65 protein-coding genes (1 of these 65 running past the window's edge) are annotated in these 56,342 nt (G+C 36.6%); 31 read left to right on the top strand and 34 right to left on the bottom strand.

Annotation, left to right across the window (positions count from 1 at the left end; genetic code table 11):
- Positions 1–117: 117 nt before the first annotated feature.
- Both IQ237_RS11705 and IQ237_RS11710 read left to right on the top strand, forming a co-directional pair.
- A complete protein-coding gene (locus IQ237_RS11705; RefSeq protein WP_194055295.1) occupies positions 118–843 on the top strand; it encodes an ABC transporter ATP-binding protein in 726 nt (241 codons plus the stop codon).
- A 165-nt stretch (positions 844–1,008) separates the two neighbouring features.
- Positions 1,009–1,749, top strand: coding sequence for a carbonic anhydrase (locus IQ237_RS11710; protein ID WP_194055297.1), 741 nt, complete (start codon positions 1,009–1,011; stop codon positions 1,747–1,749).
- Positions 1,750–1,758: 9 nt separating this feature from the next.
- Here IQ237_RS11710 and IQ237_RS11715 read toward each other — a convergent pair whose 3' ends face one another.
- Positions 1,759–2,589 (bottom strand): hypothetical protein, encoded by an 831-nt coding sequence (locus IQ237_RS11715; RefSeq protein ID WP_228020077.1) that lies wholly within the window; start codon positions 2,587–2,589, stop codon positions 1,759–1,761.
- 412 nt (positions 2,590–3,001) lie between these two features.
- On the opposite strand from IQ237_RS11715, the gene IQ237_RS11720 reads away from it, so the two are divergent.
- Positions 3,002–3,472 (top strand): Mov34/MPN/PAD-1 family protein, encoded by a 471-nt coding sequence (locus IQ237_RS11720; protein ID WP_194055299.1) that lies wholly within the window; start codon positions 3,002–3,004, stop codon positions 3,470–3,472.
- 112 nt (positions 3,473–3,584) lie between these two features.
- Here the strand turns inward: IQ237_RS11720 and IQ237_RS11725 are convergent, their stop codons facing one another.
- Positions 3,585–4,394 (bottom strand): serine/threonine-protein kinase, encoded by an 810-nt coding sequence (locus IQ237_RS11725; RefSeq protein WP_194055300.1) that lies wholly within the window; start codon positions 4,392–4,394, stop codon positions 3,585–3,587.
- 494 nt (positions 4,395–4,888) lie between these two features.
- Here IQ237_RS11725 and moeB point away from each other — a divergent pair, with 494 nt between their 5' ends.
- On the top strand, positions 4,889–6,061 hold the full coding sequence (moeB, locus tag IQ237_RS11730) for a molybdopterin-synthase adenylyltransferase MoeB (protein WP_194055301.1): 1,173 nt from the start codon (positions 4,889–4,891) through the stop codon (positions 6,059–6,061).
- 260 nt (positions 6,062–6,321) lie between these two features.
- The gene (gene recA, locus IQ237_RS11735; RefSeq protein WP_194055302.1) at positions 6,322–7,398 is read left to right on the top strand and encodes a recombinase RecA; all 1,077 of its coding nucleotides are present in this window, start codon (positions 6,322–6,324) and stop codon (positions 7,396–7,398) included.
- Between the two features lie 202 nt (positions 7,399–7,600).
- Here the strand turns inward: recA and IQ237_RS11740 are convergent, their stop codons facing one another.
- Positions 7,601–8,131 (bottom strand): hypothetical protein, encoded by a 531-nt coding sequence (locus IQ237_RS11740; RefSeq protein WP_194055303.1) that lies wholly within the window; start codon positions 8,129–8,131, stop codon positions 7,601–7,603.
- Between the two features lie 463 nt (positions 8,132–8,594).
- Between IQ237_RS11740 and IQ237_RS11745 the strand changes: the two genes are divergently transcribed.
- Together IQ237_RS11745 and IQ237_RS11750 are read left to right on the top strand one after the other, a co-directional pair.
- Positions 8,595–8,912: a response regulator transcription factor gene (locus IQ237_RS11745; protein WP_194055304.1), complete on the top strand. Its 318-nt coding sequence runs from the start codon at positions 8,595–8,597 to the stop codon at positions 8,910–8,912.
- A gap of 33 nt (positions 8,913–8,945) precedes the next feature.
- On the top strand, positions 8,946–10,031 hold the full coding sequence (locus IQ237_RS11750; protein WP_194055305.1) for a response regulator: 1,086 nt from the start codon (positions 8,946–8,948) through the stop codon (positions 10,029–10,031).
- Positions 10,032–10,274: 243 nt separating this feature from the next.
- Here the strand turns inward: IQ237_RS11750 and IQ237_RS26910 are convergent, their stop codons facing one another.
- On the bottom strand, positions 10,275–11,489 hold the full coding sequence (locus IQ237_RS26910; RefSeq protein WP_194055306.1) for a hybrid sensor histidine kinase/response regulator: 1,215 nt from the start codon (positions 11,487–11,489) through the stop codon (positions 10,275–10,277).
- Between the two features lie 502 nt (positions 11,490–11,991).
- Here IQ237_RS26910 and IQ237_RS11760 point away from each other — a divergent pair.
- A complete protein-coding gene (locus IQ237_RS11760; protein WP_194055308.1) occupies positions 11,992–12,708 on the top strand; it encodes a response regulator in 717 nt (238 codons plus the stop codon).
- Positions 12,709–12,886: 178 nt separating this feature from the next.
- On the opposite strand, the gene IQ237_RS11765 is transcribed toward IQ237_RS11760, so the two are convergent.
- Positions 12,887–13,978 (bottom strand): response regulator, encoded by a 1,092-nt coding sequence (locus IQ237_RS11765; RefSeq protein WP_194055310.1) that lies wholly within the window; start codon positions 13,976–13,978, stop codon positions 12,887–12,889.
- A gap of 58 nt (positions 13,979–14,036) precedes the next feature.
- Positions 14,037–14,198: an EAL domain-containing protein gene (locus IQ237_RS27030; protein ID WP_194055488.1), complete on the bottom strand. Its 162-nt coding sequence runs from the start codon at positions 14,196–14,198 to the stop codon at positions 14,037–14,039.
- A gap of 560 nt (positions 14,199–14,758) precedes the next feature.
- On the opposite strand from IQ237_RS27030, the gene IQ237_RS11775 reads away from it, so the two are divergent.
- Complete coding sequence (locus IQ237_RS11775) at positions 14,759–16,861, top strand: hydantoinase/oxoprolinase family protein (protein WP_194055312.1); 2,103 nt, start codon at positions 14,759–14,761, stop codon at positions 16,859–16,861.
- 138 nt (positions 16,862–16,999) lie between these two features.
- Here IQ237_RS11775 and IQ237_RS11780 read toward each other — a convergent pair whose 3' ends face one another.
- Positions 17,000–18,409 (bottom strand): amidohydrolase, encoded by a 1,410-nt coding sequence (locus IQ237_RS11780; protein WP_194055314.1) that lies wholly within the window; start codon positions 18,407–18,409, stop codon positions 17,000–17,002.
- A 92-nt stretch (positions 18,410–18,501) separates the two neighbouring features.
- Between IQ237_RS11780 and IQ237_RS11785 the strand changes: the two genes are divergently transcribed.
- Positions 18,502–19,290 (top strand): cysteine hydrolase family protein, encoded by a 789-nt coding sequence (locus tag IQ237_RS11785; protein ID WP_194055316.1) that lies wholly within the window; start codon positions 18,502–18,504, stop codon positions 19,288–19,290.
- A 125-nt stretch (positions 19,291–19,415) separates the two neighbouring features.
- Positions 19,416–19,877 carry a cupin domain-containing protein gene (locus tag IQ237_RS11790; protein ID WP_194055318.1) on the top strand — a complete coding sequence of 154 codons (462 nt, stop codon included), beginning with the start codon at positions 19,416–19,418 and terminating at the stop codon, positions 19,875–19,877.
- Positions 19,878–20,239: 362 nt separating this feature from the next.
- Here IQ237_RS11790 and IQ237_RS11795 read toward each other — a convergent pair whose 3' ends face one another.
- The 3 genes from IQ237_RS11795 to IQ237_RS11805 form a co-directional block, all read right to left on the bottom strand.
- Positions 20,240–21,070 carry an SDR family oxidoreductase gene (locus IQ237_RS11795; protein ID WP_194055320.1) on the bottom strand — a complete coding sequence of 277 codons (831 nt, stop codon included), beginning with the start codon at positions 21,068–21,070 and terminating at the stop codon, positions 20,240–20,242.
- A gap of 111 nt (positions 21,071–21,181) precedes the next feature.
- Positions 21,182–21,325, bottom strand: coding sequence for a hypothetical protein (locus tag IQ237_RS11800; protein WP_194055322.1), 144 nt, complete (start codon positions 21,323–21,325; stop codon positions 21,182–21,184).
- A 50-nt stretch (positions 21,326–21,375) separates the two neighbouring features.
- Entirely contained in the window at positions 21,376–21,531 is a 156-nt protein-coding gene (locus IQ237_RS11805) for a hypothetical protein (RefSeq protein WP_194055324.1), read from the bottom strand.
- 319 nt (positions 21,532–21,850) lie between these two features.
- On the opposite strand from IQ237_RS11805, the gene IQ237_RS11810 reads away from it, so the two are divergent.
- Positions 21,851–22,270 (top strand): NUDIX hydrolase, encoded by a 420-nt coding sequence (locus IQ237_RS11810; protein ID WP_194055326.1) that lies wholly within the window; start codon positions 21,851–21,853, stop codon positions 22,268–22,270.
- Between the two features lie 364 nt (positions 22,271–22,634).
- Here IQ237_RS11810 and IQ237_RS11815 read toward each other — a convergent pair whose 3' ends face one another.
- Positions 22,635–25,586: a DUF4114 domain-containing protein gene (locus IQ237_RS11815; protein ID WP_194055328.1), complete on the bottom strand. Its 2,952-nt coding sequence runs from the start codon at positions 25,584–25,586 to the stop codon at positions 22,635–22,637.
- A gap of 786 nt (positions 25,587–26,372) precedes the next feature.
- Between IQ237_RS11815 and IQ237_RS11820 the strand changes: the two genes are divergently transcribed.
- Positions 26,373–27,146, top strand: coding sequence for a hypothetical protein (locus tag IQ237_RS11820; RefSeq protein ID WP_194055330.1), 774 nt, complete (start codon positions 26,373–26,375; stop codon positions 27,144–27,146).
- Between the two features lie 119 nt (positions 27,147–27,265).
- Here IQ237_RS11820 and IQ237_RS11825 read toward each other — a convergent pair whose 3' ends face one another.
- Positions 27,266–28,576, bottom strand: coding sequence for a hypothetical protein (locus tag IQ237_RS11825; protein WP_194055332.1), 1,311 nt, complete (start codon positions 28,574–28,576; stop codon positions 27,266–27,268).
- Positions 28,577–29,612: 1,036 nt separating this feature from the next.
- Between IQ237_RS11825 and IQ237_RS11830 the strand changes: the two genes are divergently transcribed.
- A complete protein-coding gene (locus IQ237_RS11830) occupies positions 29,613–29,753 on the top strand; it encodes a hypothetical protein (RefSeq protein ID WP_194055334.1) in 141 nt (46 codons plus the stop codon).
- Between the two features lie 322 nt (positions 29,754–30,075).
- Positions 30,076–31,083 (top strand): methionyl-tRNA formyltransferase, encoded by a 1,008-nt coding sequence (gene fmt, locus IQ237_RS11835; protein ID WP_194055336.1) that lies wholly within the window; start codon positions 30,076–30,078, stop codon positions 31,081–31,083.
- A 320-nt stretch (positions 31,084–31,403) separates the two neighbouring features.
- Here fmt and IQ237_RS11840 read toward each other — a convergent pair whose 3' ends face one another.
- Positions 31,404–31,766, bottom strand: a complete 363-nt coding sequence (locus tag IQ237_RS11840) for a DUF6464 family protein (RefSeq protein WP_194055338.1) — start codon at positions 31,764–31,766, stop codon at positions 31,404–31,406.
- Positions 31,767–32,450: 684 nt separating this feature from the next.
- On the opposite strand from IQ237_RS11840, the gene psaC reads away from it, so the two are divergent.
- Together psaC and glmS are read left to right on the top strand one after the other, a co-directional pair.
- Positions 32,451–32,696, top strand: coding sequence for a photosystem I iron-sulfur center protein PsaC (gene psaC / locus IQ237_RS11845; RefSeq protein ID WP_010997613.1), 246 nt, complete (start codon positions 32,451–32,453; stop codon positions 32,694–32,696).
- Positions 32,697–33,062: 366 nt separating this feature from the next.
- A complete protein-coding gene (gene glmS / locus IQ237_RS11850; RefSeq protein WP_194055340.1) occupies positions 33,063–34,940 on the top strand; it encodes a glutamine--fructose-6-phosphate transaminase (isomerizing) in 1,878 nt (625 codons plus the stop codon).
- Positions 34,941–35,058: 118 nt separating this feature from the next.
- Here glmS and IQ237_RS11855 read toward each other — a convergent pair whose 3' ends face one another.
- On the bottom strand, positions 35,059–35,316 hold the full coding sequence (locus IQ237_RS11855; RefSeq protein WP_194055342.1) for a hypothetical protein: 258 nt from the start codon (positions 35,314–35,316) through the stop codon (positions 35,059–35,061).
- 351 nt (positions 35,317–35,667) lie between these two features.
- Complete coding sequence (locus IQ237_RS26810; protein ID WP_194055344.1) at positions 35,668–35,778, bottom strand: DNA cytosine methyltransferase; 111 nt, start codon at positions 35,776–35,778, stop codon at positions 35,668–35,670.
- A gap of 96 nt (positions 35,779–35,874) precedes the next feature.
- Between IQ237_RS26810 and IQ237_RS11865 the strand changes: the two genes are divergently transcribed.
- Together IQ237_RS11865 and IQ237_RS11870 are read left to right on the top strand one after the other, a co-directional pair.
- On the top strand, positions 35,875–36,075 hold the full coding sequence (locus tag IQ237_RS11865) for a hypothetical protein (protein ID WP_194055346.1): 201 nt from the start codon (positions 35,875–35,877) through the stop codon (positions 36,073–36,075).
- Positions 36,076–36,128: 53 nt separating this feature from the next.
- Positions 36,129–36,926, top strand: a complete 798-nt coding sequence (locus IQ237_RS11870) for a hypothetical protein (protein WP_194055348.1) — start codon at positions 36,129–36,131, stop codon at positions 36,924–36,926.
- Between the two features lie 18 nt (positions 36,927–36,944).
- Here IQ237_RS11870 and IQ237_RS11875 read toward each other — a convergent pair whose 3' ends face one another.
- From IQ237_RS11875 to IQ237_RS11905, 7 genes are all read right to left on the bottom strand, one after another.
- Positions 36,945–38,114 (bottom strand): DNA cytosine methyltransferase, encoded by a 1,170-nt coding sequence (locus IQ237_RS11875; protein WP_194055490.1) that lies wholly within the window; start codon positions 38,112–38,114, stop codon positions 36,945–36,947.
- Positions 38,115–38,257: 143 nt separating this feature from the next.
- Positions 38,258–38,833 (bottom strand): Uma2 family endonuclease, encoded by a 576-nt coding sequence (locus IQ237_RS11880; RefSeq protein WP_194055350.1) that lies wholly within the window; start codon positions 38,831–38,833, stop codon positions 38,258–38,260.
- A 49-nt stretch (positions 38,834–38,882) separates the two neighbouring features.
- Positions 38,883–39,218: a XisI protein gene (locus tag IQ237_RS11885; RefSeq protein ID WP_194055352.1), complete on the bottom strand. Its 336-nt coding sequence runs from the start codon at positions 39,216–39,218 to the stop codon at positions 38,883–38,885.
- A complete protein-coding gene (locus IQ237_RS11890) occupies positions 39,206–39,625 on the bottom strand; it encodes a XisH family protein (RefSeq protein WP_194055354.1) in 420 nt (139 codons plus the stop codon). Before IQ237_RS11890 ends, IQ237_RS11885 begins: the two co-directional genes overlap by 13 nt.
- A 243-nt stretch (positions 39,626–39,868) precedes the next feature.
- Positions 39,869–40,504, bottom strand: a complete 636-nt coding sequence (locus IQ237_RS11895; protein ID WP_194055356.1) for a hypothetical protein — start codon at positions 40,502–40,504, stop codon at positions 39,869–39,871.
- An 80-nt stretch (positions 40,505–40,584) separates the two neighbouring features.
- Positions 40,585–40,923: a type II toxin-antitoxin system HicB family antitoxin gene (locus IQ237_RS11900; RefSeq protein ID WP_194055358.1), complete on the bottom strand. Its 339-nt coding sequence runs from the start codon at positions 40,921–40,923 to the stop codon at positions 40,585–40,587.
- Between the two features lie 93 nt (positions 40,924–41,016).
- Positions 41,017–41,277: a type II toxin-antitoxin system HicA family toxin gene (locus IQ237_RS11905; RefSeq protein WP_194055360.1), complete on the bottom strand. Its 261-nt coding sequence runs from the start codon at positions 41,275–41,277 to the stop codon at positions 41,017–41,019.
- Between the two features lie 217 nt (positions 41,278–41,494).
- Here IQ237_RS11905 and IQ237_RS11910 point away from each other — a divergent pair, with 217 nt between their 5' ends.
- Both IQ237_RS11910 and IQ237_RS11915 read left to right on the top strand, forming a co-directional pair.
- Positions 41,495–41,746 carry a type II toxin-antitoxin system ParD family antitoxin gene (locus IQ237_RS11910; protein ID WP_194055362.1) on the top strand — a complete coding sequence of 84 codons (252 nt, stop codon included), beginning with the start codon at positions 41,495–41,497 and terminating at the stop codon, positions 41,744–41,746.
- Between the two features lie 2 nt (positions 41,747–41,748).
- Entirely contained in the window at positions 41,749–42,069 is a 321-nt protein-coding gene (locus IQ237_RS11915; protein ID WP_194055364.1) for a type II toxin-antitoxin system RelE/ParE family toxin, read from the top strand.
- A 9-nt stretch (positions 42,070–42,078) separates the two neighbouring features.
- Here IQ237_RS11915 and IQ237_RS26685 read toward each other — a convergent pair whose 3' ends face one another.
- Positions 42,079–42,213 carry a hypothetical protein gene (locus IQ237_RS26685; RefSeq protein WP_255512650.1) on the bottom strand — a complete coding sequence of 45 codons (135 nt, stop codon included), beginning with the start codon at positions 42,211–42,213 and terminating at the stop codon, positions 42,079–42,081.
- 99 nt (positions 42,214–42,312) lie between these two features.
- Positions 42,313–42,498 carry a hypothetical protein gene (locus IQ237_RS11920; protein WP_194055366.1) on the bottom strand — a complete coding sequence of 62 codons (186 nt, stop codon included), beginning with the start codon at positions 42,496–42,498 and terminating at the stop codon, positions 42,313–42,315.
- A 38-nt stretch (positions 42,499–42,536) separates the two neighbouring features.
- On the opposite strand from IQ237_RS11920, the gene IQ237_RS11925 reads away from it, so the two are divergent.
- From IQ237_RS11925 to IQ237_RS11935, 3 genes are all read left to right on the top strand, one after another.
- Positions 42,537–42,674 carry a hypothetical protein gene (locus tag IQ237_RS11925; protein ID WP_194055368.1) on the top strand — a complete coding sequence of 46 codons (138 nt, stop codon included), beginning with the start codon at positions 42,537–42,539 and terminating at the stop codon, positions 42,672–42,674.
- A 68-nt stretch (positions 42,675–42,742) separates the two neighbouring features.
- A complete protein-coding gene (locus tag IQ237_RS11930) occupies positions 42,743–42,973 on the top strand; it encodes a hypothetical protein (RefSeq protein ID WP_194055370.1) in 231 nt (76 codons plus the stop codon).
- Positions 42,974–42,982: 9 nt separating this feature from the next.
- Complete coding sequence (locus tag IQ237_RS11935; RefSeq protein WP_194055371.1) at positions 42,983–43,381, top strand: type II toxin-antitoxin system VapC family toxin; 399 nt, start codon at positions 42,983–42,985, stop codon at positions 43,379–43,381.
- Between the two features lie 124 nt (positions 43,382–43,505).
- On the opposite strand, the gene IQ237_RS11940 is transcribed toward IQ237_RS11935, so the two are convergent.
- The 3 genes from IQ237_RS11940 to IQ237_RS11950 all read right to left on the bottom strand — a co-directional run bounded on the left by IQ237_RS11940 (position 43,506) and on the right by IQ237_RS11950 (position 44,346).
- Positions 43,506–43,670, bottom strand: a complete 165-nt coding sequence (locus IQ237_RS11940) for a Uma2 family endonuclease (RefSeq protein WP_194055373.1) — start codon at positions 43,668–43,670, stop codon at positions 43,506–43,508.
- Positions 43,671–43,677: 7 nt separating this feature from the next.
- Positions 43,678–43,989 (bottom strand): HigA family addiction module antitoxin, encoded by a 312-nt coding sequence (locus tag IQ237_RS11945; protein ID WP_194055375.1) that lies wholly within the window; start codon positions 43,987–43,989, stop codon positions 43,678–43,680.
- 78 nt (positions 43,990–44,067) lie between these two features.
- Positions 44,068–44,346: a type II toxin-antitoxin system RelE/ParE family toxin gene (locus IQ237_RS11950; protein ID WP_194055377.1), complete on the bottom strand. Its 279-nt coding sequence runs from the start codon at positions 44,344–44,346 to the stop codon at positions 44,068–44,070.
- 222 nt (positions 44,347–44,568) lie between these two features.
- Here IQ237_RS11950 and IQ237_RS11955 point away from each other — a divergent pair, with 222 nt between their 5' ends.
- The 4 genes from IQ237_RS11955 (at position 44,569) to IQ237_RS11970 (ending at position 45,878) form a co-directional block, all read left to right on the top strand.
- Entirely contained in the window at positions 44,569–44,859 is a 291-nt protein-coding gene (locus tag IQ237_RS11955; protein WP_228020082.1) for a type II toxin-antitoxin system Phd/YefM family antitoxin, read from the top strand.
- Positions 44,843–45,181 carry a type II toxin-antitoxin system RelE/ParE family toxin gene (locus IQ237_RS11960; RefSeq protein WP_194055379.1) on the top strand — a complete coding sequence of 113 codons (339 nt, stop codon included), beginning with the start codon at positions 44,843–44,845 and terminating at the stop codon, positions 45,179–45,181. Before IQ237_RS11955 ends, IQ237_RS11960 begins: the two co-directional genes overlap by 17 nt.
- Before the next feature lie 223 nt (positions 45,182–45,404).
- Positions 45,405–45,620, top strand: coding sequence for a hypothetical protein (locus tag IQ237_RS11965; RefSeq protein ID WP_194055381.1), 216 nt, complete (start codon positions 45,405–45,407; stop codon positions 45,618–45,620).
- Positions 45,621–45,878, top strand: coding sequence for a type II toxin-antitoxin system RelE/ParE family toxin (locus IQ237_RS11970; RefSeq protein ID WP_194055383.1), 258 nt, complete (start codon positions 45,621–45,623; stop codon positions 45,876–45,878).
- Here the strand turns inward: IQ237_RS11970 and IQ237_RS11975 are convergent.
- Entirely contained in the window at positions 45,875–46,018 is a 144-nt protein-coding gene (locus IQ237_RS11975) for a hypothetical protein (RefSeq protein WP_194055385.1), read from the bottom strand. The two genes, IQ237_RS11970 and IQ237_RS11975, sit on opposite strands and share 4 nt — an antisense overlap.
- Positions 46,019–46,138: 120 nt before the next feature.
- Between IQ237_RS11975 and IQ237_RS11980 the strand changes: the two genes are divergently transcribed.
- Positions 46,139–47,083 (top strand): DUF1848 domain-containing protein, encoded by a 945-nt coding sequence (locus tag IQ237_RS11980; protein ID WP_194055387.1) that lies wholly within the window; start codon positions 46,139–46,141, stop codon positions 47,081–47,083.
- 25 nt (positions 47,084–47,108) lie between these two features.
- Here the strand turns inward: IQ237_RS11980 and IQ237_RS11985 are convergent, their stop codons facing one another.
- From IQ237_RS11985 to IQ237_RS12010, 6 genes are all read right to left on the bottom strand, one after another.
- On the bottom strand, positions 47,109–48,020 hold the full coding sequence (locus IQ237_RS11985) for a hypothetical protein (protein WP_194055389.1): 912 nt from the start codon (positions 48,018–48,020) through the stop codon (positions 47,109–47,111).
- 24 nt (positions 48,021–48,044) lie between these two features.
- A complete protein-coding gene (locus IQ237_RS11990) occupies positions 48,045–48,695 on the bottom strand; it encodes an alpha-ketoglutarate-dependent dioxygenase AlkB (protein ID WP_194055391.1) in 651 nt (216 codons plus the stop codon).
- A gap of 262 nt (positions 48,696–48,957) precedes the next feature.
- On the bottom strand, positions 48,958–49,488 hold the full coding sequence (locus IQ237_RS11995) for a hypothetical protein (RefSeq protein WP_194055393.1): 531 nt from the start codon (positions 49,486–49,488) through the stop codon (positions 48,958–48,960).
- Positions 49,485–50,294 carry a ParA family protein gene (locus IQ237_RS12000; RefSeq protein ID WP_194055395.1) on the bottom strand — a complete coding sequence of 270 codons (810 nt, stop codon included), beginning with the start codon at positions 50,292–50,294 and terminating at the stop codon, positions 49,485–49,487. The genes IQ237_RS11995 and IQ237_RS12000 overlap by 4 nt, the downstream gene beginning before the upstream one ends.
- A gap of 53 nt (positions 50,295–50,347) precedes the next feature.
- Positions 50,348–50,923, bottom strand: a complete 576-nt coding sequence (locus tag IQ237_RS12005) for a Uma2 family endonuclease (protein ID WP_194055397.1) — start codon at positions 50,921–50,923, stop codon at positions 50,348–50,350.
- Positions 50,924–51,063: 140 nt separating this feature from the next.
- Positions 51,064–55,050: a magnesium chelatase subunit H gene (locus IQ237_RS12010; RefSeq protein ID WP_194055399.1), complete on the bottom strand. Its 3,987-nt coding sequence runs from the start codon at positions 55,048–55,050 to the stop codon at positions 51,064–51,066.
- Between the two features lie 452 nt (positions 55,051–55,502).
- On the opposite strand from IQ237_RS12010, the gene IQ237_RS12015 reads away from it, so the two are divergent.
- Complete coding sequence (locus IQ237_RS12015) at positions 55,503–56,105, top strand: hypothetical protein (protein WP_194055401.1); 603 nt, start codon at positions 55,503–55,505, stop codon at positions 56,103–56,105.
- A gap of 149 nt (positions 56,106–56,254) precedes the next feature.
- Positions 56,255–56,342, top strand: partial view of a hypothetical protein gene (locus tag IQ237_RS12020; RefSeq protein WP_194055403.1) — the beginning only. It continues 320 nt past the right edge of the window; 88 of the gene's 408 nt are visible here — the first part of the coding sequence; the start codon lies at positions 56,255–56,257; its stop codon lies off the right edge, out of view.

A 56,342-nucleotide genomic window follows, 5' to 3' on the forward strand; every position in this document is an offset into this window, starting at 1 on the left:
GAGCAGGGGGAGGTGGGGAGATGGGGAGATTAATAAACCAATGCCCAATGCCCCATGCCCAATGCCCAATGCCCCATGCCCAATAACTAATAACTAATAACTAATAACTAATAACTAATGACTAATAACTATTTATTAGAAGTTGAAAATGTCCATGCTGGATATATTAAAGATGTCGATATATTGCAAGGTATTAATTTTCGAGTTGAACGAGGAGAATTAGTAACTGTAATTGGTCCTAATGGTGCGGGTAAATCTACCTTAGCAAAAACAATTTTTGGATTGTTGACACCCCACACAGGTACGATTACCTTTAAAGGGGAAAAAATTAATGGTTTAAAATCCGATCAAATTGTGAAAAAGGGAATGTGTTATGTTCCGCAAATTGCTAACGTTTTTCCATCATTAACAATAGAAGAAAACTTAGAAATGGGGGCTTTTGTGCGGAATATTCCCCTGAAACCATTGAAAGATAATATATTTGCAATGTTTCCGAGATTGAGCGATCGCCGTCGTCAACGTGCAGGAACTTTATCAGGTGGAGAAAGACAAATGTTAGCGATGGGTAAAGCTTTGATGTTAGAACCTAGTTTATTATTATTAGATGAACCTTCTGCGGCTTTATCTCCTATTTTGGTAACACAAGTATTTGAACAGATTAAACAAATTAATCAAGCGGGAACTGCGATAGTTTTAGTAGAACAAAATGCGAGAAAAGCGTTAGAAATGGCTGATACAGGATATGTGTTAGAATCTGGACGTGATGCAATGTCTGGACCTGGGAGAGAATTATTGAATGATCCAAAAGTAGGAGAATTATATTTAGGTGCGGGAGGACATTAAAAGCAAGGAGTCAGGAGTCAGGAGTCAGAATTTATTATCAATGTGTAACATGAGGTATTTAAGCAAAAGATTAAATAACCCTTAAACCGTGTAATTAGGTACTCTACCATCATTATTAAATCTGATATCTTCTTGAAAACCATGCAGAAGTTTTCAGGGATACTTATGAGTAGAATTAACGGTTTTGTAGGTCGTCGTCACTTCTTAAAAATCGCAGGTTTAACTACATTAAGTATTGGTAGTCTGACTGCTTGTAATGAAATAATTACTAACCGTTCAGAGATAATTATTCCTGAAACTAATCCTAATCCTAACCCAGTTAGTGCCAATGAAGCTCAACGCAGATTAGTAGAAGGAAATAGAAGATTTATCAATCAAAGTCGTCGATATCCGAACCAATCAAAAAGACGCTTACAATCAGTTTCTAAAACCCAATATCCCTATGCAGCAATATTAGGATGTGCAGATTCTCGTGTACCACCAGAATTAACTTTTGATCAAGGATTAGGTGATTTATTTGTTGTGCGAGTTGCTGGAAATATCGCTAGTGATGAAGCTATTGGTAGTTTAGAATATTCTACCACTGCTTTAGGTACAGAACTAATTGTAGTTTTGGGTCATGAAAGATGTGGTGCGGTGAAAGCAGCTATCAAAAATCAACCAGTTCCTGGAAAAGTTGGTTCTATTGTTGATGAAATTAGACCAGCTTTACCTCAAATTCAACAAAGAACAAATGATATTAATGATAGTAATTATGAACAGAATGCTATCATTAATAATATTCAATACCAAGTTGAAAGATTGCAGAATAATTCAGCAGTGTTAGCTAAATTAATTCGCGCAGGTAGATTAAACGTTGTCGGTGCTTTTTACGATCTTGACACTGGTAAAGTCAATTTTATTTAAGTATTCAGCTTACTGGGGAATAGCGGAAGGATAAACATCAGTAGCTACTAAAACAGGTTTATCACGATATTCCGCTTCTAGCTTTCTTTGTAAATCTAAATCCCAGGTAATATCATAATCTCTTTCTAAGTCTGCCACTACAAATGGACGCAAAACACCTGTTACAGCTACCTTTTCTCCTTCTCTGACTACGGGTTCAGATTTGGTGTGTAATACTAATAAATCTTGTGTTCCTAATAGTTTATCCTCATTTAAAGTAAATGCAACTGGACTGTCTATATTTTCAACTTCACCTGTTACTGCTAATGTTTTACCATAGTAAACATTAGGGTTAGTTGTGAGTTCTCCTGGTGTGGGTGATAGTGCTAAAGATTGGGCAATAATTACAGGTTGATTTTCATATTCTTGATATAAGTCTGGCTGCAAATTTAATTTGTAATCTTGATTAATTTTGTCCAAATTAAATCTTTCTACCTGTCCTGTAACTTGAATTTCTGTATCTGTTGTTTCCGGTAGCTGAAAAGGTTCTTCAGTGGAATTAATCACTAAAAGGTTTTGTGTACCAAACATCTTTTCATCTATGACTGTAAAAGCGGAAGGGCTAATTTTTCTAATAGGTTGACTTCTAATTGTGACAGTTTTACCAATTAGTTGATCTGTTTGATCTGTAACTGTTTCAGTGACAACATTTCCTGGTGGTACAGGTTCAAATGCTTCTCTTCTGTCGTCAACTTCACAACCTGGGAGCATGAATGCCATTACAGATAAACTAATAATTACTGGAAATTTACCCAGTTTATGAGTTAATTTAAAATTATTTTTTTCAACCTTGTTTAACATTAAATTACCCTCATTTTTGTTGATAGTTTTGATTCATTTACACATAAGAATCCGAGCAAGTAATACAGCAGTTTCGAGGTAAATGAGGTACAAAGCTAACAGGCAGTATGCCTGTTCCACAAGGGTTTTATGATTTGAGTTTGTACCTCACTGGTATGAAATATGCTGTAACTACAAGTAATAGCTAAAAGTGATGTTATGTACAGGAAAATATAAATGAATAAATGAATTGATATTTATAACACCAGTTTATAAACTATATATTTTATTGTATTTTCTTGACTTCTATCTTTTGAGTAGTTTATTTGCTATAACTTGCGAAAGATGAAAATTTCTGGGAGATAGTATTGATCATATTTGCAAAGTATGGGATTAATAAATAAATTTACGTTTGATCACAATATCTATATTTATGAATATTCTCAAGATTCTCCCTGAACACCTGCAAATTATCAACATTCATGCTGAAAAAACCTACCCTGATGAATGTTGTGGGTTAATACTGGGTTATATTAGTAACGGGGTGAAAACAGTTGTAGAAGTGATACCTACAGAAAATGTATGGAATAGGGAAAGGGGTAATTTTTCAGAAAACCAGGAAGAATATAGTACCAGAAGAAGATATGCGATCGCTCCTTTTTTCATGTTACAAATACAAAAGGAAGCAAGAAACCGTAATTTAAATATTATTGGTATTTTTCATTCCCATCCTGATTATCCTGCTATTCCTTCAGAGTGGGATAGAATCTATGCTTGGGCAGAATATTCTTATATTATTGTATCAGTTGTTCAAGGTAAAGCGGGTGAATTAAATAGTTTTTGTTTGGATGATAGTCATCAGTTTAAAAGGGAAATTATAGAAGTTTTATCAATTGATAATTGATGATAGATAATTGATAATTTACAACTTACAAGGTGAAATCAGAGGTATCATTCTGCGAAAAGAAACCCTAGTATATTCTGTCGGTGTATTTGGTAAATGTCCTCTAGGTGCATTAATATTGAAGGTAAGGTCTGAGTAACGCACTGGCATTTTTATAACGTTGACTAAAATGATCACGTACCATATTATTTAAAACTTCTGCAAATCTATCACTAACTTGGGCATAATTTCGCCAAATAATTTCCCCAGTAGTCGAATCTTCCTCAAGCTGTGCAGGTAATAAACCCGTTACCGCTTGAATGCCAATTATTCCTACAGCATAAATATCACTAGCAAATTTCGGTCTACCATTTGCCTGTTCAGAAGGCATATATCCAGGTGTACCAATACCTACAGTTAAGCTAGTTTGCCCTTGAGAATTAACTGTAAAAGCCGCTATTTCTTTAACTGCTCCAAAATCAATCAAAACAATTTTACCATCATCATGACGACGCATTATATTTGATGGTTTAATATCTCGATGAATAATATTTTGTTGATGAACAAATGATAAAACTTCTAGGATTTCTTGTATTAGTTTAATTGCTTTCTCTTCACTTAACTTTTTACCAACAACAATCTCTTGATTCAGATCATGTCCATCTACAAATTCTTGTACCAGAAAAAATTCCCCCTTGTCTTCAAAATAAGCATAAAGGCCAGGAATTTGATCATTTTTACCTAAATCTTGTAATATCTTGGCTTCATTTTCAAATAATCTTTGAGAAATTGCCAATACACCCGGATCAGGATTGCTTTTTAAGTGCTTAACAACACATTTAGGATTACCTGGTAATGCAGTATCTTCAGCTAAGTGAGTATCTCCAAACCCACCTGTACCGATTTGCTTAATAATCTTATACCTGCTTAACAGTATAGTCATCGGTTTATTAAATAAGAGATTTTACAAGATATTTTACGAGATAATTGTCTGATAGCGAGCCATATTAGGATATCCAAGATTTTAGGATGTAAAAAACGCAAATAGCGACTTTATCACCAATTATTCAGAAATTTAACTGAGATTCATGAACAGGACTTACGCAAAATAGAACAAAAGTAGGGGTAATTCATGAATTACCCCTACGCAAGAATTAGGTTTATAGTACAATCTTGCGTAACTCCTAATGAAATAACGAACCACTCCAGGCACAGAGAACACAGAGAGAATACAATATTTGGAGACTTATCAACACTCTTTTACTCTTTGCGTCTTTGCGTCTTTGCGTGAGCTAAAATCATTCAATCTCAAAAAAGTGCAATCGCCCCTTCCCACACCCCAACGTGATATAATTCCCCCAGCCAAAAAAATAGAACCTATAAACTGAACCAACTTTGAGTTAGTATTAATACTCTGAGATTCTGCATTTTCTTACTATGCTAAATCCTAATCTGGATGACATCCAGTTAACTAAAGACGACTACGAACGCTACTCCCGTCATTTAATCTTGCCCGAAGTCGGGTTAGAAGGACAAAAACGCCTCAAAGCTGCCAGTGTATTATGTATAGGTACTGGTGGACTCGGTTCACCATTGCTGTTATACTTAGCAGCCGCAGGTATTGGCCGCATCGGTATTGTTGACTTTGATGTGGTTGATTTTTCCAACTTGCAACGTCAAGTTATTCACGGTACATCCTGGGTAGGTAAACCGAAAATTGAATCCGCAAAAGACCGCATTCACGAAATTAACCCCTATTGTCAGGTTGACTTATACGAAACTCGTCTCAGTGCGGAAAACGCTTTAGATATCATTCGTCCTTATGATGTCGTCGTTGATGGAACTGACAACTTCCCCACACGCTATCTAGTTAACGACGCTTGCGTATTATTAAACAAACCTAACGTTTACGGTTCAATCTTCCGTTTTGAAGGACAAGCAACCGTCTTTAACTACGAAGGTGGTCCTAACTATCGTGATTTATATCCCGAACCACCACCACCAGGAATGGTTCCTTCCTGTGCAGAAGGTGGTGTGTTAGGAATTTTACCGGGAATCATTGGCGTGATCCAAGCGACGGAAACGGTAAAAATTATTATTGGTAAAGGTACTACTCTCAGTGGGCGGTTAATGTTGTACAACGCCTTAGATATGAAATTCCGAGAGTTGAAATTGCGTCCTAACCCCATCCGTCCGGTAATTGAAAAACTGATTGACTACGAAGAATTTTGTGGTATTCCCCAAGCAAAAGCAGCAGAAGCGAAGCAACAAATGGACATTCAAGAAATGACCGTTACGGAATTAAAAGCATTAATTGATAATGGGACGCAGGATTTTGTCCTGTTGGATGTACGTAATCCCCACGAGTATGAAATTGCGAAAATTCCTGGTTCTGTGTTGGTACCATTACCAGATATTGAAAATGGTGATGGTGTTACTCAGGTAAAAGAATTACTTAACGGACACCGTTTAATTGCCCATTGTAAAATGGGTGGACGTTCTGCCAAAGCTCTGGCTATTCTCAAAGAAGCGGGTATAGTGGGAACTAACGTTAAAGGTGGAATTAATGCTTGGAGTTTGGAAGTAGATCCTTCTGTGCCACAGTATTAAGTTATAGGGAACAGGGAACAGGGAACAGGGAACAGAAGGCAAAAGGCAAAAGGTAAGAGGCACAATTAAAGAAATTTAACCGCCTAACTCCTGAAACTCCTCTAACTTCTAACTTCTAACTACTGTCACCTGTCACCTGTCACCTAATCAAAAACTTTTTCCCACACCTTACCAATTGCACTTTTTCCGATTAAAATAGTATATCTGTTCTAATCAAGAACCCAACGCAACTTTGTTAAATCCTATATTTAGAGGCTCTAATGGCAACCAACACAGCGGATACTGGCAAGCAAAAAGCACTGAATATGGTACTAAACCAGATTGAGCGCAGCTTTGGCAAAGGGGCGATTATGCGTTTGGGTGATGCTACCCGGATGCGTGTAGAAACAATTTCCACAGGGGCGCTCACACTGGATTTAGCTTTGGGTGGTGGTTTACCCAAAGGAAGGGTAATTGAGATTTATGGACCGGAAAGTTCTGGTAAAACTACAGTAGCCCTTCATGCGATCGCAGAAATACAAAAAAATGGCGGCATAGCTGCTTTCGTAGATGCAGAACACGCATTAGATCCCACCTATGCGGCTGCACTAGGTGTAGATATTGAAAATTTACTGGTTTCCCAACCGGATACTGGTGAAGCAGGTTTAGAAATCGTTGATCAGTTAGTACGTTCTGCCGCAGTTGATATAGTTGTCATTGACTCCGTAGCCGCCCTAGTACCCCGTGCGGAAATCGAAGGTGATATGGGTGATGCTCACGTAGGTTTACAAGCACGATTGATGAGCCAAGCCTTACGGAAAATTACAGGTAATATTGGTAAATCTGGTTGCACAGTTATATTTATTAACCAATTACGGCAAAAAATCGGTGTCACCTACGGTAGTCCAGAAACCACAACGGGCGGTAATGCGTTGAAATTTTATGCTTCCGTGCGTCTAGATATTCGCAGAATTCAAACTTTGAAAAAAGGTTCTGATGAATTTGGTAATAGAGTAAAAGTGAAAGTTGCCAAAAATAAAGTTGCACCACCCTTTAGAATTGCCGAATTTGACATTATCTTTGGTAAAGGAGTTTCTACCCTTGGTTGTTTAGTGGACTTAGCAGAAGAAACCGGCATTTTACTGCGTAAAGGTGCGTGGTACAGTTACAACGGTGATAACATTTCCCAAGGTCGAGATAACGCCATTAAATACCTAGAAGAAAAACCAGATTTTGCAGAAAAAATTAAAGAGCAAGTGCGGGAAAAACTAGATAAAGGTGCGGTTGTTTCTGCTAACTCTGTCTCGAAAACAAATGAAGATGAAGAAGAAGAGGATATGGAATTAGACGAAGAATAAAACCCTATTTTCTTCTCGTTCTTCTCGTTCCCAGTCTCAGACTGGGAATACTATCAACAATTGACAATTAACAATTAACAATTGAAAATTACCTCTCCTCCCTGGAAAGGAGAGGTTTTAAACCTGAAATGAAACAATGGTCAATTATCAATTATCAATTGATAAGACAGAATATGGGAACGAGAAAACGAGAAAACTCTTGCTAAAATTCTACAGTTTCAAATTCAAAAATAGAAATCAGACGATTATCAACATAAACTTCTATTCTGTGTTTACCCAGAGGATCACCAGGAGCTATTTTCCAGTAATTTTCAATCACACCATTTTTAACTGTTTGCGTCCGCGTTGTGATGGCTGTACTACCATCCGCAGATAGGGAAAAATTCTCATCTTTCTCCGGTGTAGCCCAAGTTTCTGGGGCTTTTGGTAAACTTAAAACTTCCCGCCATTTGACTTTACCCTGGTAATTTTGTAGTGTCATTCTCCAACCATAAGCATCACCTTTTTTTAAAGGTACTTTGGTGGTGGGAAAAAAATTAGCTTTACCTTGGGAGTCTACTATTCTCACTCCAAATTCAGATTTACTAACATTAATCTGTTTACCATTAACTAATTGAGAAACTTCTGGGGGTGCTTCCGCTAAAACTGTATTCCTATTTTGCAAATTTGTAGCTAAAAAGGCAACCATCAACCACAGAGAAGTTAGCAAAAACCTAAAAAACGAAATTCTCATAAGCATTTTTGGCAGATATTATATTAGTCATTAATTCTATTATTTTTAGCCCTAGTCCGGTTGAAGATGTGAAAATTATGGGACTGTAAATTGTTCGTAAATTGTTCACATTCACAGTTGCAGGACTTATGCAAAATAGAAAGAAAGTAGGGGTAATTCATGAATTACCCCCAACCAAGAATCAGGTTGTTAGTACAATATTTTTAGTACAATATTGCGTAAGTCCTAACTTGTGTAAGTTGAATATTCAATCCCTGCAACCTACTGATATACTGTAAGTATATCTACGGTAAGACTTTCTAAGTGGACAGTAGAATCAGCTAAATTATATTAAGTCAGTTATTCCTCATTTATCACGAAGCGCAAATAGCTTACAATTAGTCATAATCAAGTATCAAGATTAAAGCAAAAGGCAATCTGAGTTGTTATCCTTATTTTTAATCCATCTACCAAATCTATCTATATGAATACAATTTTGATCATTGAAGATGAGCCTCAAATACGAGAAAATATCCAGCTAATTCTTGACATCCAGGGGTTTGCTACCATCACCGCAGAAGATGGATTGCAAGGATTACAAATGGCGGAGCAACATCAACCGGATATGATTATTTACGATTGGATGATACCCAATTTAGATGGATATGAACTAATCCAAAGATTGCGTCAAAAGCCAGCTACAGCGAAAATTCCGTTCATTTTTTCACCGCTAAAGGACCTGCGTCAAGGTATGGGGATGGGTGCAGACGATTATTTAACTAAGCCATTTGAGTTCCAATAATTATTTATTGACCAATATCAGGGAAACAAAAAAATGAAAAACATTTTAATTATTGAAGATGAAGTTGAAATCAGAAACAATATCCAAGAAATTTTAGAACTCTCAGATTTTGATACACTAATTGCAGAAAATGGCTTACAGGGTGTGCAATTGGCTAAAGATAAACATCCTGATTTGATTATTTGTGATTTGATGATGCCCGAGTTAGATGGCTATAGTGTCTTAACTCAACTTCGTCAGGATTTTTCTACTGCAACCATTCCTTTAATTTTCTTAACTGCTAGAGCGGATAAATCAGATTTACGTCGAGGGATGGAACTTGGTGCAGATGATTACCTAACTAAGCCTTTTCATCCAGATGAATTACTACAAGCAATTAATACTCGATTGGATAAACAAGCAATAGTAGATGAACGAACTCAAAAAAAATTAAATGATTTAAGCATTTCTATCAGTCATTCACTTCCCCATGAAATCAATACTCCTCTGAATCATATTTTAGGATTATCAAATTTATTGATGCTTGAGGAAAGCCTTTCCCATGAAAATCTGGAAATTTTAGGATCCATTCATCAAGCTGCTCTGAGGTTACATAGACTAACTATTAACTTCCTGATGTATGCAGACTTGGAATTAATAGCATCTGATCCAGAAAAAGTGGAACGGCTTCGTAATAATGGAGTCAAAAGTTTTGTCAAATCAACTATGGAAAATGTAGCTTTACAAATTGCTGAAAAAGCACATAGAACAGCAGATTTGAGTATAGAAATATCTGATGCAATAGTCAAAGTTTCTCCTGTCAGACTCAGTAAAATTGCTGAGGAAATAATTGATAATGCTTTGAAATTTTCTCTACCTAATACACCAGTAAAAATTATCGGGTATAGCAGTAATAATTCCTATCATTTATATGTGATTGACCACGGAAGAGGAATGACCAAAGAGCAAATTTCTAGAGTTGGGGCTTATGTCCAGTTTGAACGTAAAATGTACGAACAACAAGGTTCTGGACTGGGATTATCAATTGCTAAGATGTTAGTGGAACTGCATGGAGGAAAGTTTTTAATTGAGAGTATACCAGGAGCAGAAACTATTATTAAAATTATGCTTCCCCAGTGATAATACCATTATGATCAATTGATAATGGATAATTGACAATCTTTATAGTAATTACGCCAGATTGGACTACAAACATGATTTTTACGTAGGGGTAATTCATGAATTACCCCTAATTTCGTTATTTTTTGTGTAAGTCCTGCTTTACATAGTTTGGTTTTTTTGTGCCTACCTACTTACCAATTATCAATTACCAATTACCAGCCTCAACAGATATGTTAATTGTTTAACTAGACGTGATATTAATTATCCTTTGAAAAAAGGAAGACTAACTGTAAATGTTGTTCCTTCTCCCGCACGACTTTCTACGTTAATTTTCCCTTGGTGCAGATCCACACATTTTTTGACTATGGCCAGCCCTAAACCAGTTCCCGCAATTGTACCAACGTTAGATGCTCGGTTAAAAGGTTCAAATAAATTAGCTTGATCTGCTTCAGGAATACCAATGCCGCGATCGCTAATTTTAAATAATATTTGATTATTGTTTTTAGTCAAACTAAAATTAACCAAATTGTGAGACGGAGAATACTTAATAGCATTAGTTAGGAGATTGGTGAGAATTTGCCGTAAAATTTTTTCATCAAACTGAATAATCAGATAATTTTCCATAATTTCCTCGCCTAAATCTACATAGAAATTAATTGTATGTTGGTTACTCGTAGTTTCGATTTCTTCTTTGAGATGACGACAGAAAGCGATAATATCTGATGTTTCTAAATGTAATTCTATTTTTTCGGCTTCGGCGCGGTTAATCATCAGTACATCATCCAGCATTTGGGTTATATGCTTAATGGTGTTTTGGATGGTTTGGAGATGTTGCTCTTTTCTTTCTGCACTCAGGCGATCGCTAAATTTTTGCAAAATACCCGATGATGAAGAAATAATGGCTAAAGGTGTACGAAACTCGTGGGATGCCATTGTAATAAACCGAGATTTCAATTGGCTTAATTCTTTTTCTTTTTCTAGTGCTGCTTGTAATTTTGCTGTTCGTTCTGCCACTCTCTGTTCTAAGTCCTCATTACGTTGTGTCAGTTGTCTGAGTTCCTGGTTTTGCCGTTCTAAAGATGTAATTAAACTCTGTAAATGTAAATGGGTACGTACACGGGCTAGTAATTCTTCTTTTTGAAAGGGCTTGGTAATATAATCAACAGCACCTAGACTTAAACCTTTCACCTTATCCATAGTATCAGCCAGAGCAGTCATAAAAATTATCGGGATCGACTGCGTGCGAGGATCGGCTTGAAGTTGCTCACAAATTTCAAATCCGCTAATATCAGGCAACATAATATCTAGCAGAATTAAATTAGGCATAATATCATTAACTTTCTGTATCACATTTAGTCCATTTGCTTCCATTTTGACGTTATATCCTGCGGCACTCAAGGTATAATCCATAAGTTTTAAATTAATAGGATTGTCGTCAACTACTAAAATAGTGCTATGGTTAGTTAAAATTTTCACAGTTTCTTCCTTATGATTGGCGATTGGTGATTAATAATTGGTAGTTGGTTATTATTAATTGTTAATTAGTAATACAGCATATTGTAGGTAAATACAGCATATTTCATTGCTATGAGGTACAAATCATAATCATAAAACTTTTGTGGGGTGGGCATCTTGCCCGCCCATAGTGTACCTCATTACACCGGAAAGTGCTGTAAGATAAAAATTTTCATCACAGAGCCTTGCACTAAAAGGGTTTTACGGCTGACCGATAACTGCTGTTAGCTAAATGCTTACGTTAAGTATCACCTATTTATTTAGGGCTTGCTGATGGCTAACGCCAAGCGCAAACCACAGAAACCGAAAACGAAGATAAATCAAGAGTTTCAGTTCACAAAATAGCAAACCCTATTTAGGGACGACTTTTGATGTGACAATTCCCTTACAATTAGTAGCTTTATTGCCAGAAGTAGTCAAAAATACTTCTGAATAAGTCTATATTTAGGATACCTTTCAAGCTATGAGTTTAATTCTAGTCATTGAAGATGAAACTCAAATTTTGTTAAATCTCCAAGAGATTTTAGAACTAGCAGAATTCTCTGTCATTACTGCGGAAAATGGAAAAATCGGCTTAAAGTTAGCTAAAATCAAAAAACCTGATTTGATTATCTGTGACATTATGATGCCAGAGGTAGATGGCTATGAAGTGTTAACACAACTGCGACAAGATCCTAAATGTGCTGATATTCCCTTCATTTTTCTCACTGCTAAAGCCAACCGCAATGATTTACGTCAAGGTATGGGATTGGGGGCTGATGATTATATTTCCAAACCTTTTGAGATGTTTGAAATCTTAGAAGCAGTCAAAGCACGTTTAGAAAGACATTCACTATCCCATCAGGCGTATCTGCAAGAAAACCAAAAAACGGAAACACTACAGCAGGAAATCAAAAAAAATCGCACTGACTTGCAAAACTCTCAGCAACTGGCACAAATTCGAGGAAACTTGTTAGAGACAATCTCCCAGGACTTACGTAATCCGCTTTCTAGTATTAACATGGCAATTTATATGCTCAAACAAGCAAAAAATGAAAAAGAGCGGGAGAAATATCTGTTGATTTTAAAGGAAGCATACACCCAGGAACTCGATATATTAAATGAGGTAGATAGTTTGCGGGAATTATTGACTTCTGAAAATACAAAGTTGTTGCGAAATTACAAATTGCTGGGGGAGTGATACCGTTGAAATTTCAGGTTGAAAAGTATAGACCCCCGACTTCTTTAAGCAGTCGGGGATCTGGGTCTTAAATTTTTTAAGGTTGAGTTACTTACAAACAGTTAGTAAACACCCATACCCATTTCTATAATAAAGCGTTTTAGTGCCATAGATCAATAGATTCTTAACTCTGCACCTTTTACTGAGGTAGAACCATACGAACAATCGTTTGTTTACCAGGTAAGCTCTCAATTGAAAACTCTCCTCCGTGGATTTCCACCAATTTCTTAGCAATTGATAATCCTAAACCAGAACCTTGTTGTTCATACATTTTGCGTTCAAACTGTACATAAGCCCCAACCCTAGCAAGTTGCTCTTTGTTCATACCTCTACCGTTGTCAATTATATACAAATTAAAACCATGAAAACTGCTAGAACCTATAATTTTTACAGGTGTATTTGGTTGGGAAAATTTAAAAGCATTGTCAATTATTTCTTCAAGAATTTTTTTCAATTTCAATTCTGAGATATTGACCATTGCATCGGAGATTTCTATGGTTAAATCAGATGATCTACCTGCGTCTTGAGAGATTTTAAAAGCTACCTTTTCTAAAGTTGGACGCACAAAAGACTTGTCCACATTATTGCGAATAGCAGCAACTTTCTCAGGATTAGATGATAATAGTTCTAGATTGGCATACATGAGGGAATTAATCATCAGTCTATGCAGTCTTAGAGCAGCTTTATTAATTGATTCGAGCATTTCTAAACTGTCAGTAGTAGAAAGAATTCCTTGCTCTTGAATCAATAAATTGGACATTCCTATAATATGATTGAGAGGAGTATTGATTTCATGGGGTAGTGAGTTGCTAATAGAAGTGCGTAAATCATTCAACTTTTGCTGAGTTTCTTGTTCAAGCATTTCTTGTTTATGTAATCTAGCCGCAATGGATTGCAGTAATTCATCAGGTTGAAAAGGCTTAGTTAAGTAATCATCAGCACCAAGTTCCATCCCTCGACGTAAATCTGCTCTTTCCGCTTTAGCAGTCAAGAAAATTAAAGGAATTGTAGCAGTAGAAATATCCTGACGCAGTTGGGTTAATAGACTATACCCGTCTAATTCAGGCATCATTAAATCACAAATAATTAAATCTGGTTTATTCTCTTTTACCAATTGCAAACCCTGTTGACCATTCTCAGAAACTAAGGTATCGAAATCAGCTAATTCTAAAATTTCTTGTATGTTATTTCTTACTTGTGGTTCATCTTCGATTATGAGAATTTTTTTCATCTTAACTTTCCTTGCTGGAAATGATCAAAAATGACTAAATGAGTGATTGTATAGAATTTTAGTTTTTATCTAGTAGAAAAATTTTCCATTCTTCTATTGGTAATAGACGACTGAACAAATATCCTTGAATGATATGACAGTTGTTTGTTATTAACCAACCTAGCTCATTATTAGTTGCTACTCCTTCAGCAATAATACTGAAATTTAGATTATTTGCTATCTAAATGTTACTTTTAATACTTGATTGTTTATGTGCAAGCTCGATTGCTAATAAAAAAGACCTAATATGATTGAACCGCAAAGAACGCAAAGGACACACAGGTAAGAGATTTTCAGAGAGTTTTTGGTGTTACGGCGGTTGTTTTTTCAAAATTGGGATGCTCCCATTACTCGTAATGATTTATTATGACTAATTGCTCATTTTTGAGGCTACGTGACAAACAACGAATTATGGACTATCCGTAATTTAGTTATTTGTACGGTCATGCCGCCCCGAACTCACCGTATTATTACTAAGGAAAGGAGGCAGGAGTTCTTAATTTTGGATTTTGGATGCAAGGATTTTGGATTGTTTTTGTTATATCCAATCTAAAATCTAACATCTAAAATTTCCCGCCCACACAAATCTATTCAGCAATAAAAACGAATTTGCTATATCAATACCTTCGCCAAAACTCTGAAAACCTATTGATATCGTCACGATTTTATTGGGTTTCAGACCTATCTTTGGAAAATTGGCATAGGTATTGCTATATTATATGTTATTGAGGAATTTTGGTAATGTTGAAAATTTTTGCTGATCGGGGTGGCACATTTACAGATATTGTCGCTGTCACCAATAATCAAACAATAATAGATCGACTTGTAAATTGTCCAGAACGTTTTTTAATTGTTCCTTTGCCTAATCAACAATGGATAATAGTCTATAAATTATTATCAGAAAATCCTGAACAATATGCAGATGCAGTTATTCAAGGAGTTCGGGATATTGTCGGCATATCCGGTAATGAACAGATTCCCTATCAAAATATAGAAGTTGTCAAAATGGGAACAACAGTAGCTACCAATGCGCTGTTAGAAAGACATGGTGATAGGGTTGTTTTGCTCATTACCAAAGGTTTTAAAGATTCGTTAAGAATTGGCTACCAAAACCGCCCAAATATCTTTGCTCGTCAGATTATTTTACCTACTATGCTTTATGAACAGGTAATTGAGGTAGATGAAAGATATGATGCCCAAGGTAATGAATTAATACCAGTCAATATAGCACAAGTTAAACAGGATTTACAAAAAGTTTACAACACAGGAATTAGAAGTTGTGCCATTGTTTTAATGCACAGCGATCGCTATCCCCAACATGAACAACAAATAGCCCAAATTGCCGAAGAAATAGGCTTTACACAAATTTCAGTATCCCATCAAGTCAGTCCCTTAATGAAACTTGTTAGTAGAGGAGATACAACTGTTGTTGATGCTTATTTAACTCCTATCCTCCGTCGCTATGTTAACCAAGTAGCTAGTCATTTACCCAATGTCAGATTAATGTTTATGAAATCTGATGGAGGGTTAACCGATGCAGAACAATTTCAAGGTAAAGATAGTATTTTAAGTGGTCCTGCTGGTGGTATTGTTGGTGCAGTTCAAACTAGCAAAAGAGCAGGATTTGATTTAGTAATTACCTTTGATATGGGAGGAACAAGTACAGATGTTGCTCACTTTAAAGGAGAATATGAAAGACAACTAGATTCAGAAATTGCCGGTGCGCGGATGCGAGTTCCCGTGTTAGCAATTAATACTATTGCTGCGGGTGGTGGTTCAATTTTATTTTTTGATGGTTCTAGTTATCGTGTCGGACCCGAATCTGCTGGTTCAAATCCTGGACCCGCTTCCTATCGACGAGGAGGACCCTTAACAGTCACAGATGCTAACGTCATGTTAGGGAAAATTCAACCTCAATATTTCCCCGCAGTTTTTGGTAGTGAAGGGAAATTCCCCCTAGATAAAGAAATAGTAATTCAGAAATTTACACAATTAGCTGAAGATATTGCATCTCTCACTGGAAATTATCGAACTCCCGCACAAGTAGCATCGGGTTTTATTTCTATTGCTGTCGAAAATATGGCTAATGCTATTAAAAAAATCAGCCTCCAACGTGGTTATGATGTTAGTCAATATGCACTTTGTTGTTTTGGTGGTGCAGGTGGACAAGTTGCTTGTTTAATTGCTGATACTTTAGGCATGAAAAAGATATTTCTACACCCTTTTGCTGGGGTACTTTCTGCTTATGGTATGGGTTTAGCTGATGTGAGAGTTACCAGATTAACAGGAGTAGAACACCCTTTAAATCCATCATTAATTGCCCACTTACAGCAATTAATTATTTCTTTGGAAATCGCTGCACGGAATGAGTTAAACAAACAACAAGAAACGAATCTAGAAGAAGAAGTGGTTAAAAAAGTTAATTTAAAATATGAGGGTACTAATTCAATTATCACAGTAGATTTTACCTTAGATGTGGCATTCATGCAACATAATTTTGAAAAAGAACATAAATCAAGGTATGGTTTCATTCAAACAGAAAAACCCTTAATAGTTGAATCCATTTCTGTAGAAGTCATCCAAAAAATGGATACGCCTGAAGAACCTGTAATTATTCGTCAACGCCCACAAGAGGAAACACCCCAACCTGTAGAAATAGTCCAAATGTTTACTGCCGAAAAATGGCATGATATACCCGTTTATCGTCGGGAAGATTTACAACCAGGAGATCATATAAATGGTGCTGCTATAATTGTGGAAAAAATTAGCACAATTGTAATTGAACCAAAATGGAAAGCAATATTAACTGAGCGTAATCATTTAATTTTACAACGCCTTGTTTAGTTCAATAATGAACAATTAATAATTACCTCTCTCTGAAAAGAAGAGGATTGAAAAAGCGGATTTTTTTGCTTTTTTCCCCTTGAACGGAGAGGTTTTAAACCTTGAATGAAGCAATTATTCATTGTCAATTATCAATTGTCAATTGTCAATTGATAAACCCATCACTCGACGATAATGAACCTCAATTTGTTCTACAGTTGGTGATTTTCCTCTACTTTCCCACTGACTACGGTTAAATAATTCTGTTCGCAACTCATCAACATTAATAGTTGTCACGTTCCCATGATCAATAATTTGTTTACCATTTACCCAAGCACTATTAACAACATTCACAGGACGACCTAAAACTAATAAACCAATGGGATCTGTGCGAGGAAGCAAAGATAAATTGGTTAAATCATAAAGCACTAAATCTGCTTTTTTACCCACATTTAAAGACCCCAATTTTTCATCAATTCCTAATCCTTTTGCACCACCTAAAGCCGCCATTTTTACCGCTTGACGTGGTGTAATCCAGGATTGATAATCAAAATCAGTCACGTTATGTAAAATAGAACCTATTTTAATCGCTTCTAACAAATCTTGAGAGTCATTACTAGAAGCACCATCACAACCAAAAGTTACATTTACCCCTGCTTGAATATATTTTAAAATTGGTGCAATACCACTACCTAAACGCAGATTACTTAACGGGTTATGAACAACAGTAGACTTCGTTTTTGCCAAAATTTGAATATCAGCATCAGTTAACCAAACGCAATGAGCTAAACTGGTTTTTTCATGCAAAAAACCAATATTATTTAAATGTTCAACCGCACTACAACCATATTTTTCTAATGCTAACTTTTCCTGGGCTTTAGTTTCCAACAAGTGCGAATGACGACAAAGATTGTAGCGATCGCTCAACTCAATACAACCTGTAAATAAATCATCAGTACATAATTGAATTCCCGTCGGTGCAACTAAAATATTTATCCCTTCCTCTGGACGATGAAACTTAATAACAGCTTCTTCAATAATTGCCAAGGTTTCCGCAGTAGAACGAAAATAAGGTTGATGATTTTCTAAAAATTTACCTTTTGGCATCCCCGCAGTTAAAGATTCATCTTGAATTAAAGGAGCAATAAAAGCCCTAATTCCTATTTCTTGATAAGCACGAACAGCGGTAGAAATAGTTTCTAACTCTTTACCAGGAATTAACACTAAATGATCTACAACACTTGTTCCCCCAGACAGCAAAGTTTCCGCAGCCGTACCCAAGGCGCTGAGATAAACTTGTTCAATATCCAGAAGAGAAAAATCATACAAATGCGCCAACCATAATTCTAAAGGTAAAGGTGGAATTATTCCCCGTTGCCACTTTTCTGAAGAATGGGTGTGGGCGTTAAAAAAACCAGGTAACAGCAGTTTATGTTCACCGTCAATAGCAGTACCAATCACATCCAAATCTTCACCAATAGCAGCGATAATACCATCAGTAACCTGAACATCTAAAGTTGTGTAACCATCTGTAACAGCAATTAAAGCTTTTTTAATAGTAAAGTTCATGATTTTTACCTTTTTTAATGTTGATGAAGCAATTGCACAATTATCATTATTTCAAGTTACAAAAGAATCAATGATCTTGGGTGTCAACAATTATGAATCTACCTTTACGAACACTAGGATTTTACCCCAACGCTTGGGAAGTCAATGAAAGCTTTGCAGATATTAGTCGTCCGCAAAAAACCCCACAACCCGTTATTTTAACAACAGAAACCAAAACTTTGCGTATCGACCTGGCAAAAACCGCCATCATTATTATTGATATGCAAAACGACTTTTGTCATCCTGATGGCTGGTTAGCGCATATTGGTGTGGATGTCACCCCCGCACGTCAACCCATAGTACCTTTACAAAACTTATTACCACAATTGCGGGCTGTTAATGTGCCAATAATTTGGTTAAATTGGGGAAATAGACCAGACTTACTCAATATTAGTGCAGGTTTGCTTCATGTTTATAATCCCACCGGTGAAGGTGTAGGATTAGGTGATAGCCTACCTAAAAACGGTGCAAAAGTGCTGATGAAAGATAGCTGGGCGGCGGCGGTAGTAGAGGAATTAGAACAACTTGAGACAGATATTTGCATTGATAAATATCGCATGAGTGGGTTTTGGGATACAGTCTTAGATAGTATTCTCAGAAACTTGGGAATAACGACAATATTATTTGCTGGTGTCAATGCTGATCAATGTGTTCTCACAACTTTATGTGATGCTAATTTTTTAGGATACGACTGCATTTTAGTCCAAGATTGTACAGCCACAACTTCACCAGAATATTGTTGGTTAGCAACTTTGTACAATGTTAAACAATGCTTTGGTTTTGTTACTGATTCATCGGCAATTATAGCAGCAGTCAGGAGTCAGCATAATTTTAGATTTTAGATTTTAGATTTTAGATTTTGGATTTTGGATTTTGGATTTTGGATTGATTAATACCCAATTACCAATTACCAATTACCAATCACCAATCACCAATTACCGATCACCAATCACCAATTACCAAATATATGGTTACTACAAGTTGTGTAATTCCAGTTATCAAATCTCCCCAAGATTATCAAGCATACCGTATCAATCCCTGTGATACAAATCGGTTAGCAATTATCTTTGATTCCACAACTGCAAATACTTCCTTAACTTGTTGTGTGGAAATCTTTGATATTGGGGGACAAACTCCACCAAATCGCCATCAATGGGCAGTAGAAATGTTTTTTATTCTCAAAGGAGAAGGAGTTGCAATTTGTGATGGCAAAAAAGTACCTATCAAAGCCGGAGATAGTTTATTAGTTCCACCAAATGGCATTCATTTGATTAGAAATACAGGCAAAAATCGTCTTTACACACTAACAATTATGATCCCTAATGAAGATTTTTCTGAACTAATTCGTAGTGGCATACCTGTAGAATTTGATGCTGAAGATATGGCGGTTTTGGGCAGATTAGATTCTTTGAAATTCGTTGAACACTAGAATCCATATCAATACTTGTCGGTTAAGCTCAAAAAAATAAATTATGTAGGTTGCTTTAAGGAACGTATCCCTTCGGGACACTACGTGAACACGCAGTGTGCCGAAGGCATAACCCAACATTTACAAGGGTTCTTTGGGTTTCACTTTGTACCCTACGGGAAGCAAGCTACAACCCAACCTACGAAAATCCTTAACCGAGCAGTATTGGAATCCATATATCCTCAAAGTCTCAGAAAAAATCAAGGATTTGGGGATATTTCAATAATGGACAATTAACAATTAAAAATTGACAATGACAAAGCGGATTTTTTTTCCCCTTGAAAGGTGAGGTTTTCAACCTTGAATGAAACAATTATCAATTGTCAATTGTCAATTGTCAATTGATAAAAAAGCTTTTTCCAGTCAATTACATTTGGTCTTGTTCCTTGATTAACTAACTCAAAAACCTGATTAGCAGCACTTGTATCAAACAAACTTTCCACACAAGCAGCAGCTACATCAATCCGACTAGCATCACCAGAAAGTTGATCACCTTTACCCAATACTACATTTAATTTACCTTCTGTTTTTGCCTTGAGTAAAGTATTCAAATCATAAGAAGTATAAGGTCCATCAATTAACCTACCAGGGCGGATAATTGTATAGGGAATACCTGAATTAATGATAGCGTCTTCACCTTCCTTTTTCGCATCCAGCACACCAAATTTATTGAGAATATTAAAAGGAAACTGATTTTTTCTGAGAATACCACAGGAAGAAACAAACACCAATCTCTTTAAAATTTTCGGTGCTGCTGCAACTAAATTTTTTACGGCTTGGGAATCAACTTTTAAAGGTGTATTTTTAGCTTTATTTTCCAATGATTGAGGATCAAACAAAGCTAAACCAAAATCAATGGTATTCACAGATGAATCAAACTCCCATCTAGCAGAAGGAAAAGCAGTAGTTCCTGTACAACAGATAATAGAAGTGATATTTAACATTGCTGGTGAGAGGGTATTGGGTTCGCGGATATCACCAACAAAAATTTCTACTTTGTCATTAAACATTTTTGCAGCTTTGTTTGCATCCCGTGTGAGAATGCGAACTGACAAACCTTTTTCTAAAAGTTTGCTAACTACAAGTTGTCCTACACCACCAGTTGCACCAACTACGAGGACAAAATCTGCACTGGAATTTTCTATGTTAGTCATAATTTTTGAATATGGTAGATTTCATAAATCAAATCACAATCCTATATCATTTTATATGAATTTAAACATCCATCACAATTTGAGTTTTACCATTGTGTCCATGAATTAATTCTATTTCCAACTGCCAATATACCAAGCAGTTGAAGCAAATTCTGTCAACCATTGCATGACGGACAGACCACCAAAACTTTGAAAATAACAACCTACAGCAACTATACCAGTTCCACTAATGCCAGTAACATCCTTATTTGTCACTAACTTAAAAGCTTTGATATAATATCCATCTCAGGAATGATGACTAAATATTATTTGCCTACCTCTTTTGTCTTGTAACTGTTGAAAAGAGTTGAAAGATGGGAAAGTAGCATGACTAGAATTTGGTAAAAAGCGATCGCAATTTGTCCATCTGGCAAAATCACAACCCCAGCGATAATCTGCTGTAATGGCGGTTTAGTTTGCATAACTGACACTAACTATAATGACACTATTTTATTGCCAATATGGCTTTTTTACGGAGTTAGTTTTAATTAATATAGTTGAGTAATACCCTCAATGCTATGTTTTCATGACAATATAATCATCCTGTTAATTGAATATGAATTACCATCAAAAAGGAGCAATAGTCAAACTTAGTGGAAAATTATACGGAATAACCAATTAACAGCGTGAAAGATGTAACCAAAGACATATAGCAAAAATTGTCAACATGACCATAGCGATCGCCTTGTAGATATGCCAGTAATTACAATCTAAAGGTTAATGTATCAGGAATGTACTCCCATGAGAAGAAAAACCAATAAAATTTGTAAACAATCAGGAGTGATTCCATATCGGGTCCGAGATGGAAAAGTAGAAGTTTTATTAATCACTAATCGTAAACGTCAAAGTTGGGTAATTCCCAAAGGAGGAGTTTGCAAAGGGATGACTCCACCTGATTCAGCAGCTAAAGAAGCTTGGGAAGAAGCAGGGGTTATTGGTCGGGTAAATACTGAAAAAATCGGTGCTTATAAATATCGTAAACGAGGGAATATTTACCGGGTTCATTTATTTTGGTTGCCAGTAGATCAAGTATTAGAAGACTGGCCAGAAGCATCTCAAAGAGAAAGGATATGGTTAGATATTAATCACGCTGCCATGATAGTCAAAGAAAATTCTCTTAAAAGAATTTTGCAAACTTCAAAAGAGCAGGTAAAAGTTTAATATTTATTAGCAATTTTATTATGATTATAGAGACGTTTCATTAAACGTCTCTATTCTCTATATTTGTTATCTGCGATATAAAACCTAGACAAAGCTAGACTTTACTTTCTACTTCAACGGGAGCATGGGAGCGGTTATCCCTCTGTAGACTTTCACGCTGTAGCCCAACGCGATTGTGTTCCAATTAAGTTTCTGAAAAAGACTACCACCATCATTGCTTGGTTTTCGCGTCGGCAATAGTCTCAATTCAATACTTGATATCACCGTATTATATATCAAGTAGTTGATTTTTTCCGGAAAATATATTGATTTTTGTCAATATAAGTATAGTTTTGTCTATGAAATTGTCAACTTAGGACAAGCTCTAAACTATGGATGACAAGTTAACTTTGACAATTATATCGTTGTAATCCAAGTCTCCCCCATTTGGTAAATCTTCAAAGCCAAAGGTGTTATCTCCCAACAGTCTAACGTGATCTACACCACCAGGGTTAGCACCTAAGAATGTAAAATAAACTGCTGGATCATTGCCGGAATTGCTATCAAGAATAGCATCGGGTCTACCATTGACAATTAAAAATGGTACGTAGATATGACCACCTTCTAACGTGCCGGTAAAGGTCGCTTTTTGTCCATTACCAACAGTCAAACCAAAATTGCTTAAATGCTGATTCACCGCAGCTTGAGTATAACCAGCTTGTCCAGGCAGAATATCAGCAGTACCATTACCATCAATATCTATTCCACCATTTTCATCAACAACTTTATAGAAGCCGATATAATTATCAAATGCTGCTTCTCGATAAACTGTAAACTCAGCATTTACTGAACCAGTTACAGTGCGTAAATCAAGGTTTTCTCCTTGTGAACTATTTTGTAAATTTGTCCCCAGAGGTAAAGAATTCTCTGTAGGATTAATATTGACAATCAGATCCTTCCAAGCAAGAGAGAAATTATTAGCACCTAAGTTTGTAATCTGGACATCTGTGGATTGAAGAATATTGAAGTTCTCAATAGAAGTAATTCCAGCTTTTATAGAGTCAGTTGTTGCATTCTCTACTACATAGAATCTGAAATTAACACTGGTTTGATCAAATCCTAATAATCTATTGATACTGCTAATATCAAATTGGTTAGGAAGATTAGATATAACTGAGTAAATTACTTTACTTCTGGACAATGCAGCTTCTGAATATCCAGCTTCACCAGGTCTGATACCATCAATTGTTCCATCAGTATCATCAACGGTAAATAATCCGATTTCATAGACAGATGTAGAAATCTTACTTGGTGGTGAAACTTGAAGTGTCACTTGATTGGTATTTCTATTTCCTTCAAGTCTAAAAATATCACCACTAACATTGATTAGCTGAAGGGAAGAAATTCCTCCGTTTGTAGGATCTTCACCAGGGTTTTCACTGAGGTTTTGACCGGGATTTTCACCAGGATTTTCACCAGGATTTTCACCGGGATTTTCACCAGGATTTTCACCAGGGTTTTCACCGAGGTTTTGACCAGGGTTTTCTCCCGTTTCATCAATGTCATTAACATTGATAGTCAATTCTTTCTCAAAAGAAAGTCCCCCTTGATCGGTGGTGTTGACCCTGATCCGATAAGTTGATTTGGCTTCAAAATTTGGAGATGCCTTAATTGTCAGTTTATTATCCTGAATACTAAAAGCATCATTATCAAGAACTCCAGTAGCTAAAGTGTAAGTGAAATTCTGAACTTTGACATTAGGATCAACAGTGGTAAATTCGCCAATTACAGTTCCTGGTGTAACGTTTTCATCAATGGTGTTGTTACTCAGTAACACATCTGTAGGGGCGCTGTTAATACCAAAAATTACGTAAGCTTCCCCCGTGTCAGCCCCAGCTAAAGGTGCGCTAACAACTAGGTCACTGACACCATCACCGTTGATATCTCCTCCTTTACTGACTGAGACACCTAAATTATCCCGTTCAGATTTGCCGTTAATGACAAAACCGTTAGTACCATTAATCTCCGCTAGGCTAATGACTGGAGTAAAGTTATTCCTGCCAAATATTACATAACTCTGTCCAGAAAACAGTCCATTGGGACTTGAATTGCTGACGGTAACAAGGAGGTCATCCCAACCATCACCACTGATGTCTCCTATTCCACTAACAACCCAACCGGAATTGTCAAATTCATTGATGCCTTTGATAGCAAAACCATCATTACCATTAAGGGTGGTTGGATCAATAATGGGAGCAAAATCACCATTTTTACCAAAAATGACATAAGTGATGCCAGGATGAGTTATATCACCGCGATTTGCAAAGGGAGCGCCAATAATTACGTCATCAATACCATCTCCGTTAACGTCTCCTGCACTGCTAACAGAGAAACCTAATTGATTATCATCTTGTCCGTTGATGATAAAGCCATTACTACCGTTAAGACTGGAGAGGTCAAAGGTTGGTGAAAATCCTCCCTGTCTGCCAAATAATACGTATGCTTGCCCAGATCCACTACCATTGGGGGCGGCTAAATGTGCGCCAATAATCAGGTCATTAATACCGTCCTTGTTCACATCTCCAGCACTGCTGGTACTAAAACCTAAGGAGTCACCAACACTCAATCCATTGATGACAAAGCCGTTGCTACCGTTAAGACTGGAGATGTCAACCAAGTAATCAAAGTTACTCTTACCAAAGATGACGTAAGCTTTTCCCGGCTGACCGTTGGGTTCTGTGAAGGCATTGGGAGCTGTGATAATTATATCATCAAAGCCATCTTTGTTAAAGTCTCCGATGTTGCTGACTGTATGGCCTAGCAGGTCTTCTGCATTCAGACCGTTGATAGCAAAGCCGTTACCACCATTCAGAGTGGAGAGGTTGATGGTGGGGGTGGAACTGAAACTTCTTTTACCAAAGACTACATAAGCTCTGCCAGTATTTTGACCATTGATATCCGCAAATGGTGCGCCGATGATTAGGTCGTCGATACCGTCGCCATTAATATCTCCAGCTGCACTCACAGCACGGCCTGAAGACTCACCTTCTATACTGCCAATTATAGTAAAGCCGTTGATGCCATTCAGAGTAGAGATATCTATGGTGGCAGGAAAGCCTTGTTTTGTGCCAAAAACTACATAAGTGCTACCAGCATTAGCTACATCTTTGGGATCATCGAGAAAAGCGCCAATAATTATGTCATCAATACCGTCACCGTTAATATCTCCCGTATTGCTAACTGAGTAGCCTAAATGATCATCATCTTCATTACCATTGATGATGGTAAAACCTTCTGTGCCATTAAGTCTGGAAAATTCAAAAACTTTTTCGCTCATAATTCTGTAATATTTTTGGTTGTGCCAATTTGTGCTAACTGCTGCTACTGCTATGTCATTTACTCATCTGATGTGATAGCGGTAATTGCCAGCAGTTTGTAGATTTTTGCTGTTAATCTGCATTAAAAAGTTAGTCTGTTCTGTAAACAGACAGAGTTGATTTGAGCAGTCAGAATCATAGGAATCCTGCTGTTAATCTGCGTAAGGAAATTGCTCTGTACTGTAACTAGCCAGAGTTGATGTTGATATAAATTGCAGTAGGTATATGAATAATCTAGGTTCAATTCTTTGCAAATTAAACTCTGATTTTATTCAGTTCATTTAACCACAACTGCATACTAATAAAATCCATGTCTATTCAGACTTGGGGTTTTGCCGATGACACCCGCGAACGAACTTAACAAAACGAACTTACCAAAAAGAACTTACCAAGATGCTGAAGTTTTGACTGACTTTGAGGGGTTTAATTTTTGATTGATATAAAAAGGTTCGCATTAAACGCCCGCAATAATCATAGCCTATATCCTGTTCAATTAATTGTCAAGTCTCCATTAATGATGGGCAAGAAATACATAAAATGCTGAGTTGAATTTTTCTGGTTTGGGTGGTTGATTTCCACAAATATTCACATTTTATCAAGCTGATGCTAGAAGGTTTATCATCAATTTTGACTTTTGATTTATTTTGATGATGATGTGCTAGTAGAAAAACCAGCACAATGTTTTGGGTATAACTAGGAACTTGTGAACATGATGGAGGTAACAGTTTTATTGGAAACAAAGAAGAATGTATTTAAACTTTTTTATCAGTTCTGTTGTAGGAATTGTAGTTACATTCCTAGTAGCTTTTGGTGTTTTACAATGGTTCCATATACCCGCAGGTAATTTTCTTGATTGGATTATTGGAGGTGCGAGTTTTTGGTGGTTATTGGTGATTGTGACAGTTCCTTGGAATGTCCATTTTCAAGCTAAGGAAGTTTTAGCTGAAGCAGCAGAATCAATAGCAAAAAATATTCCTGTAGATGAAAAACAAGTTAATTATGTCAAGGTTTTAGCCAAGCGATCGCTTTGGTTGGCTATTGGTTTACACTTAGTTTCAGCCGGCGCTCTTTATATTTTGGCTGCTACTGGTATTAGTGCTGTGGGATATATCAGTTCTGGTGCAGCTTTGTTATTAACTTTACTGCGTCCAGCTATTAGCGCCTATGAATATTTATATGCTCGGTTAACAATGATTCGTCAAGCGTTTACTTATCCTCGTGAAGATATTTTGGAACTGCGTAACCGTTTTGCTGAAATAGAGCAAAAAGTCCAATCTTTAGAAGATCAACTTAACCCAGAACAACCTTATTCTTTGGCAGCAAACAGCCACAGGTTTAGCGAAGAAACCCGTCGAGAATTAGCACGTATTATCGCTAGTTTAGAAGAATTAAGGGCTACAAACCAAACTGAACATGAGCGACTATCAAGAGAAGCCAGAAATGCTATGGCTCAACTTTCTACTGATGGGCAATTTCTGGATCATGTGCGGGAAATTATTAGATTTTTTAAATCAGCTTAAAACAGGGAAAGAAAATTGTAGATTTTAGATTTTAGATTTTAGATTGGAGTCAACCAAACACAATCCAAAATCCAAAATCCAAAATCCAAAATTAAGACCTCCTGACTCCTGACTAACTATTATCTGGAAGCAACTTGAGGTTCTGCCCAAACCTGTCTATCTCTTGTCCCAAACCTCACAGGTTGATCACCGTCGTTGCTGACATTGATAGTTTTGCCATCACTGGCAACTTGTACCAAAGGCCAATTTTCTTCCCCTAGTTCACCGGCACGGAATAGTACATGATCAGGTTGTTTTTTACTCCAACCTAATAATATGGCAATTTTCTCATGGTCATCTTCAGCTTGGGCGGGAGCAACGGTTTGAGTCTGATTTTCTTGCCGATCCCAAATTACTGCATGATCTGTCAGGTCTGCTGTGTTGAACATACCTACAAATTTGCGGGCTAAAAAGCGATCGCCTTTTTGGGACCAACTAACCGGAACTAATACCCCTATTTTCCCTTGGGTATCAGATTGATCTGAAATCTGTTGATCTAACAGGGGATCGCCAACAGCAGCAGTTTTCGACATCACCCGCAGTCTCTTGGTTTGCCGATCTTCGATAAACAACAAGCTGGTAACTCGGCTGTTGTGCATTTCCGGTTGTATTTCCAGTTGCACTCGGCTATAAACCGCATACCTACCATCAGGAGAAACCACTGGTATACTGCGATAGTGCCGCACTCCAGAACCCCCTTTACCACCTATAGCTTCTTGAGTCATCATGATCCATTTCCAAGGAATTGGATGAGGACTATTTATGGGATCATCTGGTACTGTATCGTACTGCTGTTGCTGTTCATTTACAGGTATTTCCATCATTGTGGACGGCTTTGGCTCTCTAATATTTGATGTGCTTGCAGCTGTTTTTAATACCTCATTCTCTAAAATCGCACGTTCTAAAGAATTTACCTCACCCCGTAAAGCCTGGATCTTGGCATATTTTAATTTTTGAATTAAATCTGTCTGACTAGTAGGTATTTTTGCTAAGTTTTCCTGTTTTACTACCGCTAAAATATCGCTGACAGGTAAATTACTATTTGAGTGCTGATTTTGTTGTCCTGCCCCAGAATTAATTTTATCAGCCTGTAATACTTGTTTTGCTTGACTCACAGGCTTGTTTACTGATCCAAAGTTCCCAAATTTTGCTTCCAAGGAGTTGACTTTACCTATCTTTAAATCATTTTCCCCAGCTATAGCCGTTACCTGGGAATTTGAATCAGATTGGCCAATTCCTGTACTAATCTTTCCTACTTTTAAATGTGATTGTTTCGCTACGCTAGAGTGAATTGATACACTTACCAAGGGAGCAATTAATATAACAACGATAACGTACTTCAAAAATGGTTGTACGCGGAACCATCCTGACAGCAAAAGGGATTTCAGCATGATTGGACTCTCTAAGGGGCAGTGGCTGTGTGAGGAGCAATGTCTATGCAGGAAGAGAAAAAGCTATGATTATATGTATAACAACAAACTAGAATCTCTAACGAGATTATCTGGATAAATTTTGCATCACTTTACAAAAGTTTTCTAATCATCAATTAACCCCTTTACATTCTTTAAATAACTTAGTTTTTTTAGGTGAATATAATCACAGAGAATACCGACGTTAATCATTTTCGGATTCTCTAAATAAGTATTTATATCTGAAAACTGCCTATATTTAGATATAGCCATTCCCATTCTAGTGAGGTACAAAGTTTTTTCGTTTTAGGGAACAGGGAACAGGGAACAGGGAACAGTGAATAAATTGGTATGTACTTCATTAGACTGGGAAACGCTATAGACCATAATATAGGTATAACCAAATATAGGAGTTTCCGACAGGATATAAACTACGCTGTTAGGTGACTAATTCTAGTGCCTAAATTCATTTATTCTGATAAAAATGTTTTAGCAAGAGCTAATCCATTCCTTCAGGTTTATAAGGAAATCAAGTGAGCCAAAACTACCGAGATAAAGTATCGGAGCAAGGCATTGATACTTTATCGTACTAAGGAACAGTGGATGTAGGCGAACGGATTGCCCCTTCATGGGCAGTCATGGTAGATTGTTTTTAACAGGAACGGTAATCAACCTGTATAAAAACCTAACTGCCTAACGGCAATCGATACCTTGACAACTGAAGATTGGTGGGTTCTATTCCATAGTTCTAGTTCCTTGCTAGGAATAGGTAAAATCTACCCTTCGGGAAGCCGCTTCGCTTCTACATGGGAGCTAGACGACACAGAATTTAAACTCAAACAAAATTTGGAATCATCCAACTAGGAAAGGGCATTCCCTAAGTAACGCTTGAGAAGAGAACCACCTCTGGATTAGAAACTGCAAGGGATCTAGTCTAAGTGGACTCATTGAATCAAGAATCTCCGTTCCTTTAGGACGCAGAGTGTCAAGTCTAAAACTGATTTATTCCTTTAAAATTTTGGCAAAGTCGGGTCAACATCAAAAACCTCACCTTTATCTCTACCAAATTCAGCAGTTACAAATTAGCTTGCAATCAAATAAAAGATCCATTGCGATCGCTCAACTGCAAGAAAGTGAATTTGGTAAATTATTCAGATAAGCTGGGTGAGTAGATGCTTAATTGTCCTGCCATGAGACAATACAAAAGATTAGAACCTGTAAAAACCAGATACAATCAGTGATTGATCTTGGTTAATCTGCTGGTTGGGTCGTTGTATTTTATTCAGGAACTTTTTGTAGCACCTATAATAAATATTCTACCATTAAATAGCGAAAATTTAATGTACTCAAAGCAAAATTGCTTTGCGTCTTTTTCACGGTTATTGTGATTTAGTCCGTTGTGGGCTGTCAGTTGTCAGTGAATCGTGACGCATTTAATATTAACTAGTAAATCCTAGCTAAAAACTCGCAACAAATTAATAATGAAAGTTGTATTTTTTGGTACTCCCCAGTTTGCTGTTCCCACTCTAGAAAAATTACTGAATCATCCAGATATTGAAGTTTTAGCAGTTGTAACTCAACCGGATAAACGCCGAGAACGTGGGAATAAACTAACACCTTCTCCTGTCAAAACACTTGCTAATGCTCACAATCTCCCAGTATGGCAACCTGAGAGAGTTAAAAAAGATGCTGAAACTTTAAACCAACTACAACAATTAGATGCGGATGCGTTTGTAGTGGTTGCTTATGGACAAATTTTGTCTAAAAAAATCTTAAATATTCCCCATTTTGGTTGCATTAATGTACATGGTTCGATTTTACCCCAATATCGGGGGGCTGCTCCTATTCAGTGGTGTATCTATAATGGTGAAAAAGAAACTGGTATCACAACCATGTTAATGGATGCGGGCATGGATACAGGAGCTATGCTCCTAAAAGCAAGTATACCGATTGGTTTACTGGACAATGCCCAAATTTTAGCCGAGCAGTTAGCGGTTATAGGTGCAGATTTATTAGTGGAAACTTTACTAAAACTGGAAAACCAAGAAATTAAACCTATTCCCCAAGATAACGCTTTAGCCACCTATGCCTCTTTGATTCAAAAAGATGATTACAGTCTTGACTGGTCAAAAAGTGCCATTGAATTACATAATCAAATTAGAGGTTTGTATCCTAACTGCGTCACAACCTTTCGCAATCAACCTTTGAAAATTACTGCTACAGTTCCTCTTGAACGTGCTTATATTCAAGAACTCCCAGAACAATTACGAGATAAAATACACAATCTACCAGATTTGTCAACTGTATCTGCCCAACATGGTGAAGTAGTAAACATTGCCAAAAGTATAGGAGCAATTGTTCAAACTGGGGAAGGGTTGTTATGGTTAAGAGAAGTACAACCAACAGGTAAAAAGCTTCAATCAGGATGGGACTTTGTTAATGGTACTCGTTTAAAAGTGGGAGAGGTCTTAGAGCTTGTCCTAAGTTGACAATTTCATAGACAAAACTATACTTATATTGACAAAAATCAATATATTTTCCGGAAAAAATCAACTACTTGATATATAATACGGTGATATCAAGTATTGAATTGAGACTATTGCCGACGCGAAAACCAAGCAATGATGGTGGTAGTCTTTTTCAGAAACTTAATTGGAACACAATCGCGTTGGGCTACAGCGTGAAGGTCTACAGAGGGATAACCGCTCCCATGCTCCCGTTGAAGTAGAAAGTAAAGTCTAGCTTTGTCTAGGTTTTATATAGCAGGTAATTCGTAATTCGTAATTACTATCCTGTCACCTGTCACCTGTCACCTGTCACCTGAATTTTCATAAAAACGGCAAGACTCACAAAGTCCTTCTGGGTTGACTGCACAGCGAATGATTTCTGAATGAGCATTGTAATCACAACTAGCATCACCTATAACCCAACGTCCAGCTACTAAACTTTTTTCTGATGGTCGTTTAGCTTTTTGTACATAAATAGCGATATTATGTAAGCGGTAGCGTCCTGCTTTAAACTGATACCTATGACGACGCTCTAATACTGCATAGGTTTTACCTTCAAAATCAACATAGTTTCCTGGTTGGGGTGTCCAATCAAGTTGTAATCTACCAAGAGACTGACGCGGGTTTGTTAAAATCAACTCAGTTGGTAAAGAGTCTGGCTGCATAATCAGTTTATGTGATGGGATTTACATTATTAAAAATGGTATCGTAATCAGTGAATTAACCTCTACCATAGGTGACTAGGGCTGGATTATGATTAATGATCTACTATATTTTTGAGCAATTTGCATCTTAATAAAAAATTAAACAATTTCTTTTGAAGTGTAGCAGAGATAGATAGCGAAGCACAATTCCTACTTTGCTATAGTTCTTTCTCCTGACTCCTTGATCTCCTGAGATAAAATTTTGATATTATCGTCTAGTAATATTACGTAAAATAAGTCAAAAAACCATAACGTATTTGATGATTGCTAGAAAATAGCAGCGCATTTAAATTTGTGTATTTTTGTATCTGATTAGTTAATACTTCTTAACAAATTGATGGAACTTGAGAGTTACCAGCGACCAATTTATAGGTACTATAGATAACTATAAGAAATTGATCGGAAATTTACACATCTTTACAATTAGCCATCTTTAGAGACAGTCAATCGAGTAAACACTTGATGCCCATGTTGCTGATTAAAGCTGAATAGCAGCGATTTTGGCAAATAAAATGTTCATAGGGCTTATTAAATTGTTTGAAGTTATGTAGCCTTTTACTTACAGCCCATCCAGCACTGCGGTAAACTATGCGTTGATTATGATTCCTTCCCAAAGAAGAGAACTCGAAAGGAGCAGTTTTTTCAATGTCTCATACCGTAAAAATCTACGATACCTGCATCGGCTGCACCCAATGCGTCCGCGCTTGTCCCACTGACGTTTTAGAGATGGTTCCCTGGGATGGCTGTAAAGCTGCTCAAGTGGCATCTTCACCCCGCACAGAAGACTGCGTAGGCTGCAAACGCTGTGAAACAGCTTGCCCCACCGACTTTTTGAGCATCCGCGTTTATTTGGGTGCTGAAACAACTCGCAGCATGGGTCTAGCATACTAACACGGCTGGTATTTTAAAATACTCAGTAAAGTAGTGCTGAGGACTGAGCTAGGGAGAAACAAGAAATCCATCACCTAACATGATTCTTGCTTCTTCTCTCAGGATTCAGCACTTAATTTTAGGTGACAGGTGACAGGTGACAGGTGACAGGTGACAGGTGACAGTTGACAGGTGACAGTTGACAGGTGACAGGTGACAGGTGACAGGTGAAAGTAAGAAGGCAAGAGGCAAGATGCAAAAGTTTATTCTTACCAATTACCAATTACCAATTACCAATTACCCATTACCCGATTTGATATAATTACCGCTTTATAGTCATAACTGTTAACTAATAATTGTTAACTAATAACCGGAGTAGTATAAAAAATGTGTGGAATTGTTGGATATATAGGAACTCAAGCAGCGACGGATATTTTATTATCTGGACTGGAAAAGTTAGAGTATAGAGGTTATGATTCGGCGGGTATTGCTACTATATTGGAAGGTGATATTCAATGCGTGCGGGCTAAGGGAAAATTACTAAATTTGCGTTCTAAACTAGAACAAGTAGAAAACCCTGCTCAAATTGGTATTGGTCATACTCGTTGGGCAACTCATGGTAAACCAGAAGAATATAATGCCCATCCCCATCAGGATACAGCTTTGCGGATAGCGGTGGTGCAGAATGGAATTATTGAGAATTATCGTGATTTGCGGGAAAATTTAAAAGCATTAGGACATGAATTTCGTTCAGATACAGATACAGAAGTTATTCCCCATCTCATAGCTGAATGTTTAAAGCATATTCCTGAAGATAGTAATTCGGCTTCTGTGTTTTTAGAAGCAGTTATGGAAGCCGTGCAAAAGTTAGAAGGGGCTTATGCTGTAGCTGCTATTTCTGCTGACTACCCGGATGAATTGATTGTAGTCCGTCAACAAGCGCCTTTAGTAATTGGATTTGGACAAGGTGAGTTTTTCTGTGCTTCGGATACACCGGCAATTGTTCCCCATACCCGCGCTGTATTGCCCCTAGAAAATGGGGAAATTGCCCGTTTGACTCCTTTGGGGGTTGAGGTGTACAACTTTGCTGGAAATCGTTTAAAGAAGCATCCCCGCACTTTGAATTGGAATCCCATTATGGTGGAAAAGCAGGGATTTAAACACTTCATGCTCAAGGAGATTTATGAGCAACCGGGTGTAGTTAGAGCTTGTTTAGAAGCTTATTTTCCGGGAAGTGGGGAAACTCCCGTTAGTTTGAATTTACCAGAGGAATTTTACGCAGATTTAGAACAAATTCAAATTGTGGCTTGTGGTACAAGTTGGCACGCAGCGTTAGTTGGTAAGTATTTATTAGAACAACTGGCAGAAATTCCCACTCAAGTACAATATGCCTCTGAATTTCGTTATGCACCTACACCTTTGACTGCTAATACTTTAACTATTGGGGTGACTCAATCAGGGGAAACTGCGGATACTTTAGCAGCTTTGAGTATGGAGAAAGACCGCAGACAAGGAAAAGAGTCCAAGTATCAAGCACGACTTTTAGGCATTACTAACCGCCCGGAAAGCACTTTGGGGCAAATGGTGGGTAATATTATTAACACTCATGGGGGGATTGAAATTGGGGTTGCGGCGACGAAAACTTTTATCGCTCAGTTGATGGCGTTTTATGGTTTAGCTTTAGATTTAGCTTATCGTCGGCAAACAATTTCTTTTGAAAGGTTAACAGAAATTATTGCTGGTTTAAGGCAGTTACCGATAGAAATTGAGGCGATTTTAGAGACGCAGGAAAAGTATATTGAACAGTTAGTGCATGAGTTTACAGAAACAAAAGATTTCATTTTTGTGGGGAGGGGAATTAATTTTCCTATTGCGTTAGAAGGGGCTTTGAAATTAAAGGAAATTAGTTATATTCATGCGGAAGGATATCCAGCAGGAGAGATGAAACATGGACCGATCGCATTATTAGATAGTAAAGTTCCGGTAGTGGCGATCGCTATGCCTGGTAGTGTGTATGAAAAGGTGATTTCTAATGCCCAGGAAGCAAAGGCGAGAGATTCACGTTTGATAGGTGTAACTTCTGTGAATGATGGGGAAGCGGCGGAAATCTTTAATGATTTAATTCCTGTTAGTGATGTGGAGGAAATTTTGTCTCCTATTTTAACAGTAATTCCGTTGCAATTGTTGGCTTATCATATTGCAGCGAGGAAGGGTTTGGATGTGGATCAGCCGAGGAATTTAGCGAAGTCGGTAACGGTGGAATAGTTCATATTGTGTAGGTTTGAAATAATAAAAAAGTTGTACAATTCTCATAAGGGTTAAATGAAACCAATAATCTCGAACAACCTAACCTCCCTACTTCTCATAGCAGGTAATGGGGGTTTCAAAGTCTCTTACCTTGTAGGGCGGAGGTTTGGAGAGGGGTTAATTTATACTGGGAAAAACTTTTAAAACATCCTCTGAGACTTTTATCTACCTTGCCATGATCCGTATTATGGTGAGGCGACTTGCTTAAATTTTGACTGCCAAAAACTTTTGAAATACCCTCTAAGACTAAAAGCGATCGCACTCCCAACATCCTAAAACAGTGATACCTTCGGTGCGCTTCGCTACGCACTTCCCACACATCCCCTAACGGCATTATACAGTAACTTTGTACTTATTGAGCTTTTACACCAATAAGCAAATTAAATTTCAGTAAATATTGCAGTTTAGGGGTTAATTTTGGCTAATACTAAGAAAGTCCAATGTGCAATAATTGAAGATTATCCTAACCCGTCCAATCTTTTTGAACTCTGTAGAGCTAAATTGCTAGTTACCAGCAACTCAGTGACAAGAAGTCTGAGTACAACAATGGGAAGTCTCTGGGAAAAGATATCAAATATTAGTCCTTATATTATTAACCCAGAATTTGAATTTGGAATTAAAATTACTGGAATTGATATTCTACTTTTTTCGGAATAAACAGTTAATTTTGCACAATTAAAAACTCTCAAAGGAACACTGACAAACCTGCTTGTTCTAATCCTAAATCTAAACCATAAGCACCTGTAAATAAGGAAATAGAAATAGCTTGACCATCTATCACAGTTTTTGATCCCAATTGTTAATATCACTAATTATATACTCCTTGAGTATGCAATGTTGATAATTTGTCATACATTGTACATCTAACAATAGCGATACTTATGGGAGATAATTGAAAGTATTCAGTAAAAGCAATAAAAGCGATCGCACCTCCACACACCCCCAACATCCCCAAAACAGTGATCGCTCTCCCTACATCACCAAAAAGCGATCGCACTCCCAACATCCCAAAACAGCACTATACAGTAACTTTGTACTTATTGAGATTTTACACCAACAAGCAAATAAAATTTCAGTAAATATTGTGATTTAGGGCTTAATTTTGGGTAATACTAAGAAAGTCCAATGGGTTAAATATAGCTTTGTATGTCTACTCAATTAACTGCTGAAACTTTAATTCCACTTTCTGTCCAGGAACGGAAAGCACTAATTTTGCATCATGCTTCATTAATTGATGCGACTGACATTGTAGATGAAGATTTGCACACAGCATATAAATATGGAAAAATTCTTTCTTTGATAGCACCTGCTTATTTTAAGTATCAAATTAAACAAGATATACAGAACGGTTCTGTGTTAGAACTAGATAGACAATCTCAGTTGATTAGTAGTAAAACTGAAAAATTTGCAGATGATTTTATTGAGTGGTTAAAATTAGACTTTGAAAAGAAAAGTGCAATAATTGAGGATCATCCTAACCCGTCCAATCTTTTTGAACTCTGTGGAGCTAAATTGCTAGTTACCAGCAATTCAGTGACAAGAAGTTTGAGTACAACAATGGGAAGTCTCTGGGAAAAGATATCTAATATTAGTCCTTATATTATTAACCCGGAGTTTGAATTTGGAATTAAAATTACGGGAATTGACATTTTACTTTTTTCGGAAGAAATAGTTAAGTTTGCACAATTAAAAACTTTAAAAGGAACATTGACTGCTTCTCAAGTACCAAGAGCAAAAAAAGAATTAAGTATTCATGAAAATCCTTTATTTATAGCAGCTTTTGATTTAGGTAAATGGACTTTTTCAGACAGAAGTAACATTCCTCGTATTGCTGGTAAAACATTTTGGAATATGATTTGTATGGATTATGATCTAGTGGAAAATCATATACGAGATATGTTACAGAAAATTGATAAAGCTTTTGCTGAATTGGCTACAAAATAGAAAATTGCTGATCTATACCTAAAAAAGTGATAATTGTTCAGCTATCTCTTTACCTTTCGATCTGTTTCCTTGAATTAAGTTAAAGAGATAACTACCAAGTTCTTTCGCAAGTAGTACGGGAACTGCGTTACCAATTTGTTTATATTTAGAACTTACAGAACCATGAAAAATCCAATCATCGGGAAATGTTTGAATCCTTGCAGACTCCCGCACAGTTAAACAACGTAATTCTACAGGATGACACATATCTGTTGCTTTTTGATGGGGACTTGTGGTTATTGTTGGTGAAGGTTTATCCCAGGATAATCTTCTATAAAAACCGACTTTCCCACCTCCAGAATTATATGCACCTCCCATAGCTTCTTTTTTAAATTCTTCTGGTAAATGTCGCCAATTTTGTCCAGCTTCTAATAATCTCAAATACTTTAAACGATTTTCTGAATAAGACATATATTCTGGTTCTGCATCAATTAACCCATTTAAAGCATCTTTTAATGTTCTCCATTTAGGTAAAGTTTGACCATTTTTGCAATATTTGGGAATAGGAAATGTAGCAGTTTCACCATCTCTAGAACCAATAAATATGACACGCTCTCGATTTTGTGGTACTCCATAATCTGCTGCTTCTAAGAGGTTGTAAACTACGTTATATTTTATTGCTTGCATTTCTGATAATACCACTTTTAAAGCAGCACCAGGCATTTCATCAGGTTCTAAAGGTGGGTAGTCTTTTCCACGTTGATTAATTGGCCGATGACGCAGTGGAGCAGAAAGTAAACCTTTAACATTTTCCATTAAGAAAAAACGGGGTTGAACTTCTTTAACAATGCGAATAAAGTCCATAAATAAACTACCGCGAGGGTCCATTACTGAACCTCTTTTTCCTGCGGTACTAAATGGTTGACATGGTGGACCACCTGTAACTAAATCAACTTCTCCTGGTTGTAAAGCACGTCCTAAATTTAAAACTCTTCCTCCTTCTTCTAATAATTGTTGAGATGTGACATTTTGTATTTCTCTGGAAATTGCACTTTCTTGTAAAAATGGACGATTAAGAGCTATTGTTTTGACAGCATCACGGTCTTTTTCTACTACAGTTACAGTATGAAAACCTGCTTGTTCTAATCCTAAATCTAGACCATAAGCACCTGTAAATAATGAAATAGAAATAGCTTTACCATCTATCACGGTTGTTGCTCCCAAAGAATTGCTAAAGTTAAGTAATTATATAATGAGCAATATAAAACACCTGCTCGTATATGATTAACTAGATCAAGTGTATCACTATTTTGTAATAGATAGATTGAATAATTGTAAATATTACCAAATCATTACCAAATCATCCCCAAATTCAAAACAAAACCCTTTAAAACATCTTCCCCCGAAACCGTAACAGGAGATTCCAAAACCGCAACCTCCTTACCTGGTCTATAAATTTCAACCTGACGAGATTTACGATTAATTAATAAACCCAAACGCACACCATTATCTATATATTCCTGCATCTTTTCCTGTGTAGTCTTCAAACTATCACTAGGAGAAAGTAACTCAATCACAAAATCAGGACAAATAGGAGGAAACTTTTGTTTTTCCTCATCACTTAAAGCATTCCATCTTTCTAACTTTATCCAAGAAGCATCAGGAGAACGATCCGCACCATTTGGCAACTTAAAACAAGTAGAAGAATCAAAAGCTATTCCCGTACCATCAACATCAGTCCAATTAAATAACTGTTGATTTACTCTACCATTCCGATTTCCCGTTTCTCCTCCCGTTGGTGGCATAATAATTAAATCCCCATTAGCTGTTCTTTCAAATCTCAATTCCCGGTTATTTTGACATAGCTGAAAAAACTGATCATCAGTCATATCTATCACTGATTTTAAACTCACAGTTAAAGCATTCATAGCCACATCCTCATTACATAACATAATTCAAAAAAATTGCGAATATATTCTAGCTAACTGCATATTCTGTAAACCTCCTCATAAAAGGAGACTGAAAACCTAACACAATATCCTCTTTACTCACTCCAGCAGCTACCAAATTAGCAGCAATATCATCTTCTGTACCATTCCATTGCAGCCAAATTTTACCACCTTTAATATCAATATGAATAATACAACTATGTACCCAATTTTGACCTTCCCAACCAACATGAACTATTTGATAATGATCACGTTCTGTATCAAAAATTGTCTCAACTTCTATATTGCCGTAAGCTGGTTGTGCTTCACCATATTCTTTTAATATTTCTTGGACAATTTGACGGTATTGATTTAATTTATCCATTGAAAAATCACCTCTTTCTCTACATCATAAATTATCATTTTTACACTATTTTCTAAAATCATCTCCTTGGGAAAATCTAGTTGAAAAAATGTTTTATAAGTTGTTAAAGGTACTGCTAAATATAAAACACGATCTGGTTGTAGTCTTTTCAATGCACCTCGATAATTAATAAATTGTCCTAATGCTGTGTGAAATTCAGAAATAGCGGAAGATTTCTCTAAGAAACTTTTTACTTCTACTGCTATTTTTTGTCCTTCACGTTCTGCACCAATCAGCTTCTCTGCGGCTAAATCAATAGAAAGATTAACTCCTCCTACGCTAATTGTAAATTGGTCATTTGTAATTTGCCAACCATCTTTTTGTAAGGCTATTTTTACAACTTCATGAAAAACATCTTTAGCTGACATACATATCTATCATTATATTGCTGATTATATAATTAAAGTACCAAAAAGCGATACCTTCGGTAAGCTACCGCTAACGCACTACTCCACATCTCAAAATAAGCGATCGCACATCCTACACATCCCTAAACGCGATCGCACTTCCCAAACTCCCAAAAAGCGAACTGCTTGCAGCAGCGCTGGCGCTATCGCCCTCCCAAAATCTCCAAACAGCGATACCTTCGGTAAGCTTCGCTAACGCACTCTCTACATTTCTAAAGTTAACGTTTGCGTCTCTTCGCTTTCTATTTCTTGATTATTCTCTATATCTGGTTCATTTAGTAAAATACGCCAAGAAATAGGAACATGAGCTAATTTATTCCTCAGTTCATTAATTGCTCTAATTCTTTGTAATCTCGTAAGTTTATTTCCTGTTAAAGTTGGATTTGAATGCGAAGAAATAATTTTTCCCCTATCTTCTAGGAAAGATAATGGTTCAGTTATTTCTTCATTAATGTATTGATTTATCTCATTGATAAATGGGTTAGATTCTGATTTTTTAATATTAATTAAAACATTCTTTGTAGCATTTAAAAGGTTTATCCATTCATTCATACTACCACTAAAACAACCATTCTTAGGTTCTTTAGTAGAATCATTTCTATCTAATCCAGTTAAGATATTTTGAATATGTAAAATAGAACTCTCTTCATTTTCAAATTTATTATGATCTGTATTCCAAATATCTAAAACTCTTGTTGCTACAGCAGAAGCTAGAGTAACAATTAATGATTCATTTATATGAAATAAACGCCAAATATTCTCATAATAAACACTTTCTTCTACAATCAAGCGTCTTCTATAAGCCTCAAATGAATTAGGAATAGGTGTCCATAATCGCATATTGTTTCTCTTTGTGTTACTCATTTTTACCTTGGTATTGTGAATCTTAATGAAAATGGTATTTATAAAAAACATTTAATCTATGCTTTGACTGATTTTTCAGCAGCATTAATTAAAACTTCATCCATCCAAGCATTGATACTTTTTCCAGCTTTTTTGGCTGCAATAAAAATTTTCCTGTGATGTTCTGGAGATGTACGAAATGGTAGTTTTCCAGAAAAAGGTTTATCCGGTTCTTCTCCTAATTCTTCACAAAAAGCTAGATAACCATCAATAGAAGTCTGAAATTCTTGACGTGCTTCTTCTACTGTTTTCGCTTTAAATGTAATTACATCATTAATATCAAGAACACGCCCAAAAAGTATTCCTGCTTCTACATCTACTTCAAGTGATGCTGTATATCCTTTGTAAGTCAACATAAGTCTAATAACCTCAACTAGATTTTATTGTGGTAGGGGCAATTTTTGGAATTACCCCAAATCTTCAATATGGACTAATTATAAATCAACTAATTATGGTTCAACTCCTGCTTTTATCAAAAATTCTCTCACTGATTTTACTGCTCCTTTATCGGTTTCTTTTTCTGGATGTGGTTCATGAAAATAACCTCTCACATCATTTAATTTAACTCCTACTCTTGAACCGCTACCTTGACTAATATAAGCACCTAAAGCTATGAATAGACTTTCAATATCTTGCCAAATAATATTTGCTGGTACAGGATTTGTAAAAATTAATTCTAAAGTTTTTCTTTGTTTATTATTAAGATTCATCCTTTTTTGTTTTTAGCAGCAGCTAATGTATAAGATATCATATTATGATATCATGTCAAGAGGTAATTTATATTTAGATGTTTATAAGCGATACCTACGGTAATCTTCGCTACGCACTTCCCAACATCCCAAACAGCGATCGCTATGCAGACTGTTTGACAAAAATTGACAATATTTGCCATAATGAAATAATCAGAAAAATCAACACTTGTTAATTATGACTACAGTAAATATTTCTCTTCCCGATTCTATGCGGGATTTTATCAATGAACAGGTAGAAAAAGGTGGTTACAGTACAACTAGCGAATATATTAGACACCTGATTCGTCAAGACTTAGAAAGAGTTCAACAATCACGAATAGAAAAGTTATTATTGGAAGGATTAGATAGCGGTGACGCAATAGAAATTACAGATGAATGGTGGGAACAAAAACGCTTCCAACTTATTGAAAGAATTCGCAAATCATAGCAATGAGTAGACGAATTATAATTAGACCAAAGGCTAGTGCTGATCTGGATGAACAGTTTGCTTATATTGCACAGAGTAATTTCGATGCAGCATTGAGTTTTTTTGATGCTACTAGGCAGACTTTTTCACAAATAGCACAACTACCGGGTATTGGTAGTATTTATGATATTGGAAATCCTCGTTTAGTGGGTTTGCGAAAGTGGCAGGTTAAAGGATTTGAAAAGCATCTAATTTTTTATTTGCAAGGGGATGAATATATTGAAATTATCCGGTTAATTTATGCTGCACGGGATATTTCACAGATATTAGCAGAAGAAGAATAGTTATATTTATTAAATGGGCGATCGCATTTCCCAAATACCCTCAAACAGCGATCGCATTCCCAACATCCCCAAAACAGCGATCGCACCCTCCAAACCCCAAAAAGTGATCGCATACCACCACATCCTCAACAAGCGAACTGACAAGTCAGCGATTGCGCTATTGCACTCCCAACATCCCCCAACAGAGGTTACTACGGAGTGATATCTCTTCGAGTCCCGTCAGGGATACGCTATCGTATCTGTTTATGATTTTGTACCTTCCAATAATTTGTTAGACTTTAGTTTTGGTTGTAGTGTAACAACCTTATGTCCGCTTGAGTTTTGCTTTTTTTGCAAGTCCAAAAATATGGCACGCAAATCATAGTTAAAGGACTTAGCGTAGACTTCTCGAATGTGATGAATTTCTTCTACAATTTCATCTTCCCACATAATTTATCGCTCCATTAATTCGTAAGGTGTACAAATAGTTGGCATTTCATAGCCAAAGTCTAAATCTTTCTCTATCAAAAAGCAATATCTTAGGCATGAATATCGCACTTCCTCCATATCCCAAACAGCGATCGCACCTCCAACATCCCCAAAAAGCGATACCTTTGGTAAGCTAACGCTAACGCTTATTTATAGTGTATAGTTCAAGTAATAACATCAGCTAAATTTGCCCATAGTAAAAAGTATGTTGCAAGCAATAGAAGGAATTTACAAAGATGGTAAAGTAGAACTTAAAGAATTACCATCTGATATTTCAGAAAGTCTGGTTATTGTCACTTTTTTAAAGTCGGAAAAAAATCAGCATAAAAATCAAATGATGAAGTTTGGTATGTTTTCTGGTAACAACCAGTCAACAGAAGCAGATTTTGAAATTGCTGAATTTCATGGGGATAGTGAGGACAGTTTAGACTGGTGATAATAAATTATGAAATATGTCCTAGATACTCATGCTTTAATCTGGTTTCTTGAAGGTAATTTAAAGTTAGGTGCAAATGCTAAAACTATCCTTTGTGATCCTAATTCACAGTTAGTTATTCCTGCAACTACTTTAGCTGAAGCTGTTTGGATTGTAGAAAGAGGTAGAACATCTATTCCTACTCCTAAAGATGTAATTTTAGCAGTAGAAGCTGATCCTCGTGTGGTAATTTATCCCCTGGATCAAGATGTTATTGAAATGACTATGAGTTTATATTCTATTAATGAAATGCACGATAGACAAATTGCGGCAACTGCGTTAGTTTTAGCCAGTAAAGTTGAGGTTGTGTATTTATTGACTTGCGATCAAAATATCACTGCGTCGGGTTTGGTTGCTATTGTTTGGTAGTTTGTAAATGAAGTCTATTTTAGCGATACCTTCGGTGCGCTTCGCTACGCACTTCCCCACATCTCCAAACAGCGATACCTTCGGTAAGCTTCGCTAACGCACTCCCAACATCCCCTAACAGCGATCACACCCCCACATTGCTAGATATACCACCGAATAAAGGCTTTAATATTAGACTACCATCAGCATTACGTTCAATTTTGATTAATTCATTAATTTGACATAATTCAAAAAATTGATTATCTGTTATTGGAATTGATGGAGGTAGATAGAGAGTGATAAAATTCATATTTCTTCTAAACCAATGTCATAACTTGTTCATATTCTTCCTTGTGACTTTGCAAAGCATCCCAAACATCAACCTTTTGCTGAAGATTTAACCATAATCTTGGTCCATTTCCCAATGCTTTACCCAGACGAATTGCAATATCTACCGTAATAGATTTTTCACCATTAATAATTTCCTGAATTGTTTGATTAGATACTCCTAAAATTTCTGCAAAATTGCTATAATTAATATCTAAATCATCTAAAATATCTGCAATTACTTCACCAGGATGTATTGGTCTTACTAATCTATCTTGAGTTATATCTTGCAGATTATTCATAATTAATACTCCTTAATAATTTGGGTGGCTTTATTTAACGATGTTCAATCATCCAAGATTATATTAGCACAACATTCATTAATGGTAATCTTCTAAATTGACATCATAAGCATCCCCATCTTCAAATTTAAACGTTATCCGCCAGTTTCCTGATACTTTAATTGACCAAGTTCCTTTTCTGTCTCCTTTTAATTCATGCAAATCATATCCCGGTAATCTTATATCATCTACAATTAAAGCTGAGTCTATAACTTCTAATCTAATTCTAATTTTCTTTTCTAGGTTTGCTGGTATTCCTTTATTAAAATTTTCTCTGAATAGATTTTGTAATGCTTTACTTTTAAATGTTTTAATCATCTTGAATTTTATATCATTATGTAGATTATACAAAATTTCTACCTACAGTTACGCGATCGCACTCCCAAGACTCCAAAAAGCGAACTGACAAGTCAGCGCTTCGCGCAATCGCACTCCCAAAACCTCAACAAGCGATACCTTCGGTAAGCTAACGCTAACGCATCCCTTGACAAAATATTTTCATAAAATTAACATGAAATCATCAAATAATTTATTGTAATTATGATGTTTAACTTACGCGATATTCACCCTTTATCAGAATTTCAGCGCGGAGCAAAGATGTTTCTGGATAAGTTAAAGGAAACTAAAGCTCCTATTGTGCTGACTGTTAATGGTAAAGCTGCTGCTGTGGTTCAAGATGCTGAAAGTTATCAAAAACTGATTGATAAACTGGAATTATTAGAATCTGTTGCAAAGATACGTCAAAGTATAAATGAGTTTGAGCAAGGCGAGGGTATGCCCTTAAATCAAGCATTTGCAGAATTTAAACAAAAATATGGCATACCGGATTGAGATTTCACCTAGTGCTATAGCTGATATTGAGAGTATTTTCTTGTGGATAAAAGAAGATTCACAGGAAAGGGCTTTTCGTTGGGTGCGGGGATGTTATGAAATTATGCTGACGTTGGAAAATTTTCCTCAACGTTGTTCTTTAGCCATAGAAAGTAAGTATATGGGAACTGAAGTTCGACAACTTCTTTACCAAAAACAATTTTTGATTTTATTTACAGTTCAACACCTTGAGGAAGAGGAAGGAGTTGTCTATATTCATCGCGTGCGTCATGGTTCTCAGCAGAGATTAGAAAATATACAGGATTTATATGGAGATGAGTGATAAAATTCGCGACTGAATAGCGATCGCACTCCCAGCATCCCCCAAACAGCGATACCTTCGGTAAGCTTCGCTAACGCACTCCCACACCCCCCAAACAGCGATCGCATCCCCCACATCCCCCAAACAGCGATACCTTCGGTGCGCTTCGCTAACGCCTGTCGTTATCCCACTATTTTCTCTTAACTGGTATAATCATTCCTATAATTCACTGTTTAAAGCAACTATGCAAATTAAAGAAATGACGGCGGAACAGTTACAAAACTTAATCCGTAACACAGTAGATGAAATGCTAGATGAATACTTTGGTGATCCTGATGAGGGTAGGGAAATCAAAGAATCATTTAAGCAGAGTTTATTGGAAATTCGGCGTAAACGTCAAGAAGGAAGACCTACTATTCCTCTAGACGAAGTTTATAAAAGGTATGGGATAGAACGTTAAATGAGTTATTCTGTCAGTTTTGAATCAGAGTCTATCACTGATTTAGATAATTTAGATCAGGTTGTGCGTCTGCGGATTCTGAATAAAATTCAATGGTTAAGTGGAAATTTTGAGCAGATAACTCCTCTATCTCTTACAGGTCAATGGTCAGGTTTTTATAAGTTAAGAGTGGGTGATTATCGAGTTATTTATGAGTTAGACTTAGAAAAACAATTAATCATTATTGTTAGAATTGGTCATCGTAGAGAAATTTATTAGATCAACATCCCCAACAAGCGATACCTACGGTAAGCTAACGCTAACGCACTTCCTCCACTTTCTAAAACAGCGATACCTTCGGTGCGCTTCGCTACGCACATCCCCAAACCTTCAAACAGCGATTTTACTCCCAAAACCACAAACGTGATCGCACCGTTAAGTTAATTTTTTTATTAAATTCTGTAGTAATTTTTATAAATTGATTACTCTTAAAGTATGAACTTAAAGTATGAAAAAGTCTACTCAATAGGAAAAATAAAATGATTATTAGCGTTAGCAGACGTACTGATATTCCAGCATTTTACTCTACGTGGTTTATTAACCGTATACGCGCAGGTTATTGTACCGTTCCCAATCCTTTTAATCGTAATCAAATTTCTCATATAAACCTAACTCCAGAAAATGTAGAAATGATAGTTTTCTGGACAAGAAACCCTAAACCTTTGCTTTCCTATTTACCTAAATTAGATGAAAGAGGATATAAATATTATTTTCAGTTTACTGTGATGAACAATCATAATTTTATAGATACTAACAAATCTGATTTATCTCATACTATTAAAACATTTCAGCAATTAGCTAATTTAATAGGCTATGAAAAAGTTATTTGGCGATATGATCCTATTATTTTTAGCAATTCAGGTAAAATTGATTGTAATTTTCATCTTGATCAATATAAAGTTATTGCTAGTCAATTGTCTGGTTATACTCAGAGGTGTGTAATTAGTTTTATGGATAAATATCAAAAAAATAATAAGCGTCTAAAGAAAATAGAAAAAGAACAAAATATTGAGTTTTTGAATTTTGAGAATATTCCTGAAGTTTTTAGTAAATTTATACCCTCCTTAGTGAATATTGCAAATACATATAATATGCAAGTTTTTACTTGTTCCGAGTCAATAAATTTAGAATTTTATGGAATCAATCATGGTAAGTGCATAGATGATAATTATATTCATCAAGTATTTAATATAAAAGTTAATCATCAAAAAGATTCTGGTCAAAGAGAAACCTGTGGTTGTGTTAAAAGTAAAGACATTGGTATGTATGATACTTGCTTATTTGGGTGTCAATATTGCTATGCAACCACAAGTTTTGATCAAGCAAGAGAAAATCACCGACTACATCATCCTGAATCACCTTCTTTAATTGGATGGTATGATCTTGAAAAGAAATCTGATGTTAGACAATTAGAACTATTTTAATAGTCAATTATTGCCATTGAAGGAACTAATATGGGATATCATCATCTAATAAATCTTCACTACTATATTCACCTTTACGAATCACCAGAAATAAAAATCTAATTCGGTAACGAGGAATTAAACCATCTTCCCCAGTTAGTAGATTTTGCCTAACTATCCCAGGAATTTTTAAGGAAGAAGCAATTTCTAATTCACCCCGTTCAATAATTTGATAATCATTTCTTTGATTAGCAATTTTAGCAATATCTTCTAATATTCTCCGATTTTGATCATAAGCAAGCAAATCACCAATAATGATAAAACTATTCAAGGGAGCGCGATCAAGTAAAAATTTAATATTTTCTTGAGTAGCTGAGGTATTCCATATTTCATTTAGACAATTTTGAAATATAAACAGATGACAATTACTAATATCTTCTGCTATTCCTTCAAAAGCATTATCTGAACATAGATCAAACTTGCTGACTGTTCCAGAAATATCACCTTTCCAGAGTTGGGGAACTATAAAATTTTTGGTGATATCTCGACTTAATTTCCATTGCTCAGAAGCGATATCATAAATCTTAACTATCATAGATTTAGTTTCTGGACAATGTTCTGTAAGAAATTGACCTAAACCAGCTACTTCAAGACATGGACCTGCACCAAAAAAGCAAGCGTTTATCTGTTCTGGAAAAGTGAATATTTCTGGAGATAGTCGCAAAATTTCCAAAGTCATTTGGACATAGTGAGGATAGTACCGAATTAAATAAGCTGCTTGAACTTGAGGATCAGAATAGTCTACTTTTACCGTATTTGAGCGATAGGATTTCCATAGGTATTTTGCAGCATTTTGTAAAGATTTAAGATAACTCTCAAATGTCTGATGAAGATTAGGATTATAAAAATCTGGGGAGTTTTTTAATCCTTCTAAAATATACTCGTATAGTTTTTCCATCAAATTGATACACCCTGAGTTAAATTAGTGAATAATTCTAAAGGTTAAATTGATTCGTGGCTGAATTTCTTTAGCTGTTTTAGCAATTTGATGTTGCCAAAAATGCTGAGTTTTACCTTGCATTAATAGCAAACTACCACTGGTTAAATCAATATCAATCTTGTGATTTTTTGAATGCTTATGTCGTAAGGAAAAACGACGGGTTGCACCAAAACTAACAGAAGCAATAATGGGATTTTGTCCTAATTCTGGTTCATCATCACTATGCCAAGAAACACTATCTTTACCATCTCGATATAAATTGAGAAGAACACTATTAAAATTAACTTGAGCGATTTCTTCAATCTTGGATTTAATTAATTTTAATGTTGTATTCCAAGGTTCTGGATGTTGTTCTATACCAGAATAGGTATATGATTTCCCTTCATCTCCATACCATGCTGTTAATCTTGGTATAGGCATTTGCTTACCAAAAAATTGGATTATTTCTTGTTTCCAGTTCACGCTAGAATATAAATCTGAAAAAAGCTGATTGCTTTCTTTAGTGCTAAAAAAATTCGGATATAATATCACTTCTCCATCAGTAGAAATAATTGTTTTTTTATTAACGTGATTTTCTAAAATCACATTATTAGTATCTGGCAGATAGTCCCAAAGACTGATTTGATTATACATGATTTGATTAAATCTCCGCAATTATACATTTGTTGAAATCATCTGCTGTGGTTCAGGATGCTGAAAGTTATCAAAAACTTGCAGCAATATTTACTTTTACCTCTATTTGCTTAATAAATTATTAGCCTTATCATAATTATGATATCATGTCAATAGATAATCTAAAGTTACAAGTTTACAAGCAATACCTTCAGTGCGCTTCGCTAACGCAATTCCCAATATCCCTAAACAGCAATCATTTTAAATTTCCAAAACCAGTAATTTACTCCTCTACTTCTGGTTTATGACTGGAATCACCATCAATCAAAAATGTTGATAGTTTATAATAAGGGTCTTCTTTTTCCTTGTTTTTAACCTCATTAATAATTGTTGCTATTTCTTCAACTGTTCTAGATATTAGCAATTGTATTAATTGATGTATTAAGTCTAAACGAGATTTTTTCGATGAAAAAAAGTTTTTGTCTAAACTTTCACATAATCTTCTAATTTCAACAGATTCAATGAGAATTTCTTTATTCTTCAAAGAAGATTCAAATTCAATAAGTAACTTATATTTTTCTGGTTCGTTATTTTTTAAATCTATAGGTATTTGTGTCTTTGGTGATTCGGATTTTGCTTTACTACTAAAAGATTTGGGTTGAAATTTACTATTATTAGAGGATAGATACGTAAATAAATTTGATGTCACACCTGCTTCCTGCAATAAATTTACCGCTTCTGAGATTTCTGTCTCAGAAAATTCTTCTTGAATAAGAGCTATGCGTAAAGCAATGTGTAATATTTTACTTTTCATCTTAATTTTACCGCCTTTAAAAACTCTTCTGCAACTTTATCAAAATTATATTTTACATCTGTACGCGCTCGTGGTGTGTTAAAAATAGGTTGCCTTTCTCTTGAACCTGCGGCAAAAGACCTAGAACGATGTACTGTACTTTCAAAAACTTTCCACCCGTAGTTTTCAGCTATATTTCTCACACTTCGACATGAAGTAATTTCTTCTGGAGACATATCTTTATTATGATCATTAAAAATGATTCCCGCAATTTCAAGTTTTTGGTTTCTGTTTATTTCTTTATATTTTTTGAGAGACTTAACCAAGAGTGGTAGACCAATAGCTGCTAAAAACTCCGGTTTAACTGGTACAATTACGTATCTACTTGAATTATAAGCTGCTGTTGTTAAAAGTGACTCAGTTGGAGCGCAATCAATAATAATTAGATCATAGTGATGATTTATCGCAGATAAAGATTGTGGTAGTATTTGTCCAATTTTACATTTGGGATCTATTAGACTCCAAGCTAAATCAAGTCTAGATGCAATCAGATGCAATGTAATACCAGCAAAATCTGGTACATCGTGAACAGGTATGGATGATCTAGGCTCATTAAAAATATCTACTACAGTAGGTTGATTATTTTGAATATAACGTAAATATCTTTCAGCACCCATAAAATACTGACTAAGATTTGCTTGTGGGTCTAAATCAATAGCTAATACCCTTAACCTCATTTTCCAAGCACAATACCAAGCTAGATTAAAAGTTAGTGTCGTTTTACCGACTCCACCTTTCATATTAATCATAGATACTACTGTTGCCATATCAAATGATTACCCCTTTAATAGTCAGCATATATTTTTGTAAAAATTACCAATTACCAAATCATCCCCAAATTCAAAACAAAACCCTTTAAAACATCTTCCCCCGAAACCGTAACAGGAGAATCCAAAACCTCAACCTCCTTACCTGGTCTATAAATTTCCACCTGACGAGATTTACGATTAAGTAATAAACCCAAACGTACACCATTGTCAATATATTCCCTCATCTTTTCCTGTGTAGTCTTCAAACTATCACTAGGAGAAAGTAACTCAATTACAAAATCAGGACAAATAGGAGGAAACTTTTGTTTTTCCTCATCAGTTAAAGCATTCCATCTTTCCAACTTTATCCAAGAAGCATCAGGAGAACGATCCGCACCATTTGGCAATTTAAAACAAGTAGAAGAATCAAAAACTATACCCTCTTTATTTTGCTCATTCCAAATCCAAACTTGAGCAGTAATACCCGCATTCCGATTTCCCGTTTCCCCTCCCGTTGGTGGCATAATAATTAAATCCCCATTTGCTGTTCTTTCAAATCTCAATTCTCGGTTATTTTGACATAGCTGAAAAAACTGATCATCAGTCATATCTATCACTGATTTTAAACTCACAGTTAAAGCATTCATAACTACATCCCACAATTACAAAAATTATCACTTTACTCAAATCATAAACTAATCTCTCTCTTTCTCCGCGCCTCTGCGCCTCTGCGTGCAAAAAAACAAAATCTCAAAAATAGGCAGGTATAAAACCTGCCCATCTAAACTTATTCTATACCTTCAATCCGATTTTCCACCTCCTGATACAACTCTCTCAACCTGTCTAAATTCTCCTCACTCGTCTCCCAATAACCGCGACCATTCACTTCCAACAAAGTAGAAACAATCTTGCGGAAAGAATGAGGATTCAAATTCATCAGACGTTTCTGCATTTCCTCGTCTTTAATAAACGTCTCATTGGTTTCCTCATAAACCCAGTTATCCACAGCACCAGCAGTCGCACTCCAACCAGTGGTATTCACCAACCGCTTAGACAGTTCCCGCACACCTTCGTAACCGTGAGACAACATCCCCTCATACCATTTGGGGTTTAACAACTTCGTCCGCGCATCCAAACGCACAGTTTCCGATAAACTTCTCACCTGTGCATTCGCGGTAGTGGTATCTGCAATGTAAGACGCAGGTTTCTTACCATCTCCACGCAGACTTGCAACTAATTTTGTGGGATCTGAATCAAAATAATGAGACACATCCGTTAAACTGATCTCCGAAGAATCAAGGTTTTGGAAAGTTGCGTCAGCAGTTTTCAATGTAGTTTCAAAAATCTGCCGTGACTCATCCATCACACCTGGGTTATCAGAATTGAAAGAGAAAGATTTGCGTTTCAAATACATTTCTTGCAACTCTGCTTCACTATCCCAAGTGCTATTCTCCACAGCCAGGTTAATATTAGAAGAATAAGAACCAGAAGCATTAGAAAATACACGGGTTGCCGCTTGACGCAGATTAATTCCCATCTCCTCCGCTTGCTGTAAAGCGTGTTTCCGCACAAAGTTCATTTCCAAGGGTTCATCAGCTTCAGCAGCCATTTTTACACCTTGATCCAGTAAATTCATCTGGTTGATGAACAGGTCGCGGAATACACCAGAACAGTTAATTACTACGTCAATTCTAGGACGACCCAATTCTTCTAAAGGTATCAATTCCAACTTGTTCACCCGTCCGAGAGAATCGGGAACAGGACGCACTCCCACCATCCACATAATTTGGGCTAGGGATTCCCCGTAGGTTTTGATGTTATCTGTACCCCAGAGGACACAGGCGATGGTTTCTGGCCAATTTCCACCATTTTCCGCCTTGTTGCGTTCTAACAGCCTGTCAACAACGATTTTCGCAGACTGGACAGCCGCAGTAGTGGGGATAGATTGGGGATCTAAGGCGTGTATATTTTTACCAGTTGGCAATACGTCAGGGTTACGGATGGGGTCGCCACCGGGTCCGGGTAAAATATATTCACCTTCCAATCCTTGCAATAAACCACCGAGTTCGTTATCTGCACATACTTGTTTTAAGCAAAATTCCAAATACTCAAACAAGGGTTTTAATGCAGAGGTGTCAACGTTGTTAAAACCTGATTGATACAAAGATTCTACCCAAGGTTCTTTTTTACCCATGTTGAAGAAATTCAACTTGGATACTAAGGAAACTCGACCTTCTGCATCAATTTGTTCTTGTACTAAAGCTGCTACAGCCGCACGGGTAGCCATTGTAATGTCTTGTAACAATTGCACATCGGCTAAAATGCCTTTGTCGCTGTTGCGGTAAATTTCCTCAATGTTGCGGCCTAAGCTGTTAGCAATGATGGATGGTAGTCCAAGTATACCGTCTTCTTGCCGATCTAAACTGGCAATATTCACTAAAGTGGCGATCGCCTCTTCCGCAGAAGGTGGTTTACCAATAACGTGCAAACCGCAAGGTAATAAGCGAGATTCAATTTCCATTAACTTGCGATAAACGATACCGACGATATTATCCCGTTCTTCAGAGGACATATCTTTTGCGTCGGTTTCGGGCAGGTCAATATCTTTATCTAAGTTCACAATCCGGCATTTGTCAACGATCGCATTAACAATGGAAACTCCCCGGCCGCTATCTTTCAAAGTTTGGTAAGAACCTATCAACTCACTGAGTTCTTTCAAACCCTTGTATAAACCAGCATTTTCCGCAGGTGGAGTTAGGTAAGAAATTGTTTCTGCATAACTGCGACGTTTAGCAATTGTCGCTTCACTGGGGTTATTCGCTGCGTAATAATACAGGTTGGGAATTGTGCCAATTAGTTGATCTGGGTAACAATCTCCAGACATCCCCATCTGTTTACCGGGCATAAACTCTAATGAGCCGTGTGTACCAAAATGTAAAACGGCATCAGCACCCCAAATTCTTTCTAAATAGGTGTAGTATGCAGCGAAACCATGATGAGGACTAGCGGAACGAGAGAACAACAAGCGCATCGGGTCGCCTTCATAACCAAAGGTGGGTTGAACACCGATGAAGACATTACCGAAATGCTTACCGTATACTAATAGATTTTGTCCGTCGCTGTTTAAGTTTCCTGGTGGTGGTCCCCAGTTTTCTTCTAAGCGTTGGGAGTATGGTGTCAGTGCTTCATATTCGGGTACTGACATTTTGTAAGCGATGTTGAGTTCAGGACTTGCATATTGCGCTTGTGCATCGTGGATCACTTGTTCCATCAACTCTTTCGCGGTTTCAGGGATGTCCCGCACGTCGTAACCGTTGTTTCTCAGTCCTTTGAGAACTTCATGAATAGAACCAAATACATCTAAATATGCCGCAGTTCCCACGTTACCTTTATCGGGGGGGAAGCTGAAAACGGTGATGGCGACTTTTTTGATTAATTTGGGTTTGCGGCGTAAACTTGCCCATTTTAAGGCGCGTTGGGCAACAATTTCTACACGGTCTTGTAAGGCGATCGCTCTACCTGTTGCCCCATCTTTACCGGATAGGATAATAGGTTCAATTGCTCCGTCTAGTTCGGGAATAGCAATCTGTAAAGCCACTTGAATGGGATGTAACCCCAAATCGCTATCTAGCCATTCTTCGGTGGTTTGGAAGACCAAAGGCAATGCCACCATGTAGGGACGGTTTAATTTTTTTAATGCTTCGATAGCTTTGGGATGGTCTTGTCTAGCAGGTCCACCTACTAAAGCAAAACCGGTTAAGGAAACAACCGCATCTACTAAAGGTAATCTGGTTGTAGGTTCGTAGAAATAAGCATCTACAGGTTTAGAGAAATCCAAACCACCAGCAAATACAGGCAGAACTTTTGCACCTAAAGATTCTAATTCCTGGACAATTGCTACATAATGTGCATCATCTCCAGTCACTAGGTGAGTTCTTTGTAAAACCAAACCAACACAAGGTGCGAGGGGGTCTTTGAGATTTCGGGAAATATCCCTGCGGACAGAATACCAGTTCAGATATTCTCGCACATCTTCAAACATATTTGGCGCTAAGGGATGCCAAATACCCATGTCAGGATAAACTACTGGTGCTTGATAGTCAGCAGCAGCTAATTTTTGTTTATCTTCCCCTTTTAAGACGTATTTATCAGCCAGCATCAGCAGGAAGTTTTCCAGGTTTTCTGCTGAACCACCTAACCAATACTGAAAACTGAGCATGAAGTTTCTCGCGTCTTGTGCTTTTTCCATTGGGAGGAATTTCAGCACTTGGGGAAGGGTACGCAAGAGCTTTAACATTCCATCTTGGAAACCAGCGCCAGATTTCTCTTTACGCTTTTTCATGAAGTTGGCAATAACGCTCTTAGATTGTCCCAACTGCGCCAAGGAGAAGCTACCCATTTTATTAAGACGCATAACTTCGGGCATGGAGGGGAACACAACCGCTACATCAAAGTTATCGCGGTGGGGTTCGACTGCTGCGACGAGTTTCTGCGCTAAGTCTTCAATAAATATCAGGGAAGCGATGAATATATTAGCACTGGCTATATCGCGTTTGAAATCTTCATAGTTTTCCGAGTCACGCAGTTCTTCAATTAAATAACCGCTAATTTCGATGGCCACGCTGGGGTGGTTAGCGTTAATTTCCCGCACTGCTTGAGATAAGGAACTTTGATATTGAGACTCAAGGACAACATAAACGACTTTAATCAGATTGCGTCCGCGTAGGTCGTCTGGTGCAATATGTCTAATTGTGGACTTGACCTGGGTGAACATTCAGATAAGCTCCTTTAAAGCGTGTTCTCATGAAGTTGTTCACGGCTAATATGGCCGTTTGTAACTCCAATTATTTTCGGCAATAAGAGTTTTTTAGCAGAAAACTCTCATTCTGTGGGGGTTTTGTCCTATATCTGACACAAAATGATATAGAAAATGACATATTTATTCATGAATCTTAACAAAGAATGCAGGTTCTCTCACTTGTTTGTAAATTCTGTTTACATTGATATTTTGTTATGTGACAAAAGATTCACGCAGATAGTATTGTAATATTTTGGGTTTGAGTTGGGCGATAGGGATATTATCTAGAAAAGTTCTGCATAGCTTGACAAGAATCATTTGTGATGCTTACTATATAAAGTTGTATATAAAAATGTTATACAGAAAAATTCTGTGTAATAACTGGTTATACCAAATCAAATACAACTATTGGTAAATAAGTAGTGACAATGACAATACCTGTAGAGCTTATTATTCTAAGTTTGCCGGATAAACTCCGCTTATTCATATTAAATGCTTCACTAAAAAATCGTCATTATTCAACATCTAGGATATTTCTGGACTCCGAAGCCGATTTTCTTATAAAAAGATTGCTCTATGCGGTAGATTGGGATCTTCTAAAGGGTTATATGTTTGAACACCATGGTCTTTCGGGAAATCGTCCAAACATCATTGATAGATTTATTACGAACGTTAATCCTAGCCTAGTCGAAACTGTTATCTCAATTCATGAAATGTACCAGAACTATGACACAGCAAAGTTTTTGAGGCGGCTTGTACAGGCACATAAACTGATTTCCAATCGTTTACTTTCTGAAGAAATTGCACAGGATAGAGGTAAGGATCGTGGCTCATCTGTTAGAAGCTACCGCCCAACTGCTCCTATTTCTGAAGAAATTGCACAGGATAGAGGTGAGGATGAGAGAAATTCCTACATTGATCCAGATGTTTACCATGCAAGTTATACTAATGATCCGTTAGATGGTGTGGATTGGGGTGATCCATCAACGTTTAACGAAGCAGCTTGGGATCAAATTAATGATAGGGATTGACTGCTATTCTTAAGGCTATCGCCATTTACAAAAAGTTGGAATTGCAATCATTTAAAATTAGGGTAGTTGTGAGCGATAGCCTGAGTAATCTATAACTTGTGGCATAATCATAATGTAAATTTTAGGAATACCAGCAAACTAAACTTGCCATGAACGTAGAAACGTTTGAAGCGTCCGTCCAGTATAATGACATGGTTGGCTCTGTATCAGTTGATAATGCCGATCAATCTTCAATAT

Origin of the sequence: Sphaerospermopsis sp. LEGE 08334 (assembly GCF_015207205.1) — a bacterium.
GTDB lineage: Bacteria > Cyanobacteriota > Cyanobacteriia > Cyanobacteriales > Nostocaceae > Sphaerospermopsis.

Excerpts from the sequence above, each read along its gene's own strand:
- IQ237_RS11705 (WP_194055295.1), top strand. The coding sequence starts at position 118 with ATGACTAATAACTATTTATTAGAAGTTGAAAATGTCCATGCTGGATAT.
- IQ237_RS11710 (WP_194055297.1), top strand. The coding sequence starts at position 1,009 with ATGAGTAGAATTAACGGTTTTGTAGGTCGTCGTCACTTCTTAAAAATC.
- IQ237_RS11715 (WP_228020077.1), bottom strand. The coding sequence starts at position 2,589 with ATGTTAAACAAGGTTGAAAAAAATAATTTTAAATTAACTCATAAACTG.
- IQ237_RS11720 (WP_194055299.1), top strand. The coding sequence starts at position 3,002 with ATGAATATTCTCAAGATTCTCCCTGAACACCTGCAAATTATCAACATT.
- IQ237_RS11725 (WP_194055300.1), bottom strand. The coding sequence starts at position 4,394 with ATGACTATACTGTTAAGCAGGTATAAGATTATTAAGCAAATCGGTACA.
- moeB (WP_194055301.1), top strand. The coding sequence starts at position 4,889 with ATGCTAAATCCTAATCTGGATGACATCCAGTTAACTAAAGACGACTAC.
- recA (WP_194055302.1), top strand. The coding sequence starts at position 6,322 with ATGGCAACCAACACAGCGGATACTGGCAAGCAAAAAGCACTGAATATG.
- IQ237_RS11740 (WP_194055303.1), bottom strand. The coding sequence starts at position 8,131 with ATGAGAATTTCGTTTTTTAGGTTTTTGCTAACTTCTCTGTGGTTGATG.
- IQ237_RS11745 (WP_194055304.1), top strand. The coding sequence starts at position 8,595 with ATGAATACAATTTTGATCATTGAAGATGAGCCTCAAATACGAGAAAAT.
- IQ237_RS11750 (WP_194055305.1), top strand. The coding sequence starts at position 8,946 with ATGAAAAACATTTTAATTATTGAAGATGAAGTTGAAATCAGAAACAAT.
- IQ237_RS11760 (WP_194055308.1), top strand. The coding sequence starts at position 11,992 with ATGAGTTTAATTCTAGTCATTGAAGATGAAACTCAAATTTTGTTAAAT.
- IQ237_RS11765 (WP_194055310.1), bottom strand. The coding sequence starts at position 13,978 with ATGAAAAAAATTCTCATAATCGAAGATGAACCACAAGTAAGAAATAAC.
- IQ237_RS11775 (WP_194055312.1), top strand. The coding sequence starts at position 14,759 with ATGTTGAAAATTTTTGCTGATCGGGGTGGCACATTTACAGATATTGTC.
- IQ237_RS11780 (WP_194055314.1), bottom strand. The coding sequence starts at position 18,409 with ATGAACTTTACTATTAAAAAAGCTTTAATTGCTGTTACAGATGGTTAC.
- IQ237_RS11785 (WP_194055316.1), top strand. The coding sequence starts at position 18,502 with ATGAATCTACCTTTACGAACACTAGGATTTTACCCCAACGCTTGGGAA.
- IQ237_RS11790 (WP_194055318.1), top strand. The coding sequence starts at position 19,416 with ATGGTTACTACAAGTTGTGTAATTCCAGTTATCAAATCTCCCCAAGAT.
- IQ237_RS11795 (WP_194055320.1), bottom strand. The coding sequence starts at position 21,070 with ATGACTAACATAGAAAATTCCAGTGCAGATTTTGTCCTCGTAGTTGGT.
- IQ237_RS11805 (WP_194055324.1), bottom strand. The coding sequence starts at position 21,531 with ATGCAAACTAAACCGCCATTACAGCAGATTATCGCTGGGGTTGTGATT.
- IQ237_RS11810 (WP_194055326.1), top strand. The coding sequence starts at position 21,851 with ATGAGAAGAAAAACCAATAAAATTTGTAAACAATCAGGAGTGATTCCA.
- IQ237_RS11815 (WP_194055328.1), bottom strand. The coding sequence starts at position 25,586 with ATGAGCGAAAAAGTTTTTGAATTTTCCAGACTTAATGGCACAGAAGGT.
- IQ237_RS11820 (WP_194055330.1), top strand. The coding sequence starts at position 26,373 with ATGTATTTAAACTTTTTTATCAGTTCTGTTGTAGGAATTGTAGTTACA.
- IQ237_RS11825 (WP_194055332.1), bottom strand. The coding sequence starts at position 28,576 with ATGCTGAAATCCCTTTTGCTGTCAGGATGGTTCCGCGTACAACCATTT.
- fmt (WP_194055336.1), top strand. The coding sequence starts at position 30,076 with ATGAAAGTTGTATTTTTTGGTACTCCCCAGTTTGCTGTTCCCACTCTA.
- IQ237_RS11840 (WP_194055338.1), bottom strand. The coding sequence starts at position 31,766 with ATGCAGCCAGACTCTTTACCAACTGAGTTGATTTTAACAAACCCGCGT.
- psaC (WP_010997613.1), top strand. The coding sequence starts at position 32,451 with ATGTCTCATACCGTAAAAATCTACGATACCTGCATCGGCTGCACCCAA.
- glmS (WP_194055340.1), top strand. The coding sequence starts at position 33,063 with ATGTGTGGAATTGTTGGATATATAGGAACTCAAGCAGCGACGGATATT.
- IQ237_RS11855 (WP_194055342.1), bottom strand. The coding sequence starts at position 35,316 with ATGCCGTTAGGGGATGTGTGGGAAGTGCGTAGCGAAGCGCACCGAAGG.
- IQ237_RS11870 (WP_194055348.1), top strand. The coding sequence starts at position 36,129 with ATGTCTACTCAATTAACTGCTGAAACTTTAATTCCACTTTCTGTCCAG.
- IQ237_RS11880 (WP_194055350.1), bottom strand. The coding sequence starts at position 38,833 with ATGAATGCTTTAACTGTGAGTTTAAAATCAGTGATAGATATGACTGAT.
- IQ237_RS11885 (WP_194055352.1), bottom strand. The coding sequence starts at position 39,218 with ATGGATAAATTAAATCAATACCGTCAAATTGTCCAAGAAATATTAAAA.
- IQ237_RS11890 (WP_194055354.1), bottom strand. The coding sequence starts at position 39,625 with ATGTCAGCTAAAGATGTTTTTCATGAAGTTGTAAAAATAGCCTTACAA.
- IQ237_RS11895 (WP_194055356.1), bottom strand. The coding sequence starts at position 40,504 with ATGCGATTATGGACACCTATTCCTAATTCATTTGAGGCTTATAGAAGA.
- IQ237_RS11900 (WP_194055358.1), bottom strand. The coding sequence starts at position 40,923 with ATGTTGACTTACAAAGGATATACAGCATCACTTGAAGTAGATGTAGAA.
- IQ237_RS11905 (WP_194055360.1), bottom strand. The coding sequence starts at position 41,277 with ATGAATCTTAATAATAAACAAAGAAAAACTTTAGAATTAATTTTTACA.
- IQ237_RS11910 (WP_194055362.1), top strand. The coding sequence starts at position 41,495 with ATGACTACAGTAAATATTTCTCTTCCCGATTCTATGCGGGATTTTATC.
- IQ237_RS11915 (WP_194055364.1), top strand. The coding sequence starts at position 41,749 with ATGAGTAGACGAATTATAATTAGACCAAAGGCTAGTGCTGATCTGGAT.
- IQ237_RS11920 (WP_194055366.1), bottom strand. The coding sequence starts at position 42,498 with ATGTGGGAAGATGAAATTGTAGAAGAAATTCATCACATTCGAGAAGTC.
- IQ237_RS11930 (WP_194055370.1), top strand. The coding sequence starts at position 42,743 with ATGTTGCAAGCAATAGAAGGAATTTACAAAGATGGTAAAGTAGAACTT.
- IQ237_RS11935 (WP_194055371.1), top strand. The coding sequence starts at position 42,983 with ATGAAATATGTCCTAGATACTCATGCTTTAATCTGGTTTCTTGAAGGT.
- IQ237_RS11940 (WP_194055373.1), bottom strand. The coding sequence starts at position 43,670 with ATGAATTTTATCACTCTCTATCTACCTCCATCAATTCCAATAACAGAT.
- IQ237_RS11945 (WP_194055375.1), bottom strand. The coding sequence starts at position 43,989 with ATGAATAATCTGCAAGATATAACTCAAGATAGATTAGTAAGACCAATA.
- IQ237_RS11950 (WP_194055377.1), bottom strand. The coding sequence starts at position 44,346 with ATGATTAAAACATTTAAAAGTAAAGCATTACAAAATCTATTCAGAGAA.
- IQ237_RS11955 (WP_228020082.1), top strand. The coding sequence starts at position 44,569 with ATGATGTTTAACTTACGCGATATTCACCCTTTATCAGAATTTCAGCGC.
- IQ237_RS11960 (WP_194055379.1), top strand. The coding sequence starts at position 44,843 with ATGGCATACCGGATTGAGATTTCACCTAGTGCTATAGCTGATATTGAG.
- IQ237_RS11965 (WP_194055381.1), top strand. The coding sequence starts at position 45,405 with ATGCAAATTAAAGAAATGACGGCGGAACAGTTACAAAACTTAATCCGT.
- IQ237_RS11970 (WP_194055383.1), top strand. The coding sequence starts at position 45,621 with ATGAGTTATTCTGTCAGTTTTGAATCAGAGTCTATCACTGATTTAGAT.
- IQ237_RS11980 (WP_194055387.1), top strand. The coding sequence starts at position 46,139 with ATGATTATTAGCGTTAGCAGACGTACTGATATTCCAGCATTTTACTCT.
- IQ237_RS11985 (WP_194055389.1), bottom strand. The coding sequence starts at position 48,020 with ATGGAAAAACTATACGAGTATATTTTAGAAGGATTAAAAAACTCCCCA.
- IQ237_RS11990 (WP_194055391.1), bottom strand. The coding sequence starts at position 48,695 with ATGTATAATCAAATCAGTCTTTGGGACTATCTGCCAGATACTAATAAT.
- IQ237_RS11995 (WP_194055393.1), bottom strand. The coding sequence starts at position 49,488 with ATGAAAAGTAAAATATTACACATTGCTTTACGCATAGCTCTTATTCAA.
- IQ237_RS12000 (WP_194055395.1), bottom strand. The coding sequence starts at position 50,294 with ATGGCAACAGTAGTATCTATGATTAATATGAAAGGTGGAGTCGGTAAA.
- IQ237_RS12005 (WP_194055397.1), bottom strand. The coding sequence starts at position 50,923 with ATGAATGCTTTAACTGTGAGTTTAAAATCAGTGATAGATATGACTGAT.
- IQ237_RS12010 (WP_194055399.1), bottom strand. The coding sequence starts at position 55,050 with ATGTTCACCCAGGTCAAGTCCACAATTAGACATATTGCACCAGACGAC.
- IQ237_RS12015 (WP_194055401.1), top strand. The coding sequence starts at position 55,503 with ATGACAATACCTGTAGAGCTTATTATTCTAAGTTTGCCGGATAAACTC.